We start from the raw sequence: 54,002 nt of genomic DNA, 5'->3' as shown, positions 1-54,002 counted from the left end.
GCCGCCAGCGTTCAATCTGAGCCATGATCAAACTCTTCAATTTAAGATTTTGTTCGGCTCAATGAATACTGAACATTCCTTTCGCTAATAAATAGCAGAAGTAATGTTTGAATTGACTGTGCTGAATCCGAAGATTCAATGGTCACTTCGTTTCATTGAAACCTAAATTGTTTCCGAAGAAACTATTTGGATTATCATCAACGAGTGCCCACACAGATTGATAGGTCTATATTTTTAAAGAGCACACTTCGAAGTTCTCTTCAAAGTGGACGGCTATTTTAGCTAGATAACTTATCGTGTCAAACACTTTTTTAAGTTATTTATCTGCGAGTTAATTTTAACTCACTAACCGTAGTTGTTTAGGTTCCGCTTCACTTGCTTTCCCGTGACAACGGAGGCGCATTATAGGGAGTTCATTAAAGAACACAAGTGCATTTTTTAAAAAAACTCACCTTTTTAGTTTGTTCGTATAGAAAACAGACAAAAGACTCTAAAAAACTATAGAAAAGGGGCCAAACGGCCCCTTTAGTGTGATTTTTATCTCAATTTTACTGTATCCATACAATTATTGATGAGCACAAATTTGGTCATTAGTAACAATTAGCTGCACCGTCTTGTCTGGAACGATTTCACCAGACAGAATTGATTTGGCTAACGGGTTCTCGACATTCTGCTGAATTGCACGTTTTAAAGGACGCGCACCATACACAGGATCGAAACCAACTTGAGCGATCAAATCGAGCGCTTTGTCGGAAACTTCTAGTTGATAGCCTTTCTCCTCTAGTCGTTTCGCCAAACGTTCCAATTGAATAGAAGCAATGGACTTAATGTGTTCTTGACCAAGTGGATGGAACACCACGATTTCGTCAACACGGTTCAAGAACTCTGGGCGGAAGTGTTTGCTAACCACATCCATCACTTCACTCTTGATACCTTGATAGTCTAATGTTGCGAAATTCTCTTGGATACGAGATGAACCCAAGTTAGATGTCATGATCACAACCGTATTACGGAAGTCAACAGTACGACCTTGACCATCCGTTAAACGCCCATCATCGAGAACTTGCAGCAGAATGTTAAATACATCCGGATGCGCTTTCTCTACTTCGTCTAACAAAATTACCGAATACGGCTTGCGACGAACCGCTTCAGTTAAGTAACCACCCTCTTCATACCCGACATAGCCTGGAGGTGCACCAACCAACCTTGCCACTGAGTGTTTCTCCATGAACTCAGACATATCGATACGGACCATCGCATCTTCACTGTCGAACATAAAGCTCGCAAGTGTCTTACAAAGCTCTGTTTTACCCACACCAGTTGGACCTAAGAATAAGAAGGAGCCAATTGGTCGGTTTGGATCAGAAAGCCCAGCTCGACTACGACGAATGGCATTCGATACAACAGAGACCGCTTCGCTTTGACCTACCACACGATTATGCAGCACGTCTTCCATGCGAAGTAGTTTCTCTTTTTCCGCTTCTAGCATCTTGGATACCGGAATACCGGTTTGCTTAGAAAGTACTTCTGCAATCTCGTTGTCGGTTACTTTATTACGCAATAGCGTCATTTCCTGCATTTCAGCTTGGGTTGCAAGATCTAACTGCTTCTCAAGTTCAGGAATACGACCATATTGAAGCTCCGACATGCGGTTTAGATCACCAGCTCGGCGAGCAAACTCCATGTCCATACGAGCTTGTTCAAGCTCAGACTTAATATGTTGAGTACCAGAAAGAGCTGCTTTTTCTGTATTCCAAACCTCTTCTAGTTCAGCGTACTCACGTTCTTTTTCATTGAGTTCTTCATTAAGCGCTTTCAAACGCTTTTCACTCGCTTCATCGTGCTCGTTACTTAGTGCTTGCTGCTCAATTTTGAGTTGGATGATTTTACGCTCAAGCTTATCCAAGGACTCCGGCTTAGAGTCAATTTGTAAACGAATGCTTGAAGCCGCTTCGTCGATTAAGTCGATCGCTTTATCCGGCAACTGACGGTCGGAGACATAGCGATGTGACAAACTCGCCGCAGCAACAATCGCTGGGTCGGTAATTTCGACGTGATGATGAAGCTCATAACGCTCCTTCAAGCCACGTAAAATCGCCACGGTATCCTCAACGGTCGGCTCATCCACCAGCACTTTTTGGAAACGACGTTCTAATGCTGCATCTTTTTCGATGTACTGACGATATTCATCCAATGTTGTTGCGCCAACACAGTGCAGCTCACCACGAGCTAATGCCGGTTTTAGCATGTTGCCCGCATCCATTGAGCCTTCACCTTTACCAGCACCGACCATAGTGTGTAGTTCATCAATGAAGAGGATGACGTTGCCTTCTTCTTTAACAAGTTCATTCAATACTGATTTTAAACGCTCTTCAAATTCCCCACGGTATTTCGCGCCAGCAACCAGTGCGCCCATATCCAGTGATAGCACACGGCGACCACGCAGACCTTCAGGTACTTCATTGTTAACTATGCGCTGCGCTAAGCCTTCAACAATTGCTGTCTTACCTACGCCTGGTTCACCGATAATCACAGGGTTGTTTTTAGTACGACGCTGCAATACCTGGATAGTACGACGGATTTCATCATCACGGCCGATAACCGGATCCAATTTACCTTGCTCTGCACGTTCGGTAAGGTCTATGGTGAACTTTTCCAATGCTTGACGAAGCTCTTCTGCATTCGGATCATTGACCTTTTGACCACCTCTGATCTTTTCGATTGCCTGGCTGACTTTTTGCTCTGTTAAGCCGATCTCTTTGAGCAATTGCCCCAATGGTCCGCGATCTTCTAAAGCGGCAAGCAGGAAGACTTCAGACGAGATATAGGAGTCTTGACGCTTTTGCGCCACTTTGTCACACAGGTTAAACAATGTGCCCATCGAGCTAGAGAGCTGAACATCCCCACCGATGCCACTGACTTTTGGTAATCGATCTAACATTTCACTCAATTTAGAGCGTAAATGCGTTACGTCCACATCCAGCATAGTAAGCAATGGACGAATTGGACTGCCATTTTGATCAAGCAAAGCCACCATGAGGTGAACTGGCTCGATATATTGATGATCGCGCCCTAACGCTAGTGATTGAGCATCAGAGATAGCGATTTGAAACTTACTTGTGAATCGATCAAGACGCATATCTACCTTCCTAACCTCAACTAAAGGAAATTCTTTTGACAGTTAGAAAGATGGATACTCAGGAGGGGAATTTCAAGGGAGTGAATGAATAAAGATAGCTTTGCAAAAATAGTAGTATGCATCTTAGCACTTTGGTGCTTATAGCTAGTCTTCGATCCAAATAAAGGTTGCTTGTCGACCAGTCTTACCATCACGGCGATAAGAGTAAAAAGAGGCTTTATCTTGGTAAGTACAAAGTCCAGAATCAAACACTTGTGTCACACCAGCCCGGTTTAGACGTTGCGTTGCCAGCACCGACATGTCAGCAAACCATTTGCCGTCGATATCGCGTGGAGCAAATGCTTGATTCGCCTGTGAATCAAAATCAACAAAAGCTTGCAGAACATCTTCACCCACTTCGAAGGCTTGAGGGCCAATGGCGGGGCCAAGCCACGCTATCACTTCACCAGAAAACAACGCTAACGCATTTTCGACAATGCCATTTGCTAAGCCGCGCCAACCTGCGTGAACAGCGGCTACTTGCGTACCTTGTGTATTAGTCAATAATACAGGTAAACAATCGGCGGTCATCGCTGAACAAATAACATGGCTTGAAGAAGTAAATACACCATCCGCATCAAGCACCTGTGTTGTTGGTTCATTTGCTTGAGCCACAATGGTTGAATGCGTTTGGTTTAACCAGACTGGCGCATTTGGCATGTTTGCCTGTTGCGCCAACCAAACTCGGTTCTTCTCTACTAAAGACAGATCATCCCCAACGTGAGTACCTAAATTTAGCCCTTGGTAAGGGCCTGTCGAAAAGCCGCCTATGCGTGTTGAGGCGAAAGCTTTGACATTTTTAGGCGCTGGCCAATTCGGAATGATCGTCTTCATATTAGAATTCTTCCGGTAAGCCGTGCTCTTCTGTATCTTGACGAAGCGCTTCAGTCATCACAACCATGTCATCAGGCACTGGAGCATGAAACTCAAGAACTTCGCCCGTAATTGGGTGCTCAAAGCGCAGCATTACTGCGTGCAATGCTTGGCGATCGAAACCCCGGATCATTGCCGTTAGCTCTTCAGACGCACCTGTCGGGATGCGAGCACGTCCACCATATGCAATATCACCGAGCAGCGGATGCTGAAGGTAAGACATGTGCACACGAATCTGGTGCGTACGACCCGTTTCTAGACGCAAGCGAATACGCGTGTGTTCGCGGAAGCGTTCAGCAACACGGTAGTGCGTTACTGCTGGTTTGCCCATTGGTGCTACCGCCATAAGCGTGCGCTTAGTAGAGTGACGACCAATAGGTTGATCCACTTTACCGCCCGCTGTCATACGACCAATAGCTATCGCTTCGTACTCACGAGTAATATTACGTTTTTGCAGTGCGCGAACCAGACGAGTTTGTGCAGGAACGGTTTTCGCCACCACCATCAAACCCGTGGTGTCTTTATCCAAACGGTGCACGATACCTGCACGAGGTACTTCTGCAATATCAGGGTAATGATGCAACAACGCATTAAGTACAGTGCCATCAGGCGTACCAGCGCCCGGATGAACCACAAAGTCACGAGGTTTGTTGATAACGATAATATCTTCATCTTCATAGACGATATCTAGCGGGATATCTTGCGCTTCCCAGCGTTCTTCATCTTCTAACTCGGCTTGCAATGTAATTTCCTCGCCACCCATTACTTTGGTACGAGGTTTAGTGACAACTTCACCATCAACTTGAACTTTCCCATCAAGCAGCCACTCTTTTAGGCGCGAGCGAGAGAAGTCCGCGAATAATTCGGCGATAGCTTGGTCTAAACGTTGACCTAACTGGCTATCTTTTACGGTATTTGTTAATACAATCTGCTGAGCCATATCGAACTTTTTTAAAAACTGTGAGACTAATGCTCACGACTGTGAAAAAATAGACTATTACGTCATTGTATCTGTTACTGGAAAGAAAGTAACGGCAGCTTAAGAAATATTTAGATTCAAGGAACAGACTCCTGATATGAAACGTCAGACTTTAACAGGCCTTTTAGCGGTATCCCTTCTGTTTGGATGTGCAAGCAAAGAAGAAATCGTTCCTGATGTGCCGCCTTCGGAACTGTATGCAGACGCACAGATTTCTCTTCAAAGTGGTAATTGGCTTTCTGCAATTGAGAAACTGGAAGCATTAGACTCACGTTACCCATTCGGTGCCTACTCAGAACAGGTGCAGCTTGACCTAATCTATGCGTACTACAAAAACGACGACCTTGCTTTGGGCTTGGCAACCATTTCTCGCTTTATGCGTTTAAACCCAACCCATGAAAAGATGGATTGGGTGCTGTACATGCGAGGTCTAAGCCACATGGCGCAAGATCGTAACTTTATGCATGATTTATTCAGCGTAGATCGAAGCGATCGCGATCCTGAACCGGTAAAAAAAGCGTTTGATGACTTCAAAAAACTACTTCAACGCTACCCGAATAGCCCATATGCAGAAGATTCACAAAAACGTATGGTTGCGCTGAAAAACCGTCTAGCGAACTATGATTTAGCGACTGCTGACTTCTACCTTCGCCGTGAAGCTTGGGTCGCTGCTATTAATCGCAGCCAAGAGCTACAAAAAGCGTATCCAGACACAGAAGCTGCACGTAAGTCACTGACTATCCAGCTAGAGGCCTACAAGCAACTTGGTTTGGAAGACGCCGTAGCAAGAACTGAAAAGCTTATCGAGCTCAACCCTGTGAAGTAATTGAACTTGCTTTAAACTGAACCGCCACCGTTTTTACCGTGGCGGTTTTTTATTACTCTCAATAGTGTATTCAGCCCTTTCTTGATGATCTTCCTAGCTCCACATATGCTTAAAGTTCTCCTCCCCCCTTTATAAAAAGGATGTGAACGTGACGATATCTAAGCTTTGCGCAGTTATGCTGCTCCTATTGTCTGCTTCCGTTTGCGCACTGCAAATCTCGCCGCTCAAACAGCCTCCTTATACTGGGGACCTCGATGTCATCAAGGAGAAGAATGTACTGCGCGTCTTAGTTTCTGCTGATTTAGGCTTTTACTACATTGAGGGCGGCACACCAAAAGGCATAGGCGCGGAATTGCTGGCGCATTTCGAAAAAGACCTTCGTAAACTCAAACCAAAGCTTAACGTACAAATTATTCCTGTTGCCCGCGACCAGCTACTGCCGGCCTTAGAAAACGGTTCAGGTGACTTAGTTGTCGCCAACCTGACTATTACCGACACGCGCAAACAGAAAGTGGAGTTCAGTTCACCCATTCTCACTGACATTCAAGAGTGGGTAGTGACAAACAAAAGCACACCAACGATGACGAAAATCGAACAACTGAGCGGCAAAGAGATTTGGGTGCGCGCCAGCTCTAGCTACTTTGAAAGCATTCAGACACTAAATAAGAAACTAAACAAAAAAGGCTTACCGCCTGTTATCGTGCACTTTATTGAAGAAACACTTCAAGATTATGAGCTGGTCGGAATGCTCAACAATGGTTACGTCAGAGCCATTGTTCTCGATAGCCATAAAGCCAAGCTTTGGCTGAAAGTGATGGATGATATTCGGGTGCACAAAAAAATCCCTATCCGCAAAAATGGCAAAATTGCTTGGGCAATGCGAGAAAATAGTCCCAAATTAAAAGCCGTAGTGAATAAGTTCATCCAGAAGTCTCGCTCTGGGACACTACTCGGTAACGTTATTTACGGTAAATACATCGATAACACGGGATGGTTGAACAGAGCTCTTAACCCTAAGAAAATTGCTCAACTAGAAAAACTCGCAGCGCTATTTTCACGCTATGGTGAGAAATACGATATCGACTATTTACTGATCGCTGCAATCGCTTACAAGGAATCAGGATTTAATAACGACCTAGTTGGAAGCCGAGGTGCCGTTGGCATAATGCAAGTCCTACCCAGCACCGCTCAAGATCCGAATATCAATATCAAAAATGTTCGACAATTAGAAAACAACATTCATGCTGGAGTGAAATACTTAGCTTTTTTGCGTAAGCAGTACTTCAGTGATCCTGATATCACTGCACAAAATAAACTCTACTTTACATTGGCGGCTTACAATGCGGGCCCCGGTAATGTAGAGCGTATTCGTAAGCGTGCAGCCCAACAAGGTTACGATCCTAATGTTTGGTTTAATAACGTGGAAGTCGTTATGCGGAAAAGTTTAAGCTCAACGGTTGGGTACGTCACAAGCATTAATCGCTACTACATAATATACAAACAACTAGAAAGTTTGGACCAAGTCAAAAGTCTAGAAAGGGTTTCACTAGCCCCAAAAGACCCCATTTTCATGATACCGCTACGAAAAGTCAGCCAAATGCCAGACAGTAAAAAGCCGCTTGTACAGTAAGCGGCTTTTTAAATGGATTCATTGGAAAGACTCAGTGATCGTCATCACACCTTACGTGTAGTTAAATTTTAACCACCTCAAATATTAGGCCGTAAAACTTCCCTAAAAACGAGGCCGTTTTCAGCTGAGTACTCTATCCAATCTACGGATTTACTAACCGATAACAAGCAATTTCACGATAAATCTCAGAAGTTCTTGAGTGAGATCACATTCATTTTTCATCATAAAAAACCCGAGCAAAATAATGATCTGAATCACATTTTTTTATGCTTAAAGCGGTAATCTGAACTCAACCCATGAGGGATGCAACAGAGGAAAAACACTTATGACAATGAATATCACTGGCAAAAACATCGAAATCACCTCTGCAATCCGAGCTCATATTGAGAGCAAATTTAAAAAACTGGAGAAATGGCAAGTAGACCTAATTGGTTGCCAAGCAACTTTCAGTGAGGAACCAAACAAACAGAAGAAATTCGAAGCGGTTATCAAAGTTCCTAAAGGCCAGCTCATTGCCTCAGCAACTCACGAAGATCTTTACGCAGCTATCAACGAAGTGGAGCAAAAACTAGAACGACAATTGAACAAGCTGACCCACAAACCTGAAGCTCGACGTGCAAGTAAGCCTGAGCTAGTGGAAGAAGAAGAGTAAACTGAACAGATTGAGGAAATAGCGCCGAAAGGCGCTATTTTTTTGCTTGACGCTCTCCCCAGCCTTGCTTATTGTGTTTAAACACTCATAAATTAAGCACTATTTATGCATTTAACCTCACTGTTTATTTTTGACTTCTTTTTCCTCCCATAGTTGGAGGGGCGAACTCGTTTGTGAAAGAAAAGTCAAAAACAAACAGAAAGCCTCCCAAATCGGGAGGCTTTTTTATAAGGAAAGAATTGATGACTGACCAACCTATTTCCCTCGAAGAAATTCGTTTACGCTTGAATGAGTTGGATGACCAACTTCTCAGCTTATTGTCTGAGCGCCGTAAACTCAGCATTGAAGTAGCCAAAAGCAAAGTACAAACCTCAAAGCCTGTTCGCGACGCCGTCCGTGAACAGCAATTATTGGTCAAGCTGATTTCTAATGGCCAAGATAAATACGAACTTGACGCGCAGTACATCACCAAGCTTTTCCATACCATCATTGAAGACTCAGTTCTGCTTCAACAAAGTTATCTGCAAAATCTCGTTAACCCACAGCAAAGCCGTAAGCCACTTGCTCGCGTCGCTTTTTTAGGAGCCAAAGGCTCTTATTCGCACTTGGCAAGTCGCGAATACTTCAGTCGTAAAAATACGGAGCTTATCGAGCTCAACTGCGAGCACTTTAAAGAAGTGACTCAAACGGTTGAATCTGGCCATGCTGATTATGGCGTTCTGCCAATCGAAAACACCAGCTCAGGCTCTATTAATGAAGTGTATGACCTACTACAACACACGACGCTTTACATCGTTGGAGAGCTAACTCAACCAATCGAACACTGCTTGGTTGCGAAAAAAGACATTCGTCTGGAAGATATTAAAACGCTGTATTCTCACCCTCAGCCACACCAACAGTGCAGTGAGTTTTTAAGCCGTATGAAAGGGGTAAAGCTGGAGTCCTGCGCGAGCACAGCAGATGCAATGCAGAAAGTCCAAGAGATGGATCGTGATGATGTGGCTGCAATTGGTAATGCATCAAGCGGTAAGCTATATGGCTTGCAAGCAATTCAAGGCAACATCGCAAACCAAACCGAAAATCATACTCGCTTTATCGTGGTTGCTCGTAAACCGGTTGAAGTTTCTACTCAGATTCCAGCAAAAACCACATTGATCATGTCGACCTCCCAAGAGGCAGGCTCATTGGTTGAAACACTATTAGTGCTGCAACGTTACGGCATCAATATGACCAAGCTAGAATCACGCCCAATTATGGGGAACCCGTGGGAGGAGATGTTCTACGTAGACTTGACATCACATCTTGCTTCGACAGAAATGCAACAGGCACTTGAAGAGCTAACAAAAATCACTAAGCACTTGAAAGTATTAGGCTGTTACCCGAGTGAGAACGTAAAGCCTACGCAAGTAAAATTGAGTTAATAGACACCAGTGAGTAAAAAGATCATGGCAACCCAAAAAGTCGTAATCGCATCGCTAAACCCAGCCAAAATTAATGCAGTTCAAAGTGCATTTCGTAATGCATTTCCGCATCAAGAATTCAACTTCGTTGGCATCAGTGTACCGAGTGAGGTCGCAGATCAGCCCATGACGAATGAAGAAACTCATCGTGGTGCGCTAAACCGCGTTAAAAACGCAAAAGTAGAGATGCCAAACGCGGATTACTATGTCGGTCTCGAAGCGGGAATTGAAGCAAACGTGACGTTTGCTTGGATGGTGGTTGAATCAGAGACTCACCGCGGTGAATCTCGTTCTGCAAGCTTAATGTTGCCGCCAAAAGTCTTGGAAAAACTCAAGGATGCGAATGAGTTGGGAGATGTAATGGACGAAGTGTTTGGTACTGATAACATCAAACAGAAAGGTGGCGCTATTAGCCTGCTAACCCAAAACCAGCTAACTCGAAGCTCGGTCTATCACCAAGCCTTGATTCTGGCTTTAATTCCATTCACAAACCCTGAGCACTTTCCTTCAAATTTATAACACTCAGCCTATTCTCTAGATACGCAAAAGGGCGGATATTTCCGCCCTTTGTAATACATTATCTTAGTCACTTGTAACACCAAGGCCTAAAAGCAAATTGGATATACTGTCTACTTAGATACCGCAACTTGTTCTAACAAGACTTTCAACTTGTCTTTTTCTTCATCAGATTTCGACTTTAGTTCGTTAGAGCCACGAGTAATGGTGGCAATGCCCACACCAAGCATCTGACTGATCTGACGTTGAGATAATTCTCCTTTAAGAAGTTCGTTAATTATATTAACGCGTGATATTAATGACTCTCTCTCATCACGTGACATCAGCATAGTTAACAGCATGTCATCTTGCTGGGTGCCCATACTTGTTCGAATTAGCTCAATAATCTGTTGCCAGTCTTTGTACTCGGGTTCGTGCGACATCAAGTTACCTCACTCAATACTTGGTATTGATCTCATGTTGATTCAAGAACGCGCCATCGATACCCAAAAGATCACGATAGTATGTTTCAAACATCAAGATGTTTTGTACATAACCGCGCGTCTCTTTAAATGGAATTGCCTCAATAAAGGCATAAGCATCCACTTTTCCTTGGGTACGCTCTCGCCACGTTTTTACTCTGTTAGGACCTGCATTATAAGCAGCAAGAGCAAAAATACGATTATTATCGTAATCCTCTAATAAACCTTGCAAATAATGGCTACCAATTTCGATATTTTTTCCTACATTGTAGAGATCCTGCGTACCTTGATAACTCAACTTATATTTACGTGCCGTGTACTTCGCCGTCGCAGGCATAATCTGCATAAGACCACGAGCGCCAACTGGAGAGCGGGCTTCAACATCTAACGCACTTTCCTGTCGAGCGAGAGACATCATCGTGATGGGATCAATGTTGTGCTTTTTCGCATAAAAGTTAAACCACCAGCGGTGTGCTATTGGGAACCTAAGTTCGATATTATCCCACATCTGCGCTTGAATACTCGCGGTCACCGTTAGGTTATGCCAACGTTTAAATGATGCATAAGCCGCCAACATCGCCTTTTCATCTTTCCCTACGCGGCGCAGTAAGTGTGCCCATTCACTCTTCGCTGCTGCGATTTTATCCGTCGCGATCAACTCTTCGATACGAGCTAGCGAGTCTTGATAGGGTTGAACAACTTTCTTATCCAACTTAACCGTATGCGTTGGGTATTTGATTGATTGTCCGATTGCATTGGCGGCAGCCACACTGTAGAAGTTTCGTTGCCCAAGCAGAGTTGCTAAACGCTGTTTCCCCGCGATGTCATCACCTAACGCTATTTCACTTCTTCCAAGCCAATATTGCCAGCGTAGCGTGGCTTGTTCTTCTTTATTTAGAACAGCAATCCACTCTTGTACGCCTTTCCAATCTGCATTTTGAATCGCTAAGCGGATGCGCGTTTCAATCAACGGTAAGTACTGACTGGTTTTCGTTTTATCATCGCGCCATTTAGCTAATGACTCAGACTCCGTACGAGTCAATCGAAATGCAATATAGTCGGCAAGTTCTTGCGCTTTTTCTGGAGAAAACTTCTGTCCTTTAATGACGGCATCGTACGCACCTTGTGCTTGGCTAGTGTTCATACGAGCCAACTTTTCTAACGCATATTCACTTTGCGCTCGATTAAAATCATTCGCAGGTTTTTTCTTCGCGAATTCCGCAACACTTGCAGGATTATCAAACAACGCTTTCATTTCTTTGGCTTGTTGCTTTGCCTGCGCTGATTTAGGCAGTTTGAGCAAGTAACTCATCAAACCGCCATTACGAGCATCAAACGCCAGTAACATACGCTGTAGAATCAGTTCATCGGTACGCTCACCCGCCTTGTCCCATGCTGCAAATAATGGGTCACACTCATCAGCAATGCTGATGCCACGTAACCACATATGTTCAGCCCCTTTAAACGCCGCGACTTTCTTGCCTTGCTTTAACTGAGCTACGTAGAAAATACATTGGTAACGCTCACCACTAGGAATGACTTTTTGAAACTCAGTAATGGTTCTCCAATCTTTTTGCTTATAAAGATGATTGAGGTATGGAGCGCGAACTCGACGAGAAAATGGAAAAGACTCGTGCTCAGAAATAAACTCGTTTACCTGTTGTGGTGACTTTTCCGGTAACTGTCTAATAAAAGTGCGGTAATCCACATAAGGCGTTAGTGGATAGTCAGAAATTTTAGGACGAATCGAAAGGTATCCATCGATGTCATTTTTATCTAATAAATCTTGAGCTTGCTCATATACTTCGCGCTGCTTTTCCAAACTCAGCGCGGCATTAGCACTCAAACTCATAGCACACAACGCGGCGGCGCAGCATACGTTTTTAGCCAATTCAGATACGTTGAATCTCATTTGTGTCATTTTCCCCAGACATATACTGCCCTAAAGCCTAGTTTTGTTAGAGTTCATGTGATGTTAAGGCAATTTTCACACATGCATCTATTTACACAGAATGCAGATGTCCATGTAAAGCAACTTAGTGTATTAAAAATTGTACTCGTCAAACTTTTAAGACGATGGAGACAAAGCGTTTCTAACTCGCATAGAAAACACTTCGTCATTCTTAACGAATAACAAAAGTGTATACCCTAACAGTGTAAGTTTCCGGTCAGCTCAAAATAAGAAATCCATTCGTTAGGGAAATTCTTGCAATGCGGTAACAAAAACAAAGCACTTGGTATAAAATGATGGGTTTGAATGACAGTTAATTTAGGAACGATCGGCAATGGCTGAATACGTATATACCATGTCGCGGGTGAGCAAAATTGTGCCACCTAAGCGTCAAATTCTTAAAGACATCTCTCTGAGCTTCTTCCCTGGTGCGAAAATCGGTGTTTTAGGTCTGAACGGTGCAGGTAAATCCACACTGCTACGTATCATGGCAGGTATCGACACGGATATCGACGGTGAAGCGCGTCCACAACCTGGTCTAAACGTAGGTTACCTACCTCAGGAACCAGTATTAGACGAATCAAAAACCGTTCGTGAAGTTGTTGAAGAAGCGGTTGCTGACGTTGCTGACGCTCTGAAACGTTTGGACGCAGTCTACGCAGCATACGCTGAACCAGATGCAGACTTCGACGCACTTGCAAAAGAGCAAGGCGAGCTAGAAGCCCTTATCCAAGCGAAAGATGGTCACAACCTAGAAAATGCGCTTGAGCGTGCAGCAAACGCACTACGTTTACCTGAATGGGACCAAAAAATTGCGCACCTATCAGGTGGTGAACGCCGCCGTGTGGCTATTTGTCGCTTGCTACTTTCTAAGCCAGACATGCTACTGCTTGATGAACCTACCAACCACCTAGATGCAGAATCAGTGGCTTGGCTAGAGCGCTTCTTAGTGGATTACACAGGTACTGTAGTAGCCATCACCCACGACCGTTACTTCCTAGATAACGCTGCGGGCTGGATCTTAGAACTGGACCGTGGTGAAGGTATCCCATGGGAAGGCAACTACACCTCATGGCTGGAGCAAAAAGACGCTCGTCTACAACAAGAAGCCTCCCAAGAGAGTGCTCGCCAAAAGACTATCGAGAAAGAGCTTGAGTGGGTACGTAAAAACCCTAAAGGTCGTCAAGCGAAGTCAAAAGCACGTATGGCTCGCTTTGAAGAACTGCAAAGCTCTGATCACCAAAAACGTAATGAAACCAACGAACTGTTTATCCCACCTGGTGAGCGTCTAGGTGATAAGGTTATTGAAGTGAAGAACCTGACTAAGTCATTTGACGGTCGTGTTCTGATTGATGACCTGTCATTCAGCATCCCTAAAGGTGCGATTGTTGGTATCATCGGTGCGAACGGCGCAGGTAAATCGACGCTATTCAAGATGTTAAGTGGTACTGAACAACCAGACTCGGGCACAATTGAGATGGGCGATACAGTAAAACTGGCATCGGTCGATCAGTTCCGTGACAGCATGGACGATTCTAAAACCGTATTCCAAGAGATCTCTGAAGGTGCTGATATCATTAAGATCAACAACTTCGAAATCCCAGCTCGTGCATACTGTTCACGCTTTAACTTTAAAGGCAGTGACCAACAAAAGATTATTGGTGAACTATCGGGTGGTGAGCGTAACCGTGTCCACCTTGCGAAGCTGCTTAAAGCGGGCGGTAACGTGTTGCTACTCGACGAACCAACCAACGACCTTGACGTTGAAACACTGCGTGCTCTAGAAGAAGCGTTACTAGAGTTCCCTGGTTGTGCAATGGTTATCTCGCACGACCGTTGGTTCCTTGACCGTATCGCTACCCACATCATTGACTACCGTGACGAAGGCCAAGTTAACTTCTACGAAGGTAACTACACAGAGTACATGGATTGGTTGAAGAAAACATTGGGTCCTGAAGCCGCAGAACCACACCGTATCAAATACAAGCGTATTGCGAAGTAATCGCAACCCACAAAGTTTGATTGTAATTTGTACAAAGGCCGCTATCATAGCGGCCTTTGTTTTCTTTGTTATAAAAAGAGCTCATTAGCCCGTCTCGTTCGTTAAGAACATGACATTGCACTTACGTCACTCTGTAGCGACTTCGACACTTTTCAAACAACAATCGAACATTTTTTGTTCGTATTGATATACTATTCAATTCTGTTTGACGACCTGACGAGAATATTCATATGACAGAGAGACGACGCTTTTCACGTATTCTCCATCAAGCTCCAGCTAAGATAGAACAACGTGACTTGGCAATTGAAGCTAGGATTCAAGATCTTTCCTTGCATGGTTTACTCATGAAAGTGGAAGAGACTGAGGCTTTGGATCCAACCCTTCCAGTCCATGTGACTTTTTCATTTGATCAATCCGAACAAGTGATTACGTTAAAAGCGCAAATTGTGAATGTCTCTAAGTGTGAGATTAGGTTGAAGATCGCTAAGGTAGACATCGAAAGCATTAGCCAACTAAAACGATTTATAGAATTGAATGTAGGCAATAACGACCTTCTGAATCGAGAGTTAGAGCACCTCTCTGGTTTTTAGGAGAAAAATAAATGAACGCCTATTTAAGTAACAATAACTATGTCTAAAAAAATCATCATGCAGATCCCGACGAAAGACGGCGATCAGCAGTTCTATTTGGGCCGCAGTTCGGTCCTAGCAGTATTTGCTTCAGTATTGGCATTACCCGCCGTCGTTGGTGGCGCGTGGTACCTTAATCAGCAGCAGATGCACAATAAAGACGAACTAACACAAATCATCGCCAAACTGGAAAGTGAAAAGGCCGAAGTGACGGCTCTTTACGAAGAACAGCTTGATACCAATCATTCGCTTTCCCAGTCTTTGACGGACAAAAACAATCAAATTCAGCTATTGGGCAAACGGGTATTCGACGTTGAATCGGTTTTAGGTCTCGCAGACGAAGAGTTGATGATCGATGAGAACAGCATGGGGTTAGAGGAGCGAATTGACGCAGCCGCTATCGATTCTGCTGTTCGAGCGACGATGTTCCGTTTGATACCAAATGACAGCCCAGTCACATACCAACGTATTTCTTCTTCTTACGGCAGTCGTATTAATCCGATTTCAGGTAAGAGGCATGTTCATACTGGTATCGATCTGACTTGTAAAAGAGGAGAAGAGATCCTGGCACCGGCTGACGGTGTGGTGGAAACCGTTCGCCCGAGCAATCGTGGTTATGGTAACTATGTCACCATTCGTCACTCATTTGGCTTTATGAGCTCCTTTGCTCATCTACAACGCTTCAAAGTGAAAAGCGGTCAGTTTGTTAGTAAAGGCGACATCATTGCTCAATGCGGTAACTCTGGCAACTCCACAGGGCCACACTTGCACTATGAAGTACGCTTCCTCGGACGAGCACTCAACCCTCAATACTTAATGGAGTGGACACCAGAAAACTTCAATGACGTCTTTGAAAAAGAGAAAAAAGTGAAATGGGGACCTTTGGTTCAATTGATTGATAACGTTGTACGCCTACAAGTCAATTTAACCAATTCACCCTATCGCGATACCAGTATCAACACAGTATCAAGTGAAGATACGAGTAATACTGCGACGAACTGATTTGTCCATCAACACGAAAAAGAGCAGCTTACGCTGCTCTTTTTGTTTCGGACTCTGCACGGCTAAATGACCCGTGATTAGCCGCGATGAATATTATCATTCGCCTGTTTGAGTAAGTTTTGGCTCTCATTCATAAATTGTTGAGAATAAGTACCAAACCAATCACTCACCTGCTTAAAGCTTTCGATGAATCGCGCTTTGTCTCTGCTATCCAGAATCGCTACCGCATCACCTAAACGCTGATGGAATCGCTTGATCATATCGATATTCTCTTGAGAAGAGAAAATGATATCACCGTACAAGTTCGGATCCTGACCAAACAGTCGTCCCACCATCGCCAATTCAAGGCGGTAGATTGGCGAGCTTAACTTCAACAACTGATCGATGTTCGGATTCTCTTTGCTAAGGTGCATACCGTAAGCAAACGACGTGAAGTGGCGCAGCGCCTGAATCAACGTCATGCCATGATCGTGCTCTTGTGCATCGATTTGGCACAAGCTTGCGCCCCATATCCCAAACTGTTGCAATAGCCATTGGTAATGCTCGTGACCACGGCCATCACAGTACACAATAACCTGCTTGGCAAGGCTCGGAACATCTGGGCCAAACATTGGGTGCAAACCAACCACAGGACCTTGGTGCACATTCAACATTGCTTGCAGAGGCTTCGACTTGATAGAAGTCAGGTCACACAGAATGCAGTCTTGCGGCAAGTTCCCCAGTTTTTCGATCACCCCTTCCGTTAGATGAATCGGCACCGTGACCACGACTAAACCCGCGTTGTCTAGAATCTCGTCCGCATGATCCCAGTCTTTACTGCCGAGAACTTTGACCTGGTAGCCCGACAATTTGAACATACGCCCAAACAGGCCACCCAATTGACCATTACCACCAATAATAACAACTGAGCGTAAATCAGGGTTCAAACACTTAAAACCGGAATCTTTCTCGCTGGCATAAGACTCACGCATTGTTCGACGCAGAATATCTTCAATAAGCTGTGGAGGAATTCCCATTTTTTCAGCTTCAGCGCGACGAGAAGCTAACATCGCCGCTTCGCGGTCTGGAGCATAAATTGGCAAACCATGTTCGCTTTTTACTTCCCCAACTTTCTCTACGAGCGCTAAACGCTGAGCCAATAGCTCCAACATTTGCTTGTCGACTGCATCAATCTGATCGCGTAATGCGTTAAGTTCAACTGCCATTGATGTTCCTTAAATCCTGTATTAATTAGCCTTTAGACGATTTTCTAAGAAAGGCACTAGCTCTTCATGTGCATGACGTAATAGTGCCTCAGTTGAATCCCAATTGATACATGCGTCAGTGATAGATACACCGTATTTCATCTCTTCAAGAGCTAAGTCAGAAGATTGATTTCCTTCATTGATATGGCTTTCAATCATAAGACCGATAATAGATTTATTGCCTTCACGGATTTGATGAATCACATCCTCCGCGACTAATGGCTGGCGACGGTAATCTTTACGTGAGTTGGCGTGACTGCAATCCACCATTAATGAAGCATCAAGACCAGATTTCGCCATCTCTTGCTCACACTCAGTGACTGATACCGAATCGTAGTTAGTTTGCTTGCCGCCACGTAAGATCACATGTCCATTAGCATTGCCCTGGGTGGTCAACAGTGCGACTTGTCCCTCACGGTTAATTCCCATAAAACGGTGGCTAGAGGACGCAGCTTGCATCGCGTTAATTGCGGTTGCCAAACTGCCATCGGTGCCATTCTTAAAACCGATTGGCATAGACAGGCCGCTTGCCATTTCACGGTGAGTTTGTGACTCCGTCGTACGAGCACCGATGGCTGCCCAGCTAAAAGTATCCGCCAAGTATTGTGGGCTAATTGGGTCTAGAGCCTCAGTCGCGAGCGGGATTTCCATCTCTGCCAACTCCACCAGAAGTTCGCGTCCAACATGCAGACCGTGTTCAATATCGAAACTGCCGTCTAGGTGTGGGTCATTGATCAGGCCTTTCCAGCCGACCGTGGTGCGCGGCTTCTCAAAGTAAACACGCATAACAATATACAGTTGGTCACTTAGTTGTTCAGAGAGTGCTTTAAGTCGCTTTGCGTAATCCTTCGCCGCTTCTACGTCGTGGATAGAACATGGACCGCATACAACAAGCAGGCGGTGATCCTTCTTGTGAATAATATTAGCGATAGTTTGACGAGACTCTTGAATAAAGCGACGTGCTTTTTCACTCAAAGGAAGCTTGGTTTTTAGTTCCTCCGGAGTAATAAGAACCTGTTCTTCGATAATATTAATATTGCTCAACTCACTTTTCTGCATAACTCTAACCTGTATATTTATTTTTACACCCAACCAAACCTTTGGTGAGACAACTAAGCTTTAACGACAAGATAACAGGCTAAAAAAGAAAAACAAGCGTACATAATAAAAAACATTTGGTGTAAGATTAGGTTTACAGTCAAATAAAAAGCCAAAGTATAATTAACTTTGGCTTCTCATCGCTGTTTTGAATCTTTTACAAGAGGTTTAGCTAGTCAAGCGTTTCATCGCTTCACTCGCCGCTTTCCACTCTTGAGATAGCTTAAGTTCGCTTGGAGAAAATGACTGTTTTTTCAGTAATCCATCCGCGAGTGGCACGGTTGAAACCGGTAAGTTGTCTAATACCTCAACGTGCGCTTCTCGTTTATTACACATTAACAACATATCGCAACCAGCTCTCAATGATTGAGCACCTCGCTCGGCTGGGCTGCCCATAATCGCAGCGCCTTCCATGGTCAAGTCATCCGAAAAAACCAAACCTTTAAAACCCAATTGCTGACGCAGGACCTGTTTTAACCAGTATTCAGAACCGCTGGCTGGTTGAGCATCATAATGTGGGAAAATCACGTGAGCAGGCATCATGGCATCTAAAATACCGGCATCAATTTGCGCTTTGAAGATCGCCATATCTTGTTCAAAAATATCACTGCGCTCATCGTATGGTGTTTCTAGATGTGAGTCTGCAATCACGCCACCATGTCCAGGGAAGTGCTTGCCTGTCGTTGCCATGCCAACACTCTTCATTCCCTGCATATATGCAGTGCTATAGCGAAGAATGGTATCGGCATCTTCACCGAATGCGCGGTTACCGATCGCTTTACATTGATGGCCTTGGTCAAGTACCGGGGCAAAGCTTAAATCAATATCATGGGCAATCAGCTCTGCTGCCATTAACCAACCGCCCATACGAGCAAGCTCTTCACCATTTTGATGTTTAGCGTACTCATCAGCAGCAGGAATTAATGAGAAACCTTCACGAAAGCGCTGCACTCGGCCGCCTTCTTGATCCACACCGATCAAAAACGGGCGCTTAGCCGCCTTTCGGATGGATTGAGTAAGTGCTTGAAGCTGTTCGCTATCATGATAGTTGCGAGCAAATAGAATTAAGCCACCAACCGTAGGATGCTCCAAGATTTCTTTGTCTTCAGCGGTCAGTTCATACCCCGCAACGTCAACCCATAACGGTCCCATGTTTTCTCCTCAAAATCGGCTGAATATCTCGTATTCGATGAGGTTATTCGCTTCAGATTTGCTTTACAATAAGTGAATGAAGAATTGACGAGATCGGCTATGAAATTTAACGAACTGTACATTGGTGTGATGTCTGGAACGAGTATGGATGGTGTTGATACCGCTCTAGTTGAAATAAGCGATGAGCATGTTCGCCTGATTGCGCACGACGACTACCCAATGCCCGCAGCACTAAAAGACATGCTGTTATCTGTTTGTACCGGTCAAGCAACAAATTTAAAAGCCATAGGTGAACTTGACCATCAGCTCGGCCACCTATTTGCAGATGCTGTGTTACAGCTGCTCAATAAGTCTGGTTACGTCGCAGAGCAAATTCGTGCGATTGGTAATCACGGTCAAACAGTGTTCCATCAGCCTACCGGAAACTTGCCGTTTACCACTCAATTGGGCGATGCCAACATTATCGCGGTCAAGACAGGCATTGATACGGTAGCGGATTTTCGTCGTAAAGACATGGCGCTAGGTGGACAAGGTGCCCCACTCGTCCCTGCTTTCCATAAAAGCATTTTTGCGATGCAGGATTCCACAACTGTGGTGCTTAACATTGGAGGCATTGCCAATATCTCTGTACTGCATCCAGAACAACCAGTCATTGGCTATGACACAGGCCCGGGCAATATGTTGATGGACGCATGGTGTGCGCTGCATAAAGGGCAAAGCTTCGACGAAGATGCACAATTTGCACTTAAAGGAACGGTAAACGCTACTTTGTTGACTCAATTACTCAAAGAAGCTTACCTCACCATGCCAGCCCCTAAAAGTACCGGACGAGAACTGTTCAATATTGACTGGCTGCATCAACAAGTGGTCCATCACAAGTTACCAATCGAAGACGTACAACGTACACTTTGCGAGTATTCTGCAATTACCATTGCCAACGAAGTCGACAAGTTTTCTCATGGCATCACACCTCAACTATTGGTCTGTGGCGGTGGAGCAAGAAACCCGCTTTTGATGCAACGACTGGCCAAGTTATTGCCACAATGGAGCGTTGCGACAACGGCAGAAAAAGGTGTTGATGGCGATTACATGGAAGCAATGGCGTTTGCTTGGCTTGCGCAGCGCCATATTCACGGCCTCCCTAGCAACTTACCGGAAGTTACGGGGGCAAGTCGTCTCGCTTCACTGGGTGTACTCTATTCAAAAAATTAAGGGCAATAGATCCTAAACAAAAAGGCTTAATTCATTATGACGAACGATGCACTTATCGCAGCTTTATCCCATCTGGTATCTGAAGGGCGAAACCCAGACACCATGGACATCGACTTGCTGCCTTCTCTCGATATTGTTCAACGCATCAACCAACAGGACAAACTCGTTCCTCTTGCCGTTGAAAAAGTGTTGCCTGAGATCGCTGAAGCCGTTGATAAGATCACGGAAGCATTTAAGGTCGGAGGTCGGTTGTTTTACATCGGTGCGGGTACCAGTGGTCGACTTGGCGTTTTGGACGCTTCAGAATGCCCACCAACTTTTGGCACAGATCCAGAGATGGTCGTTGGTATTATTGCCGGTGGAAAAGAGGCAATGTTCCGTGCAAAAGAAGGGGCGGAGGACGACCCTATATTAGGCGAGCAAGATCTTAAAGAGAATACGCTAACACAACGCGATGTCGTCGTTGGTATTGCGGCAAGTGGACGAACACCTTACGTGATTGGTGGCTTAGAGTATGCGAACGAGCTTGGTGCCACCACTGTAGCACTATCTTGTAACCCTGACTCTCCGATTGCAGATATTGCTGATATTGCGATTAGCCCCGTTGTTGGACCTGAAGCGTTAACGGGATCCACTCGCTTAAAATCAGGGACAGCACAAAAACTCGTACTGAACATGCTCACTACCGCAAGCATGATTCGCCTGGGCAAAAGTTATCAGAACTTAATGGTAGATGTGAAAGCGACGAATGCAAAGCTAGTTGCAAGAGCGGCTCGTATTGTTATGCAAGCAACAGATTGTACTAACCAAGAGGCTAAAACGGCGCTCAAAGAAACGGACTACGACGCCAAGTTAGCGATTTTGATGATTTTAACCGGGCTGGATAGAGAAAGCGCGACTGAGCAACTGAACGCCAAGCAAGGATATTTAAGAAAAGTCGTGATCGCGCAAACTAATCAATCTTAATCAATAAAGCGCCTCACTTATTTAAAAGTCAGGCGCCTTTTATGGCTTAATTTAGTAGTTCAATCGTTCAATGTGAGTAATACCGACTTTACCTTCAAGGTCACTGAACATATGAACCATTGCTGGGTATGGTTGTGCTCCAGGGTAGACAACTTCTGCATTACAGAAAAACGCATAGTTTTGTCCGGCTACGACTTGAGTAGCCACAACCAAAGGGGAGTATTTGACACCGACAAACCCCTCGATACCTTTAGCAAATACTTCTTTATTCTCTGCTGTGAGTTCATGAAATGGACTCCAGCCACCAGCCATTTGCGTTGACATAATGTGATTCCTTTTTTCTGTGCTCACTATCAAGCAATATGAACATAGTTTAATAAGGAAGATTTTGCCACATTTATGTGATGCAGACAGTGTAACAACGGCTTTATTGACTATTAATTTGAGTATTCATTCCAACCACGTTGCCATTCCATGCGGAATTTTTGCGCTTGCTCAGTACCTTCACAAACCCCTTCGTAATACTGACCAGATAACCCCATTTGATACGCAAAAGCAGGATTACAGTACTCACGTAAACCTTCTAAATAACCTTGGTCGTAGTCACTTTGCTTAACACTACCCAACTCACGAAGCTCGCTCATCGTGCGCGATGTGTGTCCGGTTATGCCATCTTGATATCCGATCTGATGCCAATCTCCCGACTTGGCAAGATCTGCTGTCGTTGCTGTGCATCCTGCAAGTAAAGCCAGTGCCAGACCTACCGTTACCTTTTTCATGGTTCTTCCTTAAGTAATTGTTTTCAAAAATAAGCTTACCACTAATTATTGGCGCTTGCCGCTGAGCTTGCAGATTTAACCACTGATGACTCAAATCAGCCGCTCAAGACTGTCATCAACCTTTCGCCATTTTTAAAAACCGCTCAAGCAGCATATCGACCACTCAGTGCTCTATTCGACCACTCATCTACTAACCGAATGCATTTAACACAAGTGACGCATAACATGCATCCTGAGATTAAAAAATTACCCTACCCAACTAAGACCAAGGACAATTGCTATGATGTGGTTTCTAACCTGTGTCGCAGCCCTAATCGGCGGATACTTCATCTACGGCGCTTTCGTCGAGAAGATTTTCGGCATCAATGAAAAACGCCAAACGCCAGCTCACACCAAATCGGACGGTGTTGACTTCGTTCCAATGTCAACAAAGAAAGTTTACCTAGTTCAACTACTTAACATCGCAGGTGTTGGTCCAATTTTTGGCCCGATCATGGGGGCACTATACGGTCCTGCGGCGATGCTTTGGATTGTAGTCGGTTGTATTTTTGCTGGTGCAGTACACGATTACTTCTCAGGCATGCTTTCAGTGCGTAACGGCGGTGCATCTGTACCTACCATTACAGGTCGCTACCTAGGTAATGGCGCAAAACACTTTATGAATATTTTTGCCATTGTCCTATTGCTTCTAGTTGGCGTAGTGTTCGTTTCAGCCCCTGCTGGCATGATTACTAACCTCATCAATGATCAAACAAGCTTGAGCGTAAGCATGACTACAATGGTTATTGCTATCTTTGCTTACTACATCATTGCGACGATTGTTCCTGTCGATAAAATCATTGGTCGTTTCTACCCACTGTTTGGCGCCCTACTTATCTTTATGTCTGTTGGTCTAATGACAGCCGTTGCTTTCTCTAGCGAACACACAGTAATGGGTGACTTCCAAGTTTCGGACATGTTCTCTAACCTCAACCCAAATGACATGCCGTTATGGCCTGCATTGTTCATCACTATCGCATGTGGCGCTATCTCTGGCTTCCACGCAACTCAGTCTCCACTGATGGCGCGTTGTATGGAAAATGAGAAAAACGGTCGCTTCGTATTCTACGGTGCAATGATTGGTGAAGGTGTTATCGCGCTAATTTGGTGTGCTATCGCTCTGTCTTTCTTCGGCTCTCTAGACGCTCTATCAGAAGCTGTGAAAAACGGTGGCCCTGGTAACGTGGTATACAGCGCATCATTTGGTCTGCTAGGTGTGTTCGGTGGTATCCTTGCGTTCCTGGGTGTGGTTATCCTACCAATTACGTCTGGCGATACAGCGTTCCGTTCAAGCCGCTTGATCCTTGCTGAATACTTCAACATGGAACAAAAAACGCTACGTAACCGTCTACTGATGGCACTTCCACTGTTCGTTATCGGCGGTATCTTAACTCAAGTAGACTTCGGCATTATCTGGCGCTACTTCGGTTTTGCAAACCAAACAACAGCGGTAATGATGCTTTGGACTGCGTCCGCTTACCTACTGCGTCACAACAAGCTGCACTGGATTACCACTATCCCAGCTATCTTCATGACCACGGTATGTGTCACGTTCATCTTAAACAACAGCTCGCTAGGTTTTGGTCTGCCAATGCAACTATCAACTATCGTAGGTATTGTGTTTGCCCTAGCTGTGACAGGTTACGTTATCAAAACCTCTAAGGGTAAAGGTGAAACTGAACTGGCTGACGAAGAGAAACCACAAGCCGTATCAGAAACAGCGTAATACTCGTCACATCTGAGTGACTAAGATAGGAGCCTGCCAATTGCAGGCTCTTTTTGTTTTATACCCAAGTCACTTTAAGGTTCAGAAAGCACAGCGCAGCATCATTTACTTAGCTGTTCTTATCTATCTGAGCCAAGCATCTTGAGGTTACTTAGGTATACAATAACAACATTGATTCTAGGTTAGGTTCACTATGGAACTGGTCATCTCCCTTTTACAACAGATGTGTGTGTACTTAGTTTTGGCTTACATGCTAAGTAAAACGCCAATCATCTTACCTTTGCTGAGTATTTCTTCGCGCTTAAGCCACCGCCTAATTTGTTACGTACTCTTCTCTGGCTTTTGTATTCTCGGCACCTATTTCGGTCTGCACATCAACGATGCTATTGCCAATACTCGTGCGATCGGCGCAGTTATGGGCGGGCTGTTTGGTGGACCTGTTGTAGGTTTCGCCGTCGGATTTACTGGTGGCATCCATCGATACTCTCTTGGTGGCTTTACTGACCTAGCCTGCGCAATTTCAACCACCGCCGAGGGCGTAATTGGTGGCTTGCTCCACGTTTACCTTATCAAGCGAAATAAAGGCGCATTGCTGTTTAATCCAAGCGTCGTATTCAGCGTCACGTTTGTTGCAGAAGTGGTGCAAATGATTTTGCTGCTCGCCGTCGCGAAACCTTTTGATCAAGCCTATGAACTGGTGTCCGCTATTGCAGCGCCTATGATCATCGCGAACTCATTTGGTGCGGCGTTGTTCATGAGTATCCTGCAAGACAGAAAAGCAATCTTTGAAAAGTTTTCTGCGACGTTTTCGCGTCGAGCGCTCACCATTGCTGATCGCTCAGTGGGAATTCTAAGCAACGGCTTCAACACCGAAAACGCAGAGAAAATCGCACGTATTATTTACGAAGAAACCAAAGTGGGCGCTGTCGCGATTACTGACCAAGAAAAGATCTTGGCGTTTGTGGGCATTGGCGATGATCACCATAAACCAAACACGCCGATTTCATCGCAAAGCACATTAGACTCCATGGAGAAAAACGACATCATTTATCTTGATGGCGCGGAGCGTCCATACCAATGCTCCATTGCAAAAGATTGCAAGCTCGGATCTGCGCTGATCATCCCACTGCGTGCCGGGAAAGAGGTCATTGGTACCATAAAGCTGTATGAACCGAAGCGTAAATTGTTCTCGACGGCCAACATGTCGATGGCGGAAGGAATAGCCCAGCTTCTATCTAGCCAAATCCTTTATGGCGATTACCAACAACAACAAGCCTTACTCGCCCAAGCAGAAATCAAATTGCTTCACGCTCAGGTGAATCCACACTTTTTGTTTAATGCTCTCAATACTATTAGTGCGATTACTCGTCGTGACCCTGACAAAGCGCGCGAGCTAATCCAAAATCTATCGCACTTCTTCCGCAGCAATTTAAAGCAGAACATTAATACCGTGACGTTAAAGGAAGAGCTTGCACATGTGAACTCGTACTTGAGCATCGAAAAAGCGCGTTTTACGGACCGCTTAGAGGTTGAAATCGATATTCAACCTGAATTGCTGGACATCAAATTACCAAGCTTTACACTCCAGCCTTTGGTTGAGAATGCCATTAAGCATGGCATTTCAAACATGCTTGAAGGTGGTAAAGTTCACATACACAGCGAAGCACACCCACAAGGTCACTTGATTACCGTCGAAGACAACGCAGGCAGTTTTGAGCCGCCAAAAAAAAACCACTCAGGGCTAGGTTTAGAAATTGTCGACAAACGTCTCACTAATCAATTTGGACGTGATGCAGCGCTAAAAATTACGTGCGAGCCACATCAATTTACTAAAATGAGCTTTATTATTCCCCCAAAATCATAAAAGCACGCTGAAGCAATAAAGGTAATGTTGGATGTTAACCGCACTCGTCATTGATGATGAACAGTTTGCTCGTGAAGAGCTAGCAGAGTTACTGGATGAAACAGGCCAAGTTGAGGTCGTGGGCGATGCCTCAAACGCAATCCTTGGCCTAAAAAAAATCAATGAACTCAAGCCTGATGTGGTGTTTCTCGATATCCAAATGCCTCAAGTCACGGGGATTGAATTACTAGGGATGCTTGATCCAGAAACCATGCCTTATGTGGTTTTTGTCACGGCTTATGATCAGTATGCGATTCAAGCATTTGAAGACAATGCCTTTGATTACTTGCTCAAACCTGTCGACCCATGCCGGCTAACTAAAACGGTCAAACGACTAAACAAAGTCATTAGCCAATCCGCCCTAACGCAACAACTGTCTGCTATTACACCTGACACGTTGGATCAGATACCGTGCATCGGACACAACCGCATCGTTATCATGGCCACCGACACGGTGGAATGTGCTTACAGTGATATCAGCGGCGTGCATGTACGCTCCACCAGCCAAACCGCGAGCACCCAACTGACATTAAAAACGTTGGAAGAGAAAACCCCTCTAGTCCGCTGCCATCGTCAATACTTAGTCAGTATTAAAGCGATTAGCGAAATCAAGTTACTGGAAAATGGGTTAGCGGAAATCATCACCAAAACAGGCTTTGAGATACCAGTAAGCCGCCGCTACTTAAAGGTGCTCAAAGAGATGCTCGGCATTAGCCACTAACACAAAAACTTCACACATCATCGCTGAGTTTCCGCTAGCGTATAAATAGGACGCTCTGAAAAGACGAGGCGATGATGTATAAAGTTTTATTCATATGTAAGCACAACGCTGGACGAAGCGTCCTCGCGGAGTCAATCGCAACCAATATCCTGCCAGCAGATTTTAGTGTCACCAGTGGAGGCTCACATCCCACAGGCAAGGTGCACCCAGTGGTGCAAAAATATTTAGATGACCACCAACTCCCCATTCCGCATATCCACACGCATTCATGGGAGGAGCGAACTCAGTTTCTTCCCGACATCGTTATTATTCTCTGTGATTCTTTACATCAAGAAACTGCTCCTCAGTGGCTTGCAGGTGGTGTTCGAGTAAACTGGCAAGTTGATGCTTTTCCGACCGATGGTTCTGATGAAGACATGTACGCACATTGCGAAAAGGTTGCTCAATCGCTTGAGCGAAGAATCACGAAGATGTCTGATATGATTATCGATGGTTTAGGAAAAGACCAAATTCGTGATTACCTAAATGAGTTAAGAGAGATGTAAAAAAGGCGACCCACAGGTCGCCTTTTGAATATTCGATAAATGGAGACTAATCCACTTGCTTGATTTGCAGTTCTTTAGGTACTTCAAAGAACATATTCTCTTCACGGCCAAGTACTTCATCAACCGCTTCGGCACCGACGAGTTCTTTGATTCGCTCTAGAATCTGATTAACGAGCTCTTCCGGAGCAGATGCTCCCGCAGTCACGCCGACCTTTGTTTTGCCTTCGAACCACTCAGGTTTGATATCTTCCGGACAGTCGGTTAAGTAGCCAGGTGTCCCTAGCTTTTCAGCTAGCTCTTTAAGACGTGTAGAGTTTGATGAGTTTTTAGAACCCACCACAACCATCACATCTACGTCACCAGCTAATTCACGTACCGCATCTTGCCGGTTTTGTGTCGCGTAACAGATATCGTCTTTACGTGGACCTTGGATATCTGGGAACACGCGGCGTAGCTCTTCGATAACATCGGCAGTTTCATCGACAGAAAGCGTCGTTTGGCTTACGTAATGAAGATCGGATGGATCTTTCACAATCGCCTTCAGTTTCTCAACATCGGCTGGAGTTTCAACCAAGTACATACCACCGGTTTCACTCGCGTATTGCCCCATCGTACCTTCGACTTCAGGGTGACCTGCGTGACCAATCAGAACCACTTCCATATTACGACGGCTCGCACGCGCCACTTCCATATGCACTTTAGTTACTAAAGGACACGTTGCGTCAAATACGGTCAAATCACGCAGCTTGGCTTCCTGACGAACTGCCTGCGATACACCATGAGCAGAAAAAATCACAATGTTGTTGTCTGGCACTTCATGCAGCTCTTCAACGAATATAGCACCACGTTGTTTTAGCCCTTCAACCACAAAACGGTTATGCACCACTTCATGACGCACATAAATCGGTGGCTGATACATCTCTAGCGCACGCTCTACGATGCTAATCGCACGGTCTACACCAGCACAAAAGCCGCGTGGGTTAGCTAATAGGATTTTCATTTCATTGCTCATGGAAATTATCTTTATTGGGTTCGCTATTCTACTGACAAAATTTCAACTTCGAAAGTCACGTCTTGTCCCGCTAGAGGATGGTTGAAGTCCACAGTGACAGAATCGCCTGCAATCTCTGTAATAATGCCCGGGATTTCCATGCCATCAGGGCCACTGAAGGCCATGATTGTACCAACTTCCACTTCTGCATCACCTACAAATTTAGTGCGATCCATATAGTGAATATGATCAGGGTTTGGCATACCAAACGCGTCTTCTGCCTTTAGCTCAATCGCTTTTTGTGCGCCTGTTTCGAGGCCTATCAAGCACTGCTCAAAGTTTTCACTCAAGCTGCCATCACCCATAACAAATTTCGCTGGTTTACCCATGTTATGAGTACTATCTGCAACCGATCCGTCTTTCATTTTAATCGTAAAGTGAAGGGTTACTACAGATTCATTGGTTATTGTTGTCACGTTAATGCTTCCTTGTTCTTGGGTTATTACGCTGTCAGCTTGGTCTTTTTATACATTGATATGCTGATTGGCGCTCCAACATAATAAAAAGCGTCGCTCGAATCAACGGACGACGCTTAGGGTTATTCGATATACCGCAAAAGATTACTTGTCAGCGTCTTTTTTACGGAAGCCATCCAGAATAATCATTGCCGCACCAATACAGATCGCCATGTCAGCAAGGTTGAATGCTGGCCAGTGGTAGTTACCCCAGAAGAAGTCTAGGTAATCAACAACAAAGCCATGAACGACGCGGTCAAACACGTTGCCCACAGCACCACCAATAATCAGTGCATAAGCAATGTTGTTCCATTTTTCTTTTGCTGGAAGCTTACTCATCCAGTAGGTCAAAAGACCCGTAACAACAAACGCGATACCTGTAAATAACCAGCGCTGCCAACCAGCTTGATCGCTCAAGAAGCTGAAAGCGGCACCGTAGTTATGAACGTAAAGTAGGTTGAAGAATGGCAACACCTCAATTCGGTTTGCCCATCCGTAGCCCATGTTGTCCATCACCACCAATTTGATGCCAATATCTGCAATAAATACCAGAATTGCTAACCACAGCCAGCGAACTCCAGATTGCTTTAACGTCAGTGCTTTTTCACTCATTACTTTACCTACAAACAGCCCCAGTAAATACTGGGGCTGTTAATTTTAAAAAAAGTTCAGTCGTTCTAGGCAATTACGCGAATTTACGTACTTCACCTTCGCCGTCTACGTTAGACACACAACGACCACAGATTTTCTCGTGACCTTCAATTGTGCCTACGTCTGGCGTGTGGTGCCAACAACGATCACACTTCTCACCTTCAGCTGCTGCTACTTCAACAAACAAGCCTTCGATATCCGTCGCTTGTGCTGCATCCGTCTTCTCACCTAGAGGCTTAACTTTCGCAGCAGAGGTTAGTAGAACAAAGCGCAGTTCATCTTCAAGTTTGTTGATCTTCGCCGCTAGTGCGTCATCAGCAAATAGAGTCACTTCAGCTTGTAGTGCACCACCAATGGTTTTCTCTTTACGCGCATCTTCTAGAAGTTTGTTAACCGCACCACGAACCGCTTGGATCTCAGTCCAGAATTCGTTGTTCAGCTCTTCACCTTCAGCAAGACCGAATAGGCCGTCGAACCACTCACCAGTGAATACGAACTTGTCGCGTTGACCTGGCATTTCGTTCCAGATTTCATCTGCAGTGAACGACATGATTGGCGCCATCCAACGAACTAGCGCTTCTACGATGTAGTAAAGTGCTGTCTGACAGCTACGTTGAGCGTTGCCGCCACGTTTTGCTGTGTACTGACGGTCTTTAATTACGTCTAGGTAGAAAGAGCCCATTTCGATTGAACAGAATTGCATTAGACGCTGAGTTACACCGTGTGTGTTGTACTCTTCGTATGCTTTAACGATCTCTTCTTGTGCTGCTAGTGCACGACCAACCGCCCAGCGATCTAGCGCAACCATCTCTTCAACAGGAACGATGTCTGTTTCAGGGTTGAAGCCGCTCAGGTTAGCAAGGAAGAAACGCGCTGTGTTACGGATACGACGGTAAGCATCTGCGCTACGTTTTAGGATTTCATCAGAAACCGCAACTTCACCAGTGTAGTCTGTTGAAGCAACCCATAGACGAAGAATGTCAGCACCTAGCTTGTTAGTTACGTCTTTTGGCGCAACCACGTTACCGATAGATTTAGACATCTTACGCCCCTGACCATCAACCACGAAACCGTGTGTCAGTACTTGTTTGTAAGGCGCTTCGTCTTTCATCGCGATAGATGAAATTAGAGAAGACTGGAACCAACCACGGTGTTGGTCAGAACCTTCTAGGTATAGGTCTGCACTGTTGCCGTTGTACTCTTCACGAGCATCAACAACAGAGAAGTGAGTGACACCTGAATCGAACCATACGTCTAGCGTATCTAGCACTTTTTCGTATTGGTCAGCGTCAGCACCTAGTAGTTCAGCGGCATCTACATCCCACCATGCTTGAATGCCTTTCTCTTCAACCAGCTTCGCGACTTTCTCGATCAGCTCTAGCGTGTTTGGATGAAGTTCTGCTGTTTCTTTATGAACAAACAGAGCAATTGGCACACCCCAAGTACGTTGACGAGAGATACACCACTCAGGGCGACCTTCGATCATACCTTCGATGCGGCTTTGACCCCACTCAGGCATCCACTCTACATTCTTGATTGACTCTAATGCTTTAGCACGTAGGCCAGCTTGGTCCATAGAAACGAACCATTGAGGTGTAGCACGGAAGATGATTGGAGTCTTATGACGCCAACAGTGTGGGTAGCTGTGCTCGTAAGCGTGGTGGTGTAGTAGTGCACCTTTTTCTTTTAGTACTTCTACTACTGCATCGTTCGCTTTAAATACGTGCTGACCAGCAAATAGCTCTGTATCTGGTAGGTAAACACCGTTTGAGCCAACTGGGTTTGCTACTTCTAGGTTGTACTTGTTACCAACCGCGAAGTCTTCTTGACCGTGACCAGGAGCAGTGTGAACAACACCAGTACCTGAATCAGTCGTAACGTGATCGCCAAGGATCGCCGGTACAGTGAAATCGTAGAATGGGTGTTGGAATTGAGAAAGCTCTAGGTCCGCACCTTTAGCAAAGCCAAGGTTGTGGAAGTGCTCGATACCCGCACGGTCCATTACGTCTTTCGCTAGCTCAGCAGCAACGATGATACGCTCAGCGTTGTCGCCTTCTGTTTGGATAAGCACGTACTCTAGATCATCACGTAGACATACTGCGCGGTTTGCAGGCAGTGTCCAAGGTGTTGTTGTCCAGATAACGATAGATACGTCACCGTGACCTTCATGACCTTCTGTCAGTTCAAATTTAGATAGCAGTGCTGTTTCGTCAGCCGCTTTAAAACGAACGTCGATAGATGGTGATACTTTATCTTTGTATTCTACTTCCGCTTCAGCAAGAGCAGAACCACAGTCTGTACACCAGTGAACAGGTTTGAAACCTTTTAGCAGGTGACCATTGCTTGCGATCTTACCAAGAGCACGAATAATGTTCGCTTCAGTTGCGAAATCCATAGTGCGGTATGGCTTGTCCCACTCACCCATGATACCAAGGCGTTTGAAGCTCTCTTTCTGACCTTCAACCTGACCTGCTGCGTATTCACGACATTTCTCGCGGAATTCCGCTGCTGTCACTTTTTGGCCTGGCTTACCTACTTTCTTCTCTACCATTAATTCGATTGGTAGACCGTGGCAGTCCCAGCCTGGGATGTAAGGTGCGTCAAAACCTGAAAGTGTTTTGGATTTAATAATAATGTCTTTAAGAATCTTGTTTAGTGCGTGACCAATATGAATGTCACCATTTGCGTAAGGAGGGCCATCGTGCAATACGAATGACTTTTTGCCTTTCTTAGCTTTACGGATTTCACCGTAAAGATCTTCTTTGTACCAACGCTTAAGCATTTCTGGCTCACGATTGGCCAGGTTGCCGCGCATTGGAAACCCTGTTTCAGGTAAGTTCAGGGTATCTTTATACTCACTCATCGATTCTTAATTCCGTTATATTGGGCGAAAATTAGACATTATGTTGAACGGTGGAATAAACCGCTCAACGCTTAAGCTGACGCAGCCACACCCTTGCTGCTTCAGCATCCAATTCGATTTGTTGTTTAAGTGCTTCAAACGACTCAAACTTTTGCTCATCTCGAAGTTTATGCAAAAGTTCCACTTCTAGTTGCTTGCCATATAAATTGGCATGAAAGTCGAATAAGTGCACTTCTAACTGTTGGCGAACACCATTGACGGTTGGTCTTTGACCAATATTAGCAACACCACCAACTGGCTTATTTCCTAAGCCAAGCGCTTGAACAACATAGACTCCGGAAACCGGAGAAACACAGCGTTTCAAAGGAATATTTGCAGTAGGGAACCCAATGGTTCGACCTAGCTTTCTTCCGTGAGAAACACGACCGCTGATGCTGTAGTTTCTTCCCAGCATCTGTTGCGCGGAATGCAAATCGTCACGCGCCAGCGCTTGACGGATAGCCGTACTGCTGACACGTAATTGTTGTAAACAAAAGCTCTGGGTACTTACGACATCAAAGCCGTATTTTTCCCCTGCTTCCTGCAGCATTGCAAAGTTACCTGTACGGCCTTTGCCAAAGCAGAAATCATCACCAACGACAAGAAACTTAACACCCAAACGCTCGACCAACAAGTCACGGATAAACTCTTCCGCGGTTAAACTTGCAAAATGGCGATTGAAATTGACACACAGTAAGCGGTCAATATCGAGCTTACTCAATTGCACGAACTTATCGCGTAATCGCGTCAACCTTGCAGGTGCCTTGTCTTTGGCAAACAGCTCCATCGGCTGAGGTTCAAAGGTCATCACAACAGAAGGCAAGGATAGCCTGTCCGCTTGCTCAGACACTTGCTGCAATACTTGTTGATGGCCTTTATGGACACCATCGAAATTGCCAATAGTCAGCACACAACCATGATGTCGCGGGTTGATATTGTGAATGCCTCTAATCAGTTCCATTGGATACTGCTTTCTGCCTCTGTTTTACTTTACACTGTGTGAAACTGACGGATTATATACTAATCACCCTCAGTCTGTCCCAGCTTTTAGGTCTTTTAAACGCGCACCAGTTAAAAATAGAACCACTAGGTAAACCACGGCTCCTAAACCGATCAACATCCCTAGCACCGCGCTTCGGTGAGCAAAGCTCCAGCCCAGCCATACTGACATATCTTCCAGTTGCCATAAGATTGCCGCCACCATCGCCGCGCCAGCAATAGCTAAACGTATAATAAAGAAGACGGTTCGCTTAGTGATTTGGTATACCTCTGCGATGTGCAGGCCACGATACAGCAGTGCCATATTCACAAATGCCGATAGTGCTGTCGCGATAGCCAAGCCAACGTAGCCATAGAAGTACGCAAAAATTGCATTAAATACCATGTTGGTCACCATCGCAATGATGCCGTATTTCACTGGCGTTTTGGTGTCTTGACGCGAGTAATACCCCGGAGCGAGCACTTTAATCAGCATAAAGTTCAACAAGCCTGAAGCGTAAGCAAAGAGTGACAATGATGCTTGATGTACGTCTTGTGGCGAAAACTCACCTCGCATGAATAACACCATCAACATAGGTTTTGCCAGTACCATCAAACCAAGCATTGCAGGAAGGCCAAGTAAGATCACCATGCGCACCCCCCAGTCCATGGTTTGTGCGAATCCTTCATTTTGTGCGTCAACATGTTTGCGTGATAATGCTGGTAAAATCACCGTTGCAATCGCAATACCAAACAGACCTAACGGGAATTCCAACAAACGATCTGAGTAGTACAACCAACTGATCGAACCGGTTTGCAGAAAGCTGGCAATAAAAGTATCAAACAACAAGTTGATTTGGCTTACCGACACACCGAACAAAGCAGGAATCATTAAGGTTCGGATCTTCACCACGCCCGGATCGCGCCAGCCCCATTTCGGCTTAACCATAACCCCCGCTTTAATAAGGAAAGGGATTTGAAATAAGAACTGAACCAAACCACCAAGGAAAACACCGATGGCAAGACCAATCTCTGGCTGTGGCATCTGCGGCGAGATAAACCATGCTGCCAAAATGATCATCACATTGAGAAAGACAGGAGTAAACGAAGAAACCGCAAACTTACCTAGTGTATTGAGAATGGCTCCCGATAGGGCAACAAAAGTGATGAACCATAAATAAGGAAAGGTAATCTTGAGCATCACGCTAGCAAGTTCGAACTTCTCAGCCGCGGGACCACCATGCATCCAGTCTAGGAACCAACCAAAACCAAACAGTGCAGTCACCACACCGGAACCTAGAACACCTAAGATGGTAACAATTGAGACTATCACCCCCAATGTGCCCGCAGCACGGGCAATCAGCTCGCGGGTTTTATCCATGTCGCCTTGAGCATGGCTTTCCGTTAAAACAGGTACAAACGCTTGGGAAAAAGCACCTTCAGCAAACAAACGTCGTAAAAAATTAGGAATTTTATTGGCGAAGAAAAAGACGTCTGCGCTTGCTCCTGCCCCCATTAAATTTGCCACTACAACATCACGAACTAGGCCAAGAACGCGGGAAATAAATGTCATAGCACTGACGATCATGCCAGACTTGAGTAGTCGTTTACTCACTGTAACCTCGGAATATCACCATAAGACAGCTAACCCTATACTGTTTCTCTGACAGGTGCTGCAAATAGACGTCAAAAATCTATCCGCGGGTTGTAAGGAATAAGTGTGCCTTTCGCGGATAATTATTAGCATTGGTATAAAAATGCTGTTAGAATCCCCGCCATCTTAACCGCGATAACCTCTCTTACCAAAATTTGTTTTGGCTTAGATCGGTTTTTGCACAAATCATTTGACATTTAAGCGCAAATGAGGGATATTCCTCGCCCTTAAATTGTCACAGAACTAAGTTTTTGGGAGTTAGACCCTTGGCAAATAGTAAATCTGCTAAGAAGCGCGCTATCCAAGCTGAGAAACGTCGTCAGCACAATGCTAGCCGTCGCTCAATGATGCGTACTTACATGAAGAAAACTGTTGCTGCTATCGAAGCAGGCGACAAAGAAGCTGCAACTGCTGCATTCGCTGTAGTTACACCTATCCTAGACCGCATGGCAACTAAAGGCCTTATTCACAAGAATAAAGCAGCTCGCCATAAGTCTCGTTTCGCTGCACAAATCAAAGCTCTTTAATAGAGTCCTGATTTTACAGTGAAGAAAAAACCGACCTTGTGTCGGTTTTTTTATATCTACAAAATTTTCTTAATAAAAAAAGCTGGCAATGCCAGCTTTTCTTTTTCTGAATGTCCCATTTAAAGACATCAGCTTATTCATTACCCATATAACGCTCAAACTAGAAAGCACTATTAAAACACTTGAGAACAAAGCAAATTGGTCGATGAGTAGTACCCTATCATCAAAAGTTTAACGCCACTCTCAAATATTCCAACAAGTTAGATTCACACTCTAAGATGAGCAGTATATTAGGACTATTTAATTAGTGTTGAGCACTCTCAGCACAATAAAGACTATGCAGTGTTTTTATTAACGCTTTCACTTCATCACTCTTTAATGTGTAGTACACCGTTTGTGCTTCTTTCCTTGTCGTGACTAACTCATCACGGCGAAGCCAAGCAAGATGCTGAGATAATGCCGACTGGCTTAGCTCTAACTTTGCACACAGCTCTCCCACGGACAGCTCTTGGTTATGCAGCATACAAAGGATTTGTAGGCGTCTCTCGTTTGCCATCGCTTTGAGCAACACGACGGCTTTTGCGGAGTTCTGCTCCATTTCTTGTAGATTCATGTGTTGGACCTCTAGCTACAACTTACTTATTCCAACCCTGGCCAGCTTGTTGTGTTGCACTGATTTATATATCTAAAAAAATCAAGATACACTTCCAGAGTCTTCATTATTAGAACCTCTAATTTAGTTGTTAGTGATACACCAATATTATCCACCAAGGATTTTAATTGGTGCGCCATCAATAATTAATAGTTTTGCTCACTAAAACAAGTATCTTGCTTACTTAGATATTATTTAGAATTATATTTTTATTGATAGTAATCTATTTATTTACGCAACGATACGGGTTTACTCAAACATTTGACTGAAATCAGCATCACAAACATTTTTTACCGCGGGGTGTTGGATCATTCGTTCCGCAAAAATCACGTAGTACTCTTCTTTTAGCCCATCGACATGGCCAATTAGCTGTAAATTTCGGTCGTCTTCAATCTCCGACATGTATACGGTCGGTGCCAAGAAAATCACATCATCGTGGTACCGAGCAAAAGCTTTCATCAACGCAACATCATCAAACTCCCCCAGCACATTGGGTTGAAGGCCTTGACGATCAAACCATTGAATAACTTTACGCCCCATAGCCGTTCGGCTCGCGGGAATCAGAAGTTTTTTTTGTTCCAAGATCTCAGGGAATCGCACATTTTCAATTTCAGAAGAAGCAAAAAAGCTCATGCTACTTTCACCTAACTTTTTGCTATAAAGGCCAGGACTTTGAGTAGAATCAACGGGACAATCTGAAAGGATCATATCTAGCTTGTGCTGAGAAAGGCGTTCAAGTAGCAGTTCGTGGGTTGATTCATAACAGCGTAAATGAATACTGTTATCTTCCGGGACGGTCGTCATCAGTACTTTACTGACCAAGCGTTTAGATAACGCATCGGCTACACCAACTTCAAATAGAATGTTCGAGTGCTGGCTGTAATTGACGATATCTAACATCTCATAACTCAAACCGAACATCCGGTCGGCGTACTTAAACACAAGCTGACCTAACTCAGTGGGCTCAACTGTACGACCATTGCGCTTGGTTAACTTTCCTTTCATGCGCTCTTCAAGCGCTTTAATCTGTCCTGTCACGGTTTGCGGTGTCAGGAAGAGCGCGTCAGCCGCCTTAGTTACAGAGCCCTGTTTGCACACCATCCAGAAATAATAGAGATGGTTGTAGTTTAGATGTGACATGATCGAGTCCCGAAAAGAAAGTGATACTTTTTATACCAAATGTGACAGAGACAAACAATAAACTCGACAAAACCATACAATACCTTACAAAAGCATAAGTTTTACCGAAAGTATAAAGTCAACACTGTCATAAAAGTTGAACTGAGGCGCATTTTCTCTACAAAAAAAACGCAAAAACCAAACAAAACGAAATCAAAATTTAACCATTAAAATCAACAAGTTAAAAATTAATTTTCTTCCTCTTTTACGCCATTATCAAAAAGAACAATAAAAATCTCTCACAGCAAGAAATCTGTAATATTACTGAAATATTTGTTCTCTAACATCGCCCGCAGATTCAACTACAGACCGAAAAATGAACTGAAAGGTCAACGGAGAAAATTATGATGAACCAAGCTACTTCAACAGTGGCACCAATTTCGAGCACAGCTCGTTGGTTACGCTGGGCTAACTTGGCATTCATGTTATATCTGCTTCTTCTAGCAGTATCTATGGTTGGTAGTGGCTTTAAATGGGCAACTGGCGATCAAGCTAAGGTGCTATTTGAATTTGCCGCACACCCAGTTGCAGGTCTAATGATCGGCTTGGTGGCAACAGCCTTAATTCAGTCTTCAAGTACTGTAACGTCTATTATTGTAGGCTTGGTTGCAGGTGGCTTACCTGTAGAAACCGCTATCCCTATGGTGATGGGTGCTAACATTGGTACCACAGTGACCAATACGCTTGTATCTCTTGGCCACGTGCGCTGTAAAGAAGAGTTCAAACGTGCATTTGCAAGTGCAACCATTCACGACTTCTTCAACTTGCTTGCTGTCGCTATTTTCCTTCCGTTGGAAATGATGTTCGGCATTTTAGAGAAAGTTTCTCACTGGCTTGTTTCTCCACTGCTTGCTACTGGTGATATGAGCATTAAAGGCTTCAACTTTATTAAACCAATTACAAAGCCAGTCGTAGGCGCAATTAAAGAGCCACTTTCTACCTTCGGTGATACTGTTGGCGGCGTCATGCTTATTGCTTTGGGTATTGCGACTATCTTCGTTGCAATCACAGTGATGGGTAAATTAATGAAGAGCCTAATGGTTGGTCGCGCACGTGAAATTTTGAAAAACGCCATCGGTCGTGGTCCTATTCACGGCATCGTATCAGGCTCAATCGTGACCGTTCTAGTACAATCTTCCTCAACCACGACAAGTTTAATGGTTCCGTTGGTTGGTACTGGCGTGTTGAAAGTACGAGATATCTACCCTTTCACTCTGGGTGCTAACATTGGTACTTGTATTACGGCACTACTAGCAGCGACAGCGGTATCTGGAGAGTTCGCAGTATTCGCACTACAAATCGCTCTAGTCCACTTAGTATTTAACATCATGGCGACGCTGTTTATCTTTGGAATTCCATTCCTACGTGAGATTCCGGTTAAAGGCGCTGAGATGATTTCTGAAATGGCTATTAAGAATAAAGCAGTTGTTGGTGGTTACCTAATGTCAGTATTCGTTATTCTACCAGGTGCAATTCTAGCCCTAACAACATAACAACATAACAACATAACAACATAACAACAACGACATACCATCGCTTATTGTTTAGGCTCCACATCGTGGAGCCTTTTTTATGATAATTAAACTGTTCAAATCGATTGTCCGGTGATAATTTGAGCCACATCAGCATGCTTATGCTGAGCTATCTCATTTGGAGTCGACAACATGACGCAGCTTAATGACGCTATTTCTGATCAGCTACTCGCAATAGACGAAAACCTAACCCAACTGGTTGCTGATATTGATATCCTCAGTAGCGTGAATCCTCTTAATTATGCTCAAGAAAGAGAACGTTTCATTAAAAACAAATATTCTCAAGAGCCTAATTTTCAATATTCAATTACTAACGTAGATACCCACAGCGCAAAGCGACGTCTATATGAGCTACCTCAAGAAAACATTCAAGACACCCAACTGCAGAGGCTGTACGCGGATGTAATTCAGTCTTATGCAGATAAACTGGATCAAGTGAATACCATAGGTACGCAAGAGTTTCTTTATAACTCCTTACGCTATTATGGGGAACCGAGCGCCAAAGATATTGCCAACGCCCATTTCATATTGCACCTTCCTACAGAAGAAGAAAAAGAACCTCAGCACGATAGCCGTGCAATAGCACGTTTCATGCAAAATTTTGCTCAACGCAATGGGTATGAATGTGAAATACAGGTGTTGGACGGGATGTTAGCAAACGCACTAGTTTCAGGGTCTCGAGTCAAAATTAACCACGCGGCGTACATCACCACTGATGAGCTGGAGGCTCTTGCACATCATGAAATGGGAGTACATCTCCTGACTACGCTTAACGGTCGTCAACAACCGCTAAAAGTCCTGAGCTTAGGTTGTCCTGCCAATACCAACACTCAAGAAGGGCTGGCTATATTATGTGAGTATCTGTCAGGACATTTCAGTATCAAACGCCTAAGAACCTTAGCCTTACGAGTTCTGGCAGTAGAGTCGATGATCAAGGATCGCGATTTCCGCCATACGTTCATGCTATTAAAAGAACAATATAAAGCTTCTGATCTTCAAGCATTTACAACGACTGCCCGAGTCTATCGAGGTGGAGGTTTAACGAAGGATTACTTGTATCTTAGAGGATTCCGAGAGGTGCTCAATGCCTATGATAAATTGGGCGATGACTTTTCACTATTGTTGTGCGGGAAAACAGAGCTGAAGTACTTTGAGCTTATCCGTTCATTAGTGAGTAAAGAAATATTCACTCAACCTAAGTTTATTAGCCCGGCACTGTCCACACCGATGCAGACCAACCCAATTCACCGTTATATTGTCAGTGCACTAAAATAATACCTTCTAAGTACAAAAAAGAAAAAAGCTCCATTCGGAGCTTTTTCTATATCTTGAAGAACGATACTCGTTACACTGAGAATGGGTAACGAATAGGATCGTGATGCTCGTACCCTTCAACCCAAAAGTCATCCAGTGTGACCCAAGTTTCCAAATCTTCTAGAGATTTAATCTCTGGGTTGATATGGAACGTCGGCGCTTTTAATGGCTCACGCTTCAACTGAACATCGCGCATCAGTTCAAGCTGGTCTTCATAAATGTGAGCATTCACAATCTTATGAAATGCCTGACCAGGTTTCTTGCCCGTAATTTGCGCCATAATCGCCAAGAATACGTAAACTTGAACCATATTGAAGTTTAAGCCAAGCGGTACATCACACGAACGCTGAGTACTATTCAGGTAAAGCGTATCATCCAGCAATGAAAAATGGTGACTGTACATACAAGGACGCAAGCACCCCATGTGGAACTCACCCGGGTTGTAGAAGTTCAAGATTTCACCGCGATCATCAACACCACGCGTTAAGTCATCCACTATCTTACGTAGCTGGTCAACATGACCACCATCAGGTTTCGCCCAGGCGCGCCCTTGAACCCCATTTTACCTTTTGTCACTTTTTGTTGTCCATATCACATAAAGTGACTTTCATAATCCATTATAGCCATAAGCACTTCTGTCTACCATCAAGCACCGAGTAAGAACTGGGAGTATTTTGCTCGAATAAGGGTTAGTTCCTTTGGTACAATTGAATAAAAGAAATGTAGGAATGAAAAAGTGAAACAATATCTAGATTTATGCCAGCGTATTATAGATGAAGGCGTTTGGGTAAAGAACGAAAGAACAGGCAAACGTTGCCTAACAGTTATAAATGCAGATTTGACTTACGATGTCAGTTCTGGTGAGTTTCCTTTAGTAACGACACGTAAGAGCTACTGGAAAAGCGCCATCGCAGAAATTATTGGCTACCTTCGAGGTTACGATAATGCCGCAGATTTTAGAGCACTAGGCACCAAAACATGGGATGCAAACGCAAATTTAAATGAGAGCTGGCTTGCGAATCCTCATAGAAAAGGGACAGATGACTGCGGTTTCATTTATGGAAAGGTTGCCAGAGCGTTCCCGAAACCTGATGGCGGTGATGTGGATCTTGTAAAAAAAGTTGTTAATAACCTTAGTAAAGGCATTGATGACCGTAGTGAGATAATAACATTCTATCATCCAGGTGCTTTTCATTTAGGTTGCTTACGTCCTTGTATGTACAGCCACCATTTCTCAATTTTAGGCGACACTCTGTATCTAAACAGTACACAACGTTCTTGCGATGTACCGCTCGGCCTAAACTTCAATATGGTTCAATGCTACTTTTTGTTAGCGATCATGGCTCAAATTACAGGCTTAAAAGCGGGAAAAGTTTTTCACAAAATAGTAAATGCACACATATACGAAGACCAATACGAGTTGATGCGTGATGTACAACTTAAACGTAAACCATTGAAATCGCCAACATTCCATATCAATCCAGAAATTAAATCTCTAGAGGACTTAGAAACGTGGGTTACTCTTGACGACTTCAAAGTAGAAGGTTATGAACATCACGAACCAATAGCTTACCCATTCTCAGTATGATTATTGCAGGCCAAGATCGCCAATCTTGGCCTGCAATAATATTGACGTAGTCGAAATATTGAACATCAAAGAATGCTAATTTATATTCTTAAGCTAAGTTCATACATATGCCCACTAGAGCGACGATCAACTGGTACTTCATTGTGTTCTGAAGATACTCTCCAAATAGGTAAAGAGTAATCCATTTCCTTACTAAGAATAACACATAGCGCACTTAAGATCTTGGGACCTAAAGGGACAACAATAGGTCTAGACACTTCAGAAATTGCAATTAATAATTCTCTCAGATTTAAATAACTAACATAAGGATTACATACATCATATTCAAATATGCAGTTTTTTGATGTACTTTCAATTAACGACTTATTATTTGAATAAATATCATCTTCAAAGCGAGAATCTATAGACTTAGGAATCAACAGATATTGTTGTTCTGTATCTAAGTAATTGCTGATCCCAATTGCTTTCCCTAGTTCATATCCCAATCCTAATACAATCGAACTAGGTAATTCAATATCGCCCATAGAGCCTGATAATGATTCAATTATAGGACCAATTTTTCTTATTGGTGATATTTCCTTCGATGGAGAACTATACTCAGCCAGTTCATAACAAATCCTAATGGTAGAACCTTTCTTTAAATTCTCCATTAACAACATAAGAATTGTTGCTAAGCGAGTGCGACTCATCACTGTTATATCCAATAAACAATTTATTTGTCTATTTGCCCAATCAGTGTTAATTATAGAATGGAGCTTCTTAAAAAGTTCTTGATCATTTTCTTCGATAATATTAGCATTTACTTCCTGATAGAAACTATAGTTCGATTTATAACTGTATGCAGATGTATGCTCTCTATATCCAACTGCTATTATACTGTTGAGGTTATCTTTAACAGAATTACACGTTGTAATAGCTCTACTTTCATAGCCTAGCCCTACTATAGCTAGATCATAATAGTTTACAGTAGTTCCTTTTAATACTTTCATTACAAGTCCAACCCCAACTGTTTAGAGTTCTCAAAACCATATGCATTAACTAATGTAATTGTTGAAGCACTAATATTATTAACATCCATTATTTTATTTAATTGAATTTTCTTTTGCTTTGTAAGTAGCAACCCATAATGATGAGAAAATAAATAAGAAAGCCTGCATGTTAAAACCTTATCCATCGAAGATCCGATACCATTATTATCAGGGGTTTTTACCGAAATCATGGCTCCCGCATTCAATGCAAAACCTATTGCATCTCTTAAATCTGATGGTGTATTTTCGTCAATAACTAACATACCTTTAGGCTCTGGATTAAATCTTTCTCCATATATTTCATCTTTAAAATAGTTTGCTATCAAATCTACAAGATTGTAAATATTATTTACTCGAACATCACTCGAATCAACAGCTATAGTACTTAGTAACGATCTAAATGAATCAAAATATGTTTCTAGTCCCGATATTTGCTCAGAAATAGAAACTAAACCTTTTTCCTTAATTATTGGAATAAACATATTCATAATCCCTATCAACATTCTAGGATTATATTCTGTAGATTTACATATATTTTCAAAACCAGCATAATAGTCAGCAGCTCTTCTACGCGGTTTTAATTTACCATTTTCTTTTTTACTATGATCTCTAAGATAAGATATAAATTTAATCTTCCTGAACTGAGATTGTTTTTCCTTCGCTTCGATATAGCTTAACCCATTCAGATTTCGATTATTTAAATACTGTTCAAACCCAACATCTTTTGCAACTAGAGAATCAAAAACAGCATCAATATCAATATCTTTTGGCTTTTCAAAACAGCTATCTATCGATTCATATATCGATTTTTTAATAAACAAATTCAGACATAGCTCTTTACAAAACTTAATACCTTCACTTTCAGAAAGTTCAGTTAAGTTAATATAGCTCAAATCTTGATCTTTCATTGAACTGTCTGGCGAGTTCGTAACATCAACTCCTTTATGATACGGAGACAATGCTAACTTAAGAATTATATCTGGATGACCACCTCTCATACTATTTATAAGAGGTTGAACTATTTCGTCAGGCGCTAGCTCTAACTCATCAAACAAAAATGCCCATTTTTTACCATCTTCATTTAAATATGTATTAATAATAGATATAGATGAATCTAATATACTTTGTATTTCACCATAAACAACATTTGGTCTTAGAACACTCGAACCAACAATTAGAGAGTTATTAAGGTACTTAGAAACAAGATTCTTTTTGATCACAATACTAGAAATCAAACTTTTCAAAGAATTAATTCTAGGTTCAACGCACCAAAGAGTAGATAGTTCTTTTACTAATTCAGACTCGTCAGACTTTTCCAAAAACACATGTCTATATTTATTTTTCTTTTCTGTAACACGGCAAGTTCTAAAGCTAACAGTCATTGCTAGTTGTTGAAGAATATGGTAAATAAACTGAGAATTAAGAACTCTCAGGTCTTCTTTTGATTTAATTCTCTTACTAGTGTTTTCAAATTGGGTTTTCCACACTCGATCTGTTGGAATGAACACTCCAGAGAAGTCAATCAAATTTCTAAATTGTTCTGCAACCTCATTTTCCCATAGCTCCAAAGATCTAACTTCGAGCATTCTCATTAATGTTGTTTTACCACTTCCTCGTGGACCCATCATAATAGTATGGCTAGATGATGCTAATCTATTATAATATTCATTAATAATAAATGTATTACATAACTCGGCAGTAGATGTGTTTTTCGCATTAATTGACTCGTTTATACTTGGTGTATAGTTATTCATAACGCTTACCAACTTCAGTTATTTCACCAGAAAATTCACGAGATATCATAAAACCATTTTTTTCTAAAAGTTTTTCTAAACGCTTAAACTCAAAAGGGGGTAAATTAAATATTTTATCTCTAAATTCATTTAATTCATCACCTTCAAGAAAGGAGTTAGATTCATTAATTTTTGACTTCAAGTGATTTAATATTTGTTCTGGAGTATAGAGTGACCCAAAACCACCACAAGCAGGAAGGTTATGGGATTTGGAAGGCTGCCATTGATGTAACTTATTCGATTCATAAGTTTCAAATCTTCCTACAACCTTTCCATTTTGGCTGCTTTTATCGATATCAATTTCAAGCAAGTAAAACTGATTGGATGTTCGGCTATCTATTGAGTCATATAAAACCGCAGATAAACTACCTGCTGATAAAATGGTAGGAGGTGTAGAAGTTCGTGAGTTTCCGTAGCTTATAGTCGCATAGTGTTTATGACCATGTATAATCAACCAAGGACCTATGTCAGCTGCCTCTATATTTGATAGCAAATAGTCGGCTCCTTCCATAGCCTCGCCATCATAGCTTACATCAACATAATCCATTTTTTGTGGATGATGATGACAAATTAAAAGATTTAACGGCTTGGATTTAACATCTTCTTGACTAAGCCTATCTTTGATTTGTTTGCTAACCTCTAAAGCAACTCTCCCGTGCCTAAACTCACTTCCAAATCCATGATAAGCACTACTATTTATTGATATACAGTTATAGTTTTCAGACTGAGTCAACTCCCAGTTCCATGCCCAAAAATGTGTGTTTTTATAATAGTCATTGAAAGGAAAAGGGGGATCTGTGAATTGAAGCTCATGCTTCGGAGAAAAGCCACTAGGGTTTGATTCATCTGATGGACGGGATTGATGGTCATGGTTTCCTGGAACACACAATACATCATCGATAGAAAGTTCACTTGCCAACGCATTTAGAAAGCTCCATCCAGCTTTAAACGTCTCCTTACATCCCTTATTACCGATGTCTCCAGCACATACAAGGATATCAATTTTTCTTTCAAGTTGTTTCAAGTACTCTATCAATGCCTGCCCATAGATATTGGGAGTACCGTTAACAATGAGCTTTGTATCAAGCTCGTGCTCCTGACTAGTCCCTACATGTAAATCTGAAACCACCAATATGCTTAATTTATTCATCTCAACGCATTTTTCTTAATACAACTGTATGCATTATAAATGCCCCCCACTTGAGAAGACTACCTCGTGAGTCGGATTTCTTGGTGTTGCACTCCATTTCTAGCTATTAAATTGTAATTTAAAGTTGAAGGGAGCTGCCCATAACGATCTCGAACGTTGTAAACAACGCTATCGGTCGAGATTGACTTCCCTTCTTCTCTATATGAGCAAACCCCTTGGACGAAAGTGCTTCAAGAGTACGGTTAACATCGTTGATAGCACGCCCACTCATTTCAGCAAGTTCATCAAGACTGTTTGGTTTTTCGCGAGCAATCAAATTCAGTAGTTCAATATTTTCGTTAGACAACAGTCGTGAAAGCGCAGCTAGTGACTCAAACAAAAAAAGAGGGTAAGACTCTTCATGCCTCACTTTTCCTTGTGCAATGCGAATCACTCGATTACGTGCAATCTCTTCTGATAGAATTCCGATTTTTGCCTTCATACAATCCTCACTCCTAAAATTTATCATCTAAATCGACTGAATAGTCGCCGACGTTCACTCATCCAATTATTCTTTCATTTTTTGAGAAGTAATGACTGATTCATCTGTATGCTGCTGTATGTCTTTTTCGAGCGAGTTTAGAAAGCGCTCAATGTCTGGTTCTCACAAGAAGGTTTCGATAGCTCACTACTTTTATCTTTCTCATCTTTCTCATCTTTCTCATCTTTCATTGCTAACTACTCCCGTTTTTTATTGATGCAATCACCTTCAATATATCTGTAGTGATAGCTGGGCATTTGTCGTTCATAAAAACCGTTACTTCATCACCAAATTTCATAGTTACAATACCGTTCTTATCGACACTTAGCAGAGCAAAAGACTGCTGCAAATCAAGAGTCGTATTATTTTCTTGAGCAGTGCTGCCTGTCATATATCCCCCATCATTGGATCGGAAGTATGTTTGCAAAAAGAGTAACAATTGTTACCCGCGATGTTTATTTGATTGTTCTGTTCAACTTCTCAACGTTTTCGGTGGAATGTTGAAATATTGCGTCCTTTACTAACGCAAATTCCGCTGCTGGAAACTGTTTGTCTATTGAGCTGAGTGCGTTACTAAATTGAGCGAGAAAGCCAGATACGACCTCGTGGCATTCATCATTGCTGATATCGAACTGACTAGCGGTCTGCTCTATATGTCGTAAGTAAATCTTGTTGATGTTGTATTTATATCCTTTAGATGCTTTCAGGCCGATCGATAACTTTAGTTTTCGCTTATTTAATCCTTTGGGACCTACAACAGGATAAGCTGATAGCAAATCGTAGAACGGTGTAAGCTGATAGTGTCCTTCTGGATCAATATGCACTGAAAAGTTTTTGAGATGACCATCGGTAGCACCAAGAAGATACTGTAATATCATAAACTTAAAAAAATCATGAGTATTTACATTGCTTTCCGCTGAGAAATTTAAAACATCAGCAATGCTGGTGATTCCTAACCCATTCTCCGATTGATATTTTCGATGTTCAGGAACGCCAAGAATCTGGCAAAAGTCTTCTTGATGCCTGCAAGATACGCTCCTTTCACCAAAACTCCTGTCAAACCGCTCGACAGCAAGTGCTTTAGCTCCTGATTCAGTCGCTATTATCTCGACATTGGGTACTTTAAATCCAAGCTCTTTGGCTATTTGAGTGCAGATGAATTCGTTCTCAATGCTGCTACTCATATCTAGTACAGAGCTACTTTGAGTAATCGCATCCATCGGATACTTGATAATGTGGCTGCTAATTGATTTACCTTGGGGTACATACCATTTGCCATTCAACTTCATCAGTGTTGTTTTTCTCTGTGTCCCCGAAATACACGGACGGTAATCAACAAAGAAAGGAAGAAATGACTTACGGTTAGTTACAAGTTCATCTAACTCACTTGTAGAGATCTCTCGGTATTCCCATCCTATGCTTAGAGGTTCCTTGCTGTCGGTAAACATAACGCCACCGATGCAATCGTGACCAATTTTAGAGAGTAAAGTGAGTGCATCGACGGATTGCACACCCACTGAGTGCGCGAGATCTAGTCGGTCTTCCATTACGTCAGGAAGGAGATTATTTATAAAATTCAATACATTAAACGATGAATTCTCACCTTTTATTAGTGGCAGGCTAAGCGAAATCGGGAAGGCTGAATCGTGTGCTAACCATTCATCAGAATATGAGAATGACAAGTTGTTCTTCGACTGTTGAATGAACTGCCCAACGAGCATGCCGTTGTTTGTGGCATATACGTAAAGTATAGAGTTGTACAAATTAACTCCCATTCTCTACTGGTTGCTTTATGTTTTTGTAGAAGGTAATGGCATTTTCTACAGCTAGCATTTCCGCTTTGATATCCAATCTACAATTGTCATGCTCGGATATATATTGGTCTAAACACGGCCGAAGTTCTGAGTGTTGAGCACACAACTGATTGAAATGCTTCCATGCCCTTTTATGAAGAGAATAGGACTCTGACAGAGCTGACTGTTTATCTTGCAAAATCGTCAAGAGACTTTCTCTCTTGAGAGAAAGATAATTCGAATCCTCACTATAATTGTCGTAATCAACAACCTCCCAGTCGATATGGTTAAACATAAAACCTTTGGAAAACATCTCATCACCATGCTTATCGAAACCGCACGAAAGGACTGCGCCGATAAACGACATTTCCTTCAATTTTTTTTCGACGTATTCATCCGATAAGTATTCTTTTTCATCACTGTCTAATGGAAAGGACTTTAAGTCGTTAGCTGAGAAATGTTCATTGTTATAAATAGCGAGAAATAACTCTTTTCTGATTTTTATCTTCATCTGATCAAAAATTAATCAATTACACCAATTATGAGGATTATAATCCGTGGTCATATAAGCCGCAAGCATGCATTGTTCAAGAAATTAATTTCATAAATAAAAAACATGAACACGAAACTTGCCGAAGCTGTAGGCCAACGTATTGTAAAAGTTAGAAAATCCAGAGGCTTACCTCAAGAAAAACTCGCGCTACTCGCAGAGATAGACAGAAGCTACATGAGTCGTATCGAACGCGGTAAAATCAATATCACGCTTGAAAAATTGTATAAGATTGCAGAGACCTTGGAATGTGATGTCAAGGAGCTTCTGCCCTAAGGTCTAACAGCTTAGTTTCATTTTTACTGAAAATATGAGGAAGATGTTGAATGAGGATCTTCTCAGAACAAAAAGTTATGAAGCTTTTTGAATTGGCCGATAGATAGATTCATGCATCATATGCTACGTTTTGTACAAACGACATAAAGAGCTAAAAAATGAGCAACTTACAGTTTGGGATAAAAATAGACTACTCGAGAGATGAAGAAAACTCGTCTCGTGTTTTTCATGCGATGGGAGACCTCATAGATGGCATAAATGAAATGCAGCAAGCAGTTATTGACTCGACAGGCTTGCAATTGCGCTTATCTTCTAAGCTCTCTCGTACAATTGAAGGTTCTGTAGTTGGCGTTCAAAATAATTCATTAAAAAATACGGATGGAACAGCTTACGAAAAAGACAACTTTTTACTTAAGGTTCAAAAGAAGATAGAGAGTTTTTTGGGCAAACCTGCTGAACATAACACTCGAGAACCTTTTAAGAATCTAGCAAATGAACTTCATAAAGAAGTAGTTGATTCATTTGAAAATGATGCCAGCTCTGCTTTAAAAATCACCCATATAGATGATTACCGAATAGCTAAAGGTGCGGAAAAAGCTCTGAATGCAATAAGAATCCAACTAACAGAACAAGATAAAGTATATGTTGGTATCGGTGATAAAAGTGTAGAGCCAAATAAAAGGATTGGCAAAAGTATCTCAATTAGCAAGAGTGTTGATGAAATATACTCTTCCGAGAAAGACTTTCCGCATGAAAAAATTGCTTTAGAAATAGTAAACGCTGCTTTTAGTGGGAATACATGGCGATTTAAGTGGCTTTGCAAAGTAACGGGTAGACAAGAATTTAGTGCAAAAATCACACACGCAGATTGGCTAGAAAACTGGTTTAACCGACAAGTAACAATACTTCCTGGTGATGGCTTACGAGTAGATCTTAGAGTGTATATGACCGACAAAATGAAGCGGGTCAGGCACGAGATTGAGGCCGTTCACGGAGTAATTCCTCGCACAGAAATGATGCAATTGTTAATGGACGATCAAGAGAATGCTTAGCCGTGCTATTAATGAGCTAGTATTTATAATCCTCCCTTTTATCGCAGTGCTGATGTTTCGTTTAGCAGAAGGTAGCGCGACTGAACTTTTTTATATCTCAGATCCTGCTATCGCATCATGCATAATGTGGGGTCAGCTTGCAGCCAGGTATGAGGCTTTAAAGGGCTATAAGGGAGAGAACGCTGATAATTTTGTTCTGTTTACAAATTTATTGCGGTTAGTTGCCTCCGTAGCTCTGATTTTATATGTGTTATTACTGACAAAAGAACTTGGTTTTTGGTGGCATGTTGTTAAAAATATATTCTTCGCATTTACATTGTTTAGTTATGCATTCTTATCTCATTTAGCTTTCTCCATGCAAGCTAAAATAGCAAGTTTGTCGTCCGATACATGAGTAGTCATTACACCCACAATTACTAAAAGCAGGCTTTGCTTTTTAGTTCTTCGAGTTTAACTAAGGTAAAAATGCTTGGAGTAACAACAAGCAGTATTCCTGGGCTAAAGTGCTTTTGTGCAAAACAGAGCTAGGCACGGCAGCTAGCTCTTTTTTGGACATTTCTGAGTTACCCCTTTACCTAAATTAGCACTTCATGGATTACCAATGGTATTACAAGATATCTATTCTAGTGACTAAATTAACTATGCCACTATACTGGTGCAGCTCAAGATAAGATATATGATTACAGGAGACATAGGGGGCTATGTCTCCTATTCAAACATTTATTTTCTTCGTTTTTTCAGGTTAGTAAAGTACTCATCAAGGTCTGCTACATCTTTTTCTAATTCATCAATATCTGGAAATGCGCCAGCAACTTCCTCTGCCATATCATGTCCGTGCAGTTTTGCGTTACGATGATCTACCCCGTCAGCAAGCCGTTGGACAAAGGCGAGTTTGGCAGCCGCAAGCAAGTCTCTCTCAAAAAAGGCCGTTTGGCAGTATTGATTTATTGCTTAATGTTCCCAACTGCAAAACGTCGGAATCAAGATGAACCCTTTGTGATAAAATGCGTTTGAATAGATGATATAAAAATTAATTTAAAATAAAGGTATATTTTTTTTAATTAATCTGTATAGTGGTCTTTGCTCTGACACAGAGTTGTTTCAAGATAAAATATAAAGAAAGTTTTCCAGCGTCATCCCTAGCAAGTTTCTCTCTGTAATCTCCTTAATGCTCTATCCTAAAATAATACCTATGTTCAGTGCACCTTAATTTTAATTTTATAAGGGGCATAATATGTCTAATCAAGTAATTGGTACAGTAAAGTGGTTTAACGAAACTAAAGGTTTTGGTTTTATTTCTCAAGAAAATGGCGATGATTTATTTGTTCATTTCAGAAGCATTTTAGGCGATGGCTTTAAGAAGCTTATTGAAGGCGAGCAGGTTTCCTTTACTGTAGGTAAAGGTCCTAAAGGCCTTCAAGCAGAAAATGTAACGACTATTTAGTCTTACAATTGAATTTACACTGCCTCGTCATACGCCTGGCGAGGTAGTTGCTCTGACAAAGATTTGTTTCAAGATAAAATATAAAGATAGTTTTCCAGCGTAATCCCTAGCAAGTTTCTCTCTGTAATCTCCTTAATTACCTATCCTAAAAATACTTATGTTCAGTGCACCTTAATTATAATTTTTTATAAAGGGGCATAATATGTCTAATCAAATATTTAATAATGAGAATAGAAATAATAAAAACAAATCTATTCAAAATAAAGAAACATCAATACATAAAAAAATAAAGATGAATAGCCTTCTCCAAAGGATTGCTAACGGTGAGACTGGTGTTGTTTTGGAGGAACTACTTTGAAAAATCACGGTAGAAAGAAGATCTGGTTTAAGTTAAAAAAGTGCGAATCATACACTAAAAAAATTTTATTATATTGAATGTAAGGTTTGTACAAGGTTGCTCATAGAAAGACTATGCTCTTCAACAGATGAGCTTTGGAAATAGCAACAACGAAATATCTGGGGCACACATCATATTATGACAAGTGGAACGTTAAGTTGCTTAAACTGTAGAAGCGATGAAACATACTCGTAGTGCTCAGGTTTGTGAGATGAGGTAATAACCATTCTATGATGGTTTTTTGCCGTCCATACTCCTTGATAATCAGTTGCTTGCCTAGTCCAGCTTTTAGGCAGAAACCAAGTCAGTTCGAACGTTTAAGCGTGAAACAATGCCATATTGAAAGCATCACACCACTACGTCTCCTCAAAAGGAATAGGACCATGCCGACCTAAAACACACCGTGATGGATAGCGAAACTATCTTCATGAAAAGTCTAACGAACGCCAAGCGCTCAGCTGAGCATCATGCGCCAGAGGGTGCAATACTAATTAAGATTAGAGATTTAATGGATCAGATGCTAAGTCGAATAACGCTTGATGCTTGATGATAGCTGGGTAGATAGCTGTGAAGACTGACGTTGGTTAGCAATCATGATTCGTTTTTCGTAGTAGCCTTTGACACAGTTTGGATTGTTTGTCTGACAAGGTTTGCTCACGATTAAGTTGATCTCGTAAACTTGTCAGCATGTCTCGGTCCAAGTTGCTCAGCTTTTCGGAATGTAAGAGGAGTGTCGTATTGATAAGCTCAGAGAGGTTTCGTGAACTCATAGTCCCCACTCTTTATCCCACTTTTTTTGTTCTTCAATCTCTTCTATGCGTTTGCGAACACCCACTTTTTTCAACTCTTCTGGTATTCGTTTAGTCCCTTTCTGATTAATACTAAATTGCTTCTGCTTTTGTGTCGGTTTAGGTAACTTGCTCATATATCATCCTATTGATGCTAAGAAAGATGATTTTATTCAGATTAGAATAAAGCCATTTCAATTCATTATCTCTTATTAATGTATCGTTCCGCGTTTGCAAAAAGTTTATCGCATGCTTTTTTCTGTGCTAAATATTCTGATGAACTTTCAGTCATAGAGTCGAGAATTTCTTTCGCTTCTTGATATTCTTTTACCATCGCGGCGAATCGTTCTTCGAAGTTGTTTTTCTGTGTTTTCTTGCTTGATTTTCTTACTGGTTTTCTCATATTGCTTCTTATCTTATCGATCCAAAAATTTATTTTATTCGTATTTCGAACGTTCAGAATCTTTATTAAAAAATAAAGTAAAAAAGTCTCCTCGACAGAAGAGACTTTTTATAAATATCTTACACTAACGTAACATTATCCGCTTGAGGACCTTTGTTACCTTGTTCAACAACAAAAGAAACCTTTTGGCCTTCAGATAATGTTTTGAAGCCATCACTAACAATTGATTTGAAGTGAACAAATAGGTCAGAACCGCCGTTATCAGGAGTGATAAATCCAAAACCTTTGGATTCATTAAACCATTTTACTAAGCCTGTTGATTTATTTGACATAATATATCTCGATACATTGATTAAGTTAAAAAGAAAGCTACTAAATAAGGAATGAAGAAAAAGGTATCGCAGGATAAATATGACGAATTTAATCGAATAAAAACTGAGAAGATCTTGAACTAAATATTTTACTAATAGCTCATCGTTTGAGCTTCTGACACTATACACTATATGAACATAATAGATATCTATTTCTTGATTGATTTTTATTGTCCATAAAATCAATGACATAAAAAGTGAAAGGCTGAATTGAAATCAACAGCATCATTAAAAATAATTATTGCAAAACAGATATTCGATACAAGCATGATCCCTAATTCTAACTTTGAATGGGGCATAAATGAGCCAGCACAGATCTAGCTGGCTCGAAGATGGACAAAACCTTGTCAGTGCCTTCTCTAATTTAGAAAGCTACGAATAATCACAGGTATTGCAAAGTTGTTGTGAAG

The 54,002-nt window shown here is 42.6% G+C and carries 51 protein-coding genes, 1 pseudogene and 1 other annotated feature; of the genes and pseudogenes, 23 read left to right on the top strand and 29 right to left on the bottom strand.

The features are described 5' to 3' along the window. Positions 1-565 precede the first annotated feature (565 nt). From clpB to rluD, 3 genes are all read right to left on the bottom strand, one after another. Positions 566-3,139 carry an ATP-dependent chaperone ClpB gene (clpB, locus tag R7M92_RS21690; RefSeq protein ID WP_318134274.1) on the bottom strand — a complete coding sequence of 858 codons (2,574 nt, stop codon included), beginning with the start codon at positions 3,137-3,139 and terminating at the stop codon, positions 566-568. Between the two features lie 144 nt (positions 3,140-3,283). Then, positions 3,284-4,012, bottom strand: coding sequence for a peptidoglycan editing factor PgeF (pgeF, locus tag R7M92_RS21685; protein WP_318134273.1), 729 nt, complete (start codon positions 4,010-4,012; stop codon positions 3,284-3,286). A gap of 1 nt (position 4,013) precedes the next feature. Continuing rightward, on the bottom strand, positions 4,014-4,991 hold the full coding sequence (gene rluD, locus R7M92_RS21680; RefSeq protein WP_005381875.1) for a 23S rRNA pseudouridine(1911/1915/1917) synthase RluD: 978 nt from the start codon (positions 4,989-4,991) through the stop codon (positions 4,014-4,016). A gap of 136 nt (positions 4,992-5,127) precedes the next feature. Between rluD and bamD the strand changes: the two genes are divergently transcribed. The 5 genes from bamD to yjjX all read left to right on the top strand — a co-directional run bounded on the left by bamD (position 5,128) and on the right by yjjX (position 10,117). Beyond that, positions 5,128-5,856 carry an outer membrane protein assembly factor BamD gene (bamD, locus tag R7M92_RS21675; RefSeq protein ID WP_005381876.1) on the top strand — a complete coding sequence of 243 codons (729 nt, stop codon included), beginning with the start codon at positions 5,128-5,130 and terminating at the stop codon, positions 5,854-5,856. Positions 5,857-6,004: 148 nt separating this feature from the next. Next, positions 6,005-7,486: a lytic transglycosylase F gene (locus R7M92_RS21670; protein ID WP_309474198.1), complete on the top strand. Its 1,482-nt coding sequence runs from the start codon at positions 6,005-6,007 to the stop codon at positions 7,484-7,486. A gap of 325 nt (positions 7,487-7,811) precedes the next feature. Beyond that, a complete protein-coding gene (hpf, locus tag R7M92_RS21665; protein WP_005381889.1) occupies positions 7,812-8,138 on the top strand; it encodes a ribosome hibernation-promoting factor, HPF/YfiA family in 327 nt (108 codons plus the stop codon). A 108-nt stretch (positions 8,139-8,246) separates the two neighbouring features. Then, positions 8,247-8,368, top strand: a sequence feature (Phe leader region). Between the two features lie 12 nt (positions 8,369-8,380). Then, positions 8,381-9,559 (top strand): prephenate dehydratase, encoded by a 1,179-nt coding sequence (gene pheA / locus R7M92_RS21660; RefSeq protein WP_017636154.1) that lies wholly within the window; start codon positions 8,381-8,383, stop codon positions 9,557-9,559. Positions 9,560-9,583: 24 nt separating this feature from the next. Further along, a complete protein-coding gene (gene yjjX / locus R7M92_RS21655) occupies positions 9,584-10,117 on the top strand; it encodes an inosine/xanthosine triphosphatase (protein ID WP_005381891.1) in 534 nt (177 codons plus the stop codon). A 110-nt stretch (positions 10,118-10,227) separates the two neighbouring features. On the opposite strand, the gene trpR is transcribed toward yjjX, so the two are convergent. After that, a complete protein-coding gene (trpR, locus tag R7M92_RS21650; RefSeq protein ID WP_005381892.1) occupies positions 10,228-10,536 on the bottom strand; it encodes a trp operon repressor in 309 nt (102 codons plus the stop codon). 13 nt (positions 10,537-10,549) lie between these two features. Then, positions 10,550-12,496, bottom strand: a complete 1,947-nt coding sequence (sltY, locus tag R7M92_RS21645; RefSeq protein ID WP_411974285.1) for a murein transglycosylase — start codon at positions 12,494-12,496, stop codon at positions 10,550-10,552. Positions 12,497-12,860: 364 nt separating this feature from the next. Between sltY and ettA the strand changes: the two genes are divergently transcribed. The 3 genes from ettA (at position 12,861) to R7M92_RS21630 (ending at position 16,159) form a co-directional block, all read left to right on the top strand. Beyond that, the gene (gene ettA, locus R7M92_RS21640) at positions 12,861-14,528 is read left to right on the top strand and encodes an energy-dependent translational throttle protein EttA (RefSeq protein WP_005381894.1); all 1,668 of its coding nucleotides are present in this window, start codon (positions 12,861-12,863) and stop codon (positions 14,526-14,528) included. Between the two features lie 230 nt (positions 14,529-14,758). After that, a complete protein-coding gene (locus R7M92_RS21635) occupies positions 14,759-15,118 on the top strand; it encodes a PilZ domain-containing protein (protein ID WP_031781006.1) in 360 nt (119 codons plus the stop codon). Positions 15,119-15,157: 39 nt separating this feature from the next. Further along, positions 15,158-16,159, top strand: a complete 1,002-nt coding sequence (locus R7M92_RS21630; RefSeq protein WP_005381900.1) for a M23 family metallopeptidase — start codon at positions 15,158-15,160, stop codon at positions 16,157-16,159. A gap of 77 nt (positions 16,160-16,236) precedes the next feature. Here R7M92_RS21630 and tyrA read toward each other — a convergent pair whose 3' ends face one another. The 3 genes from tyrA to nagZ form a co-directional block, all read right to left on the bottom strand. After that, complete coding sequence (gene tyrA, locus R7M92_RS21625) at positions 16,237-17,364, bottom strand: bifunctional chorismate mutase/prephenate dehydrogenase (protein ID WP_005381901.1); 1,128 nt, start codon at positions 17,362-17,364, stop codon at positions 16,237-16,239. A 21-nt stretch (positions 17,365-17,385) separates the two neighbouring features. Next, positions 17,386-18,462 (bottom strand): 3-deoxy-7-phosphoheptulonate synthase, encoded by a 1,077-nt coding sequence (locus R7M92_RS21620; RefSeq protein WP_005381904.1) that lies wholly within the window; start codon positions 18,460-18,462, stop codon positions 17,386-17,388. Positions 18,463-18,669: 207 nt separating this feature from the next. Then, on the bottom strand, positions 18,670-19,653 hold the full coding sequence (nagZ, locus tag R7M92_RS21615) for a beta-N-acetylhexosaminidase (RefSeq protein ID WP_318134267.1): 984 nt from the start codon (positions 19,651-19,653) through the stop codon (positions 18,670-18,672). A 99-nt stretch (positions 19,654-19,752) separates the two neighbouring features. Here nagZ and R7M92_RS21610 point away from each other — a divergent pair, with 99 nt between their 5' ends. Both R7M92_RS21610 and murQ read left to right on the top strand, forming a co-directional pair. Further along, on the top strand, positions 19,753-20,865 hold the full coding sequence (locus tag R7M92_RS21610; RefSeq protein ID WP_318134265.1) for an anhydro-N-acetylmuramic acid kinase: 1,113 nt from the start codon (positions 19,753-19,755) through the stop codon (positions 20,863-20,865). Between the two features lie 36 nt (positions 20,866-20,901). Beyond that, positions 20,902-21,831, top strand: a complete 930-nt coding sequence (gene murQ / locus R7M92_RS21605; RefSeq protein WP_318134263.1) for an N-acetylmuramic acid 6-phosphate etherase — start codon at positions 20,902-20,904, stop codon at positions 21,829-21,831. Positions 21,832-21,882: 51 nt separating this feature from the next. Here the strand turns inward: murQ and R7M92_RS21600 are convergent, their stop codons facing one another. Next, positions 21,883-22,155 (bottom strand): hypothetical protein, encoded by a 273-nt coding sequence (locus R7M92_RS21600; protein ID WP_005381911.1) that lies wholly within the window; start codon positions 22,153-22,155, stop codon positions 21,883-21,885. 113 nt (positions 22,156-22,268) lie between these two features. Further along, positions 22,269-22,610: a DUF2799 domain-containing protein gene (locus R7M92_RS21595; RefSeq protein ID WP_005381912.1), complete on the bottom strand. Its 342-nt coding sequence runs from the start codon at positions 22,608-22,610 to the stop codon at positions 22,269-22,271. Between the two features lie 280 nt (positions 22,611-22,890). Between R7M92_RS21595 and R7M92_RS21590 the strand changes: the two genes are divergently transcribed. The 4 genes from R7M92_RS21590 (at position 22,891) to R7M92_RS21575 (ending at position 27,544) form a co-directional block, all read left to right on the top strand. Further along, entirely contained in the window at positions 22,891-24,375 is a 1,485-nt protein-coding gene (locus R7M92_RS21590) for a carbon starvation protein A (protein ID WP_005381914.1), read from the top strand. Between the two features lie 193 nt (positions 24,376-24,568). Beyond that, a complete protein-coding gene (locus tag R7M92_RS21585; protein ID WP_262634222.1) occupies positions 24,569-26,239 on the top strand; it encodes a sensor histidine kinase in 1,671 nt (556 codons plus the stop codon). Positions 26,240-26,270: 31 nt separating this feature from the next. Next, positions 26,271-26,999 (top strand): two-component system response regulator BtsR, encoded by a 729-nt coding sequence (btsR, locus tag R7M92_RS21580; protein ID WP_005381917.1) that lies wholly within the window; start codon positions 26,271-26,273, stop codon positions 26,997-26,999. 71 nt (positions 27,000-27,070) lie between these two features. Then, a complete protein-coding gene (locus tag R7M92_RS21575) occupies positions 27,071-27,544 on the top strand; it encodes a low molecular weight phosphatase family protein (protein WP_017636163.1) in 474 nt (157 codons plus the stop codon). Positions 27,545-27,590: 46 nt separating this feature from the next. On the opposite strand, the gene ispH is transcribed toward R7M92_RS21575, so the two are convergent. From ispH to murJ, 6 genes are all read right to left on the bottom strand, one after another. Further along, a complete protein-coding gene (gene ispH, locus R7M92_RS21570) occupies positions 27,591-28,556 on the bottom strand; it encodes a 4-hydroxy-3-methylbut-2-enyl diphosphate reductase (RefSeq protein WP_017636164.1) in 966 nt (321 codons plus the stop codon). A gap of 23 nt (positions 28,557-28,579) precedes the next feature. Continuing rightward, positions 28,580-29,011: an FKBP-type peptidyl-prolyl cis-trans isomerase gene (gene fkpB, locus R7M92_RS21565; RefSeq protein WP_005381922.1), complete on the bottom strand. Its 432-nt coding sequence runs from the start codon at positions 29,009-29,011 to the stop codon at positions 28,580-28,582. 144 nt (positions 29,012-29,155) lie between these two features. Continuing rightward, entirely contained in the window at positions 29,156-29,662 is a 507-nt protein-coding gene (gene lspA, locus R7M92_RS21560; RefSeq protein WP_005385948.1) for a signal peptidase II, read from the bottom strand. Between the two features lie 73 nt (positions 29,663-29,735). Continuing rightward, on the bottom strand, positions 29,736-32,564 hold the full coding sequence (gene ileS, locus R7M92_RS21555; RefSeq protein WP_213903625.1) for an isoleucine--tRNA ligase: 2,829 nt from the start codon (positions 32,562-32,564) through the stop codon (positions 29,736-29,738). Positions 32,565-32,628: 64 nt separating this feature from the next. After that, on the bottom strand, positions 32,629-33,564 hold the full coding sequence (gene ribF, locus R7M92_RS21550; RefSeq protein WP_005381933.1) for a bifunctional riboflavin kinase/FAD synthetase: 936 nt from the start codon (positions 33,562-33,564) through the stop codon (positions 32,629-32,631). Positions 33,565-33,633: 69 nt separating this feature from the next. After that, positions 33,634-35,196: a murein biosynthesis integral membrane protein MurJ gene (gene murJ, locus R7M92_RS21545; RefSeq protein ID WP_005385957.1), complete on the bottom strand. Its 1,563-nt coding sequence runs from the start codon at positions 35,194-35,196 to the stop codon at positions 33,634-33,636. A 305-nt stretch (positions 35,197-35,501) separates the two neighbouring features. Between murJ and rpsT the strand changes: the two genes are divergently transcribed. Then, the gene (gene rpsT, locus R7M92_RS21540) at positions 35,502-35,762 is read left to right on the top strand and encodes a 30S ribosomal protein S20 (RefSeq protein ID WP_005381938.1); all 261 of its coding nucleotides are present in this window, start codon (positions 35,502-35,504) and stop codon (positions 35,760-35,762) included. Positions 35,763-36,066: 304 nt separating this feature from the next. Here rpsT and R7M92_RS21535 read toward each other — a convergent pair whose 3' ends face one another. Both R7M92_RS21535 and nhaR read right to left on the bottom strand, forming a co-directional pair. Then, positions 36,067-36,375, bottom strand: coding sequence for an ArsR/SmtB family transcription factor (locus R7M92_RS21535; protein WP_005381940.1), 309 nt, complete (start codon positions 36,373-36,375; stop codon positions 36,067-36,069). A 288-nt stretch (positions 36,376-36,663) separates the two neighbouring features. Next, entirely contained in the window at positions 36,664-37,554 is an 891-nt protein-coding gene (nhaR, locus tag R7M92_RS21530; RefSeq protein ID WP_005381942.1) for a transcriptional activator NhaR, read from the bottom strand. A gap of 386 nt (positions 37,555-37,940) precedes the next feature. Between nhaR and R7M92_RS21525 the strand changes: the two genes are divergently transcribed. Next, positions 37,941-39,086, top strand: coding sequence for a Na/Pi symporter (locus tag R7M92_RS21525; protein ID WP_025768431.1), 1,146 nt, complete (start codon positions 37,941-37,943; stop codon positions 39,084-39,086). Between the two features lie 171 nt (positions 39,087-39,257). Continuing rightward, the gene (locus R7M92_RS21520) at positions 39,258-40,400 is read left to right on the top strand and encodes a flavohemoglobin expression-modulating QEGLA motif protein (RefSeq protein WP_318134262.1); all 1,143 of its coding nucleotides are present in this window, start codon (positions 39,258-39,260) and stop codon (positions 40,398-40,400) included. A gap of 70 nt (positions 40,401-40,470) precedes the next feature. Here the strand turns inward: R7M92_RS21520 and R7M92_RS21515 are convergent. Further along, positions 40,471-40,998, bottom strand: a pseudogene (locus R7M92_RS21515) (thymidylate synthase); the annotation flags it as partial. 177 nt (positions 40,999-41,175) lie between these two features. On the opposite strand from R7M92_RS21515, the gene R7M92_RS21510 reads away from it, so the two are divergent. Next, positions 41,176-42,027, top strand: coding sequence for a thymidylate synthase (locus R7M92_RS21510; RefSeq protein WP_020196700.1), 852 nt, complete (start codon positions 41,176-41,178; stop codon positions 42,025-42,027). Between the two features lie 80 nt (positions 42,028-42,107). On the opposite strand, the gene R7M92_RS21505 is transcribed toward R7M92_RS21510, so the two are convergent. The 7 genes from R7M92_RS21505 to R7M92_RS21475 all read right to left on the bottom strand — a co-directional run bounded on the left by R7M92_RS21505 (position 42,108) and on the right by R7M92_RS21475 (position 48,822). After that, positions 42,108-43,016 carry a hypothetical protein gene (locus R7M92_RS21505; protein ID WP_020196701.1) on the bottom strand — a complete coding sequence of 303 codons (909 nt, stop codon included), beginning with the start codon at positions 43,014-43,016 and terminating at the stop codon, positions 42,108-42,110. Beyond that, entirely contained in the window at positions 43,016-44,809 is a 1,794-nt protein-coding gene (locus tag R7M92_RS21500) for a hypothetical protein (RefSeq protein WP_020196702.1), read from the bottom strand. Before R7M92_RS21500 ends, R7M92_RS21505 begins: the two co-directional genes overlap by 1 nt. Beyond that, positions 44,802-45,998, bottom strand: a complete 1,197-nt coding sequence (locus R7M92_RS21495) for a metallophosphoesterase family protein (protein ID WP_020196703.1) — start codon at positions 45,996-45,998, stop codon at positions 44,802-44,804. The genes R7M92_RS21500 and R7M92_RS21495 overlap by 8 nt, the downstream gene beginning before the upstream one ends. A 118-nt stretch (positions 45,999-46,116) precedes the next feature. Then, entirely contained in the window at positions 46,117-46,479 is a 363-nt protein-coding gene (locus tag R7M92_RS21490; protein WP_020196704.1) for a transcriptional regulator, read from the bottom strand. A gap of 232 nt (positions 46,480-46,711) precedes the next feature. Further along, positions 46,712-46,909, bottom strand: a complete 198-nt coding sequence (locus R7M92_RS21485; RefSeq protein ID WP_020196706.1) for a hypothetical protein — start codon at positions 46,907-46,909, stop codon at positions 46,712-46,714. A gap of 64 nt (positions 46,910-46,973) precedes the next feature. Then, complete coding sequence (locus tag R7M92_RS21480; protein WP_020196707.1) at positions 46,974-48,293, bottom strand: HipA domain-containing protein; 1,320 nt, start codon at positions 48,291-48,293, stop codon at positions 46,974-46,976. Beyond that, positions 48,283-48,822 carry a hypothetical protein gene (locus R7M92_RS21475; protein WP_020196708.1) on the bottom strand — a complete coding sequence of 180 codons (540 nt, stop codon included), beginning with the start codon at positions 48,820-48,822 and terminating at the stop codon, positions 48,283-48,285. Before R7M92_RS21475 ends, R7M92_RS21480 begins: the two co-directional genes overlap by 11 nt. A 105-nt stretch (positions 48,823-48,927) precedes the next feature. Here R7M92_RS21475 and R7M92_RS21470 point away from each other — a divergent pair, with 105 nt between their 5' ends. From R7M92_RS21470 to R7M92_RS21450, 5 genes are all read left to right on the top strand, one after another. Continuing rightward, a complete protein-coding gene (locus R7M92_RS21470) occupies positions 48,928-49,137 on the top strand; it encodes a helix-turn-helix domain-containing protein (RefSeq protein WP_020196709.1) in 210 nt (69 codons plus the stop codon). A gap of 158 nt (positions 49,138-49,295) precedes the next feature. Then, complete coding sequence (locus R7M92_RS21465) at positions 49,296-50,189, top strand: hypothetical protein (protein WP_031829691.1); 894 nt, start codon at positions 49,296-49,298, stop codon at positions 50,187-50,189. Next, positions 50,182-50,583: a hypothetical protein gene (locus R7M92_RS21460; RefSeq protein ID WP_020196711.1), complete on the top strand. Its 402-nt coding sequence runs from the start codon at positions 50,182-50,184 to the stop codon at positions 50,581-50,583. Before R7M92_RS21465 ends, R7M92_RS21460 begins: the two co-directional genes overlap by 8 nt. 840 nt (positions 50,584-51,423) lie before the next feature. Beyond that, on the top strand, positions 51,424-51,633 hold the full coding sequence (locus R7M92_RS21455) for a cold-shock protein (protein ID WP_005380677.1): 210 nt from the start codon (positions 51,424-51,426) through the stop codon (positions 51,631-51,633). 202 nt (positions 51,634-51,835) lie between these two features. After that, complete coding sequence (locus R7M92_RS21450) at positions 51,836-51,991, top strand: hypothetical protein (RefSeq protein WP_020196713.1); 156 nt, start codon at positions 51,836-51,838, stop codon at positions 51,989-51,991. Positions 51,992-52,796: 805 nt separating this feature from the next. Here the strand turns inward: R7M92_RS21450 and R7M92_RS21445 are convergent. From R7M92_RS21445 to R7M92_RS21435, 3 genes are all read right to left on the bottom strand, one after another. Next, the gene (locus tag R7M92_RS21445) at positions 52,797-52,955 is read right to left on the bottom strand and encodes a hypothetical protein (protein ID WP_318134260.1); all 159 of its coding nucleotides are present in this window, start codon (positions 52,953-52,955) and stop codon (positions 52,797-52,799) included. A gap of 65 nt (positions 52,956-53,020) precedes the next feature. Then, complete coding sequence (locus R7M92_RS21440) at positions 53,021-53,221, bottom strand: hypothetical protein (RefSeq protein WP_020196715.1); 201 nt, start codon at positions 53,219-53,221, stop codon at positions 53,021-53,023. 119 nt (positions 53,222-53,340) lie between these two features. After that, entirely contained in the window at positions 53,341-53,553 is a 213-nt protein-coding gene (locus R7M92_RS21435; protein ID WP_005380667.1) for a cold-shock protein, read from the bottom strand. Positions 53,554-54,002: the final 449 nt, after the last annotated feature.

Origin of the sequence: Vibrio sp. Vb2880, from assembly GCF_033337975.1 — a bacterium.
GTDB classification, from domain to species: Bacteria; Pseudomonadota; Gammaproteobacteria; order Enterobacterales; family Vibrionaceae; genus Vibrio; species Vibrio alginolyticus.
The sequence above is the reverse complement of the archived record's forward strand: the minus strand, read 5'-3'. Positions and strand labels throughout refer to the sequence as shown.

Excerpts from the sequence above, each read along its gene's own strand:
- R7M92_RS21500 (WP_020196702.1), bottom strand. The coding sequence starts at position 44,809 with ATGAATAACTATACACCAAGTATAAACGAGTCAATTAATGCGAAAAAC.
- R7M92_RS21445 (WP_318134260.1), bottom strand. The coding sequence starts at position 52,955 with ATGAGCAAGTTACCTAAACCGACACAAAAGCAGAAGCAATTTAGTATT.
- nhaR (WP_005381942.1), bottom strand. The coding sequence starts at position 37,554 with ATGTCACATCTAAACTACAACCATCTCTATTATTTCTGGATGGTGTGC.
- R7M92_RS21595 (WP_005381912.1), bottom strand. The coding sequence starts at position 22,610 with ATGAAAAAGGTAACGGTAGGTCTGGCACTGGCTTTACTTGCAGGATGC.
- R7M92_RS21525 (WP_025768431.1), top strand. The coding sequence starts at position 37,941 with ATGAACCAAGCTACTTCAACAGTGGCACCAATTTCGAGCACAGCTCGT.
- ettA (WP_005381894.1), top strand. The coding sequence starts at position 12,861 with ATGGCTGAATACGTATATACCATGTCGCGGGTGAGCAAAATTGTGCCA.
- R7M92_RS21465 (WP_031829691.1), top strand. The coding sequence starts at position 49,296 with ATGAGCAACTTACAGTTTGGGATAAAAATAGACTACTCGAGAGATGAA.
- bamD (WP_005381876.1), top strand. The coding sequence starts at position 5,128 with ATGAAACGTCAGACTTTAACAGGCCTTTTAGCGGTATCCCTTCTGTTT.
- murQ (WP_318134263.1), top strand. The coding sequence starts at position 20,902 with ATGACGAACGATGCACTTATCGCAGCTTTATCCCATCTGGTATCTGAA.
- pheA (WP_017636154.1), top strand. The coding sequence starts at position 8,381 with ATGACTGACCAACCTATTTCCCTCGAAGAAATTCGTTTACGCTTGAAT.
- clpB (WP_318134274.1), bottom strand. The coding sequence starts at position 3,139 with ATGCGTCTTGATCGATTCACAAGTAAGTTTCAAATCGCTATCTCTGAT.
- nagZ (WP_318134267.1), bottom strand. The coding sequence starts at position 19,653 with ATGGGACCGTTATGGGTTGACGTTGCGGGGTATGAACTGACCGCTGAA.
- trpR (WP_005381892.1), bottom strand. The coding sequence starts at position 10,536 with ATGTCGCACGAACCCGAGTACAAAGACTGGCAACAGATTATTGAGCTA.
- btsR (WP_005381917.1), top strand. The coding sequence starts at position 26,271 with ATGTTAACCGCACTCGTCATTGATGATGAACAGTTTGCTCGTGAAGAG.
- R7M92_RS21635 (WP_031781006.1), top strand. The coding sequence starts at position 14,759 with ATGACAGAGAGACGACGCTTTTCACGTATTCTCCATCAAGCTCCAGCT.
- R7M92_RS21440 (WP_020196715.1), bottom strand. The coding sequence starts at position 53,221 with ATGAGAAAACCAGTAAGAAAATCAAGCAAGAAAACACAGAAAAACAAC.
- R7M92_RS21620 (WP_005381904.1), bottom strand. The coding sequence starts at position 18,462 with ATGCAGAAAAGTGAGTTGAGCAATATTAATATTATCGAAGAACAGGTT.
- R7M92_RS21505 (WP_020196701.1), bottom strand. The coding sequence starts at position 43,016 with ATGAAAGTATTAAAAGGAACTACTGTAAACTATTATGATCTAGCTATA.
- R7M92_RS21520 (WP_318134262.1), top strand. The coding sequence starts at position 39,258 with ATGACGCAGCTTAATGACGCTATTTCTGATCAGCTACTCGCAATAGAC.
- R7M92_RS21495 (WP_020196703.1), bottom strand. The coding sequence starts at position 45,998 with ATGAATAAATTAAGCATATTGGTGGTTTCAGATTTACATGTAGGGACT.
- ribF (WP_005381933.1), bottom strand. The coding sequence starts at position 33,564 with ATGGAACTGATTAGAGGCATTCACAATATCAACCCGCGACATCATGGT.
- R7M92_RS21475 (WP_020196708.1), bottom strand. The coding sequence starts at position 48,822 with ATGAAGATAAAAATCAGAAAAGAGTTATTTCTCGCTATTTATAACAAT.
- ileS (WP_213903625.1), bottom strand. The coding sequence starts at position 32,564 with ATGAGTGAGTATAAAGATACCCTGAACTTACCTGAAACAGGGTTTCCA.
- R7M92_RS21535 (WP_005381940.1), bottom strand. The coding sequence starts at position 36,375 with ATGAATCTACAAGAAATGGAGCAGAACTCCGCAAAAGCCGTCGTGTTG.
- R7M92_RS21470 (WP_020196709.1), top strand. The coding sequence starts at position 48,928 with ATGAACACGAAACTTGCCGAAGCTGTAGGCCAACGTATTGTAAAAGTT.
- tyrA (WP_005381901.1), bottom strand. The coding sequence starts at position 17,364 with ATGGCAGTTGAACTTAACGCATTACGCGATCAGATTGATGCAGTCGAC.
- hpf (WP_005381889.1), top strand. The coding sequence starts at position 7,812 with ATGACAATGAATATCACTGGCAAAAACATCGAAATCACCTCTGCAATC.
- pgeF (WP_318134273.1), bottom strand. The coding sequence starts at position 4,012 with ATGAAGACGATCATTCCGAATTGGCCAGCGCCTAAAAATGTCAAAGCT.
- R7M92_RS21480 (WP_020196707.1), bottom strand. The coding sequence starts at position 48,293 with ATGGGAGTTAATTTGTACAACTCTATACTTTACGTATATGCCACAAAC.
- R7M92_RS21630 (WP_005381900.1), top strand. The coding sequence starts at position 15,158 with ATGTCTAAAAAAATCATCATGCAGATCCCGACGAAAGACGGCGATCAG.
- R7M92_RS21485 (WP_020196706.1), bottom strand. The coding sequence starts at position 46,909 with ATGACAGGCAGCACTGCTCAAGAAAATAATACGACTCTTGATTTGCAG.
- R7M92_RS21435 (WP_005380667.1), bottom strand. The coding sequence starts at position 53,553 with ATGTCAAATAAATCAACAGGCTTAGTAAAATGGTTTAATGAATCCAAA.
- R7M92_RS21455 (WP_005380677.1), top strand. The coding sequence starts at position 51,424 with ATGTCTAATCAAGTAATTGGTACAGTAAAGTGGTTTAACGAAACTAAA.
- ispH (WP_017636164.1), bottom strand. The coding sequence starts at position 28,556 with ATGAGCAATGAAATGAAAATCCTATTAGCTAACCCACGCGGCTTTTGT.
- R7M92_RS21600 (WP_005381911.1), bottom strand. The coding sequence starts at position 22,155 with ATGTCAACGCAAATGGCTGGTGGCTGGAGTCCATTTCATGAACTCACA.
- yjjX (WP_005381891.1), top strand. The coding sequence starts at position 9,584 with ATGGCAACCCAAAAAGTCGTAATCGCATCGCTAAACCCAGCCAAAATT.
- R7M92_RS21575 (WP_017636163.1), top strand. The coding sequence starts at position 27,071 with ATGATGTATAAAGTTTTATTCATATGTAAGCACAACGCTGGACGAAGC.
- R7M92_RS21590 (WP_005381914.1), top strand. The coding sequence starts at position 22,891 with ATGATGTGGTTTCTAACCTGTGTCGCAGCCCTAATCGGCGGATACTTC.
- lspA (WP_005385948.1), bottom strand. The coding sequence starts at position 29,662 with ATGAGTGAAAAAGCACTGACGTTAAAGCAATCTGGAGTTCGCTGGCTG.
- R7M92_RS21460 (WP_020196711.1), top strand. The coding sequence starts at position 50,182 with ATGCTTAGCCGTGCTATTAATGAGCTAGTATTTATAATCCTCCCTTTT.
- R7M92_RS21490 (WP_020196704.1), bottom strand. The coding sequence starts at position 46,479 with ATGAAGGCAAAAATCGGAATTCTATCAGAAGAGATTGCACGTAATCGA.
- R7M92_RS21450 (WP_020196713.1), top strand. The coding sequence starts at position 51,836 with ATGTCTAATCAAATATTTAATAATGAGAATAGAAATAATAAAAACAAA.
- R7M92_RS21610 (WP_318134265.1), top strand. The coding sequence starts at position 19,753 with ATGAAATTTAACGAACTGTACATTGGTGTGATGTCTGGAACGAGTATG.
- sltY (WP_411974285.1), bottom strand. The coding sequence starts at position 12,496 with ATGACACAAATGAGATTCAACGTATCTGAATTGGCTAAAAACGTATGC.
- R7M92_RS21585 (WP_262634222.1), top strand. The coding sequence starts at position 24,569 with ATGGAACTGGTCATCTCCCTTTTACAACAGATGTGTGTGTACTTAGTT.
- rluD (WP_005381875.1), bottom strand. The coding sequence starts at position 4,991 with ATGGCTCAGCAGATTGTATTAACAAATACCGTAAAAGATAGCCAGTTA.